Here is a 56,037-nt window from a genome sequence, read left to right on the forward strand (position 1 = left end):
GGTGGCGGGCCAGGACTGGCGGCTCACCAACACCGGCGCCACGCCCGTCGAATGCCTGCTGCTGCAAGGCCAGCCGATTGGCGAGCCCGTGGCGCAATATGGCCCCTTCGTGATGAACACGCAGGCCGAGATCATGCAGGCCATGAACGACTACCGCCGCACCCAGTTCGGCGGCTGGCCCTGGCCCGAGCAGGACCCGGTGCACGGCACCGAGGCGCGGCGGTTTGCGCGCTACCCCGGCCAGGCCGAGGACGATCGGCCCGGCGCGGCTGCCGCGCCAACCGCATCGGCCTGACCTGGTACCGGGCGCATGCTGCGCGCCTCGTGGACAATCCGAGGTTTTGATCCGCGCGGCGGTGTCTATGGATCCGGCCCTTTGATGTATCCCATACCGTTCAGGCTGAGCTTGTCGAAGCCCTTCGACAAGCTCAGGGCGAACGGTTAAACCTTCATCGGGCCATATCCATAGTTGCCTTCTGCACCGCCCCGCGCAGCCCCCTTGAAAGCGCAACGCCATGAACATCACCCAAGACGCCGCCGTCACCATCACCTACCAGGTCACCACGCCCCAGGGCAAGCCGCTCGATGCGGGCAGCCTGGCCTATCTGCATGGCGGCTATGACAACATCTTCCCCAAGGTCGAAGCGGCCCTCGATGGCCAGACCGTGGGCTTTGGCACCACGCTCGACCTGGCCGTGGAAGACGCCTTTGGCGCCCGCGACGAAAGCCTGGTGCGCACCATTCCCAAGGCCGAGTTTCCCCCGGGCGTGAAGGTGGGCGGCCAGCTGCAGGGCCTGGGCGCCGACGGCCAGCCGCAGGTGTTCAACGTGGTCAAGATCAAGGGCCCTGAAGTGCACCTGGATGGCAACCATCCGCTGGCAGGCCAGGCTTTGAAGTTCAGCTGCAAGGTGACCGGCGTGCGCGCCGCGACGGCGGAAGAAATCGCGCACCGCCATGTGCACGGGGCGCACGGCCACCAGCATTGACGCCGGCGCGCCCTGCGCCAGCGCGGCCGGCCGATGTCGGCCGTGTCAAGGGTGCCGACGCAGTGCCCGGCGCAGCAGGCGTGCGGCGCGGTCGCGCATGCCCAGCGGGCCAGGGCCGGGCGCGGCCGGGTGCGCCTTGGCGGCGCTGCAGGCCGCCAGAAAGTCGTTGAGGATGGCGGTGTCGTCCAGGGTGTCCGAGCCAACCCGGTGAAACTCGGGGTGCCACTGCGTGGCGGCGATGTAGCCGCGCCCTGGCGCCGCTTGCAGGCGGATCGCTTCGGGCACGCCATCGGGTTCGCTGAGGGCCTCCACGACAAAATCTGGCGCCACCCGCTTGATGCCCTGGTGGTGGATGCTGTTGACGCGCGCGCGCGGTTTGTCGGGGTACAGCTGCGCCAGATGCGTGCCGGGCACGATGTGGAGGTCGTGGAAATGCTGGTCGTACGTGGTGGCATCGCGGTGCTGCAGCGCGCCCGGGTGCTGGGTCTGCAAGTCCTGGTAAAGCGCTCCGCCAAATGCCACGTTGATCAGCTGCAGGCCACGGCAGACCCCAAAAATGGGTTTGCCGGCCTGGGCAAACGCCTTCACGACGGCCAGATCGTAGAGGTCGCGCACGCGGTCACCCACCCACTCTTCGCGCAGAGGCTCCTCGCCGTAGCTGCCCGGCCAGACGTCGGCACCCCCGTGCATGACGATGCCGTCGAGCCATTCGGCATAGTGGTCCAGCGTGACGTCGCCGCGTGCCGTCGCCCCGGTGGGACAGGGCACCATGACCACCATCGCACCCGCCGACATGATCCAGTGGGCGATGGACTGTTCGACGTACTGCAGGGTTTTGCCCGTGAACAGCGGGCGGGCGGGGTCGGCGTGCTGAAAGCAGGCCGACAGGCCAATCTTGAGGCGGGGGGAAGCGGGCATGACGAGGCTCCGTTGGGTGCGCAGGCGCAAAGCGCATCAACGCGATGCGGGGCGACCGTGCCATTGTCTTTGTAGCACCGTACCCCCACGACCGCTGTAGGAAAGTGCCGTGCATGCTACTGCCGCGGCCTCGCCTGGCTCCCTGCCGACCGGTGGGCTATTGATGGATGTCAAGTCATTGACTGCGGTTGCGGGCATGATGCAGACATACATGATGTTCATGGCCTTGTTGCCGTGCCGTTCTATTTTCACAAGGAGTGCCCTATGCAAGTACAAGTACACACCGACGACCATATCCATGGCGGAGAGTCGCTGGCGCAATGGATCCAGGACGAGGCTGGCACCCGGCTGGCGCGGTTTCGCGAGCACATCACCCGTCTGGAGGTGTTTCTGACCGACCTGGATGCCGGCAAGTCGGGGGCGGAAGACAAGCGCTGCCGCATCGAGGCCCGCGTCGCCAACCGCCAACCCGTGACGGTGACGGCCGATGCCGACAAGATGGCCACTGCATTCGTCAGCGCCGTGGACAAGCTGACGCGCGCGCTCGATACCGACCTGGGCCGGGTCAAGGATCGCCATGGGCGTGACACCATCCGCGATGCGCAGGAATAAGCCACCGGTCACTGCGCACTGAGCCTGCCCCGCAGCGATGGCACATAAAAAACGCGCCCATGGGCGCGTTTTTTGTTGGGGCACGTCGCAGTGCTTACTTGGCGGCCACCACGCGCACCATTTCCAGGCACTTGTTCGAGTAGCCCCATTCGTTGTCGTACCAGCTCACGACCTTCACGAAGGTGCCATCGAGGGCGATGCCGGCATCGGCATCAAAAATGGAGGTGCGGGTGTCGCCACGGAAGTCGGTGGCCACCACCTTGTCTTCGGTGTAGCCCAGCACGCCCTTCAAGGCGCCCTCGGACTGGGCCTTCATCTCGGCCTTGATTTCTTCGTAGGTGGCGGCTTTGTCCAGCTCCACCGTCAGGTCCACCACCGACACGTCGCTGGTGGGCACGCGGAAGGACATGCCGGTCAGCTTTTTGTTGAGCGCCGGAATCACCACGCCCACGGCCTTGGCGGCGCCGGTGCTCGACGGGATGATGTTTTCCAGAATGCCGCGGCCGCCGCGCCAGTCCTTGTTGCTCGGGCCGTCCACGGTCTTTTGCGTGGCGGTGGCGGCGTGCACCGTGGTCATCAGGCCGCGCTTGATGCCCCACTTGTCGTTGAGCACCTTGGCCACGGGGGCCAGGCAGTTGGTGGTGCACGAGGCGTTGGAGATGATGGCCTGGCCCGCGTAGGTGGCGTGGTTCACGCCGAACACGAACATGGGCGTGTCGTCCTTGGAGGGGGCCGACAAGATGACCTTCTTGGCACCAGCGTCCAGGTGCTTTTGCGCAGTGACCTTGTCCAGGAACAGGCCGGTGGATTCGATCACCACGTCGGCGCCGACTTCGTTCCACTTCAGGTTGGCGGGGTCGCGCTCTTGCGTCAGGCGGATCTTCTTGCCGTTGACGATCAGGGTGTTGCCTTCGACCGACACGGTGCCCTGGAAGCGGCCGTGCACCGAGTCGTACTGCAGCATGTAGGCCAGGTAGTCGGGCTCCAGCAGGTCGTTGATGGCAACGACTTCGATGTCGCTGAAGTTCTGGATGGCCGAGCGCAGCACATTGCGGCCGATGCGGCCGAAGCCGTTGATGCCAATCTTGATCGTCATAGTCTCTCCAAAGTTGATTGTCAAAAGTCCAAAACTCAAAGGGGCTCCGCATCACTGCGGGGCCCCTTGTCAAATCACTTGCGCTTGAGCGCGGCCAACACGGTGGCGGCCACGTTCTCTTCGGTGAAACCGAAGTGTTTGAACAGCACCGGCGCGGGCGCCGATTCGCCGTAGGTGTCGATACCCACCACGGCGGCGCAGCCGTATTTCCACCAGCCGTCGGTCACGCCCATTTCCACGGCAATGCGCGGGATGCCCGTGGGCAGCACGGCCTTCTTGTACTTCACATCTTCGCGGTCAAAAGTGGTCGTACTCGGCATGGACACAACGCGGACAGCTATCTTTTTTGCTGCCAGCAGGCTCTGGGCCTTCAGGGCCATCTGCACTTCGGAGCCGGTGGCGATGATCACGGCCACGGGCTTCTTCTTCAGGCCCACGTCCGATGGCTCGCTCAGCACATAGGCGCCGCGCGAGATGTCGCCCAGGTCGCGCTTGGGTGCGTAGGGCAAGTTTTGGCGCGACAGGGCCAGCACGGTGGGTTTGTCGCGGTTGGACAGTGCCACGCTCCAGGCCACGGCGGTTTCGGCCGTGTCGGCAGGGCGCCACACGTCGAGGTTGGGAATCAGGCGCAGGCTGGCAACGTGCTCGATGGACTGGTGGGTGGGGCCGTCTTCACCGAGGCCAATGGAGTCGTGCGTGAACACGTGGATCACGCGCTGCTTCATCAGCGCGGCCATGCGGATGGCGTTGCGGCTGTAGTCGCTGAAGGTCAGGAAGGTGCCACCGTAGGGGATGAAGCCGCCATGCAGCGCCACGCCGTTCATGATGGCGGCCATGCCGAACTCGCGCACGCCGTAGTTGATGTGACGGCCGATCTGGCCGGCCTCGGTGCGCACCACGGCGCCTGCGGCATCAAAGCGCAGCGCGGGCGTGCTCTTGGTGTTGGTCAGGTTCGAGCCGGTCAGGTCGGCGCTGCCGCCCAGCAGCTCGGGCAGCGCGGCGGTGAAGGCTTCCAGCGCCAGCTGGCTGGCCTTGCGGCTGGCCACGGTTTCGGCCTTGGTGTGGGCGGCGACCACGGTGTCCACCGCCACCTGGGCGAAGTCCTTGGGCAGGTCACCGCGCATGCGGCGGGTCAGCTCAAAGGCCAGTTCGGGGTAGGCGGCCTCGTAGGCGGCAAAGCGCAGGGTCCATTCGGTTTCAAAGGCTTCACCGGCGGCCTTGGCATCCCAGTCGGCATAGACCGATTCGGGAATCACGAAGGGCTCGTGCGACCAGCCCAGCACGGCGCGGGTCAGATTGATTTCTTCAGAACCCAGGGGCTCGCCGTGGGCCTTGGCGGTGTTGGCGCGGTTCGGGCTGCCCTTGCCGATGGCGGTCTTGCAGACGATCAGCGTGGGCTTGTCGGTGCTGGTCTTGGCGGCGGCAATCGCTGCGGACAGTGCGTCCACATCGTGCCCATCGACCGCTTCGATCACGTTCCAGCCGCAGGCGGCAAAGCGCTGGGGGGTGTTGTCGATGAACCAGGGGGCAACCTGGCCGTCGATGCTGATGCCGTTGTCGTCGTACAGCGCGATCAGCTTGTTGAGCTTCCAGGCGCCCGCCAGGCCCACCGCCTCGTGGCTGATGCCTTCCATCAGGCAGCCATCGCCCAGGAATGCATAGGTGTGGTGGTCCACCACGGCATGGCCCTCGCGGTTGAACTCGGCGGCCAGCAGTTTTTCTGCCAGCGCAAAGCCCACGGCGTTGGTGATGCCCTGGCCCAGCGGGCCGGTGGTGGTTTCCACGCCGGGCGTGTGGCCGACTTCGGGGTGGCCTGCGGTCTTGCTGCCGAGCTGGCGGAAATTCTTGAGTTCCTGCAGCGGCAGGTCGTAGCCCGTCAGGTGCAGCAGTGCATACAGCAGCATCGAGGCGTGGCCATTGCTCAGCACGAAACGGTCGCGGTCAAACCACTGGGGGTTGGACGGGTTGTGCTTGAGGTGGCGGCCCCACAGCGCCACGGCCATATCGGCCATGCCCATGGGGGCGCCGGGGTGGCCGGAATTGGCTTGTTGAACTGCGTCCATGGCCAACGCGCGAATTGCGTTGGCCATCTGGTGGGATTGCTGGGTGTTGGCCATGGGGTGGGCGGCTCCGGGTGGGAGGTTCAGGGAAACCCGGCATTTTACCGGTGCGGCCCGCAGGGGGCCTGGCGGACCCCCGCGCACGCCGCCGGGCGGGTGGCTATGCACTACAGTGCTGGCCATGCAAGGACTGCATCTCACTGCCGATCTGCGTGGCTGCCGCTGCGCCCCCCAGCGCCTGCTGGATGCCGCCGCATTGGCCCTGGCCTGCACGCATGCCGTGCGCGCTGCGGGGCTGCAGGCGGTGGACCAGTTGTTCCACCGCTTTCCGGCCACGGCGCAAGGCCCGGGCGGTGTCACGGCCACGGTGTTGCTGGCCGAATCGCACCTGTGCGTGCACACCTGGCCCGAGCAAAACGCCGTCACGCTGGATGTGTATGTGTGCAACTTTGGCGCCGACCATTCGGTCAAGGCCCAGACGCTGATGGATGCGCTGCTGGCCCTGTTCGAGCCCACCGAAGTGCAACGCCACGCCCTGCAGCGCGGCGCCGTGGGCCAGGCCAGCGGGGCCGCGCGATGACGCAGCCGGCTTTTTTGCAAGTGCCCGCGCTGGTGCTGGCGGCAGGCCGTGGCGAGCGCATGCGGCCCCTTACCGACACCACCCCGAAGCCCCTTCTGCAGGTGCAGGGCCGGCCTTTGCTGCAATGGCATTTGCAGGCGCTGGCCGATGCCGGTGTGTCGCGCGTGGTGGTCAATACCGCCTGGCTGGGGGAGCAGATTCCCGCGTATTTTTCGAGTCAAAATGGCCTGAAGTGCTTATGGGATAAGCGCGAGCAGCTATCTATTTCATACTCGCACGAAGGCGTGGATTTTGGTGGTGCGCTGGAAACGGCGGGCGGCATTGCGCGCGCGCTGCCGCAGCTGGGGCCCGTTTTCTGGCTGGCCGCAGGCGATGTGTTTGCGCCCGACTTCGTGTTCGACAGCGCTGCCGTGCAGGCGTTTGCGGCCAGCGACCATCTGGCCCACCTGTGGCTGGTGCCCAACCCGGCGCACAACCCGCGCGGCGACTTCGGTTTGTCGCCGCAAGGCATGGCGCTGAACCTGCCGGCCGACCATCCTGCGCCGCGTTACACCTACAGCACCATGGCCCTGCTGCGCGCCGAATTGTTCGGGCCGCCCTGGTGCGACATTGCGCCGGGCAACCCGCAAGGCGTCAAAGCCCCTCTGGCCCCGCTGCTGCGGCGTGCGATGGACAATGGCCGGGTCAGCGCTGCGCTCTACACCGGTCGCTGGACCGACGTGGGCACGCCGCAAAGGCTGACCGAACTGAACACCACTGCCCCGCACCTGCCATGAACATCACCGTGCCCGTTTCCGTCTACGCCCAGCGCCGTGCTCGTCTGGCCGCCCAGCTCGGCGAAGGCGGCATCGCCATCGTCCCCACAGCGCCCGAGCACCAGCGCAACCGGGACAGCGATTTCCTTTTTCGCCACGACAGCTACTTCTATTACCTGACCGGCTTTACCGAGCCGGGCGCCTGCCTGGTCATCACCCATGACGGCCGCAGCACGCTGTTTTGCCAGCCCAAAGACATGGAACGCGAGATCTGGGACGGCTACCGGCTCGGCCCGGCGGCGGCCCCCGCCGCGCTGGGCGTGGATGCCGCCCATGCCAGCGGCGAGCTGGATGCGCAACTGCCGCGCCTGCTGGAAAACCGGGCCTGCGTCTGGTATCCGTTCGCCACCCACAGCGGGCTGGCCGCCCGGGTGGAGGGCTGGCTGAATGCCGTGCGCGCCCGCGTGCGCTATGGCGCGCTGTGCCCCGCGCAGCAAAACGACCTGTGCACGCTGCTCGATGAAATGCGCCTGATCAAGGATGCGCATGAGCAGGCCATCATGCGCCGCGCCAGCCAGATCAGCGCGGGCGCCCATGTCCGCGCCATGCAGCGCTCGGCCCGCATGCTGCGGGCCGGCGAAGAGGTGCGCGAATACCACCTCGATGCCGAGCTCCTGCACGAATTTCGCCAGCATGGCTCGCAATACCCCGCCTACGGCTCCATCGTGGCGGCAGGCGCCAATGCCTGCGTGCTGCACTACCGCGCTGACACGGCACCCGTACGCGATGGCGAGCTGGTACTGATCGATGCCGGGTGCGAGCTTGACGGCTATGCCAGCGACATCACGCGCACCTTCCCGGCCAATGGCCGTTTCACCGGGCCGCAGCGTGCGCTGTACGACCTGGTGCTGGCCAGCCAGGACGCCGCCGTGGCCGCCACGCGCGCGGGCGCCCGCTTCACCGATCCGCACGACGCCACCGTGGCCGTGTTGGCGCAGGGCATGCTGGATCTGGGCCTGCTCGATAAGAACAAGGTGGGCTCGGTGCAGGATGTGATCGACAAACGCGCGTATTTCCAGTTCTACATGCACCGCACCGGCCACTGGCTGGGCATGGACGTGCACGACTGCGGCAGCTATGTGGAGCCCGATGAGCTGGGCCAGGTGAGCCAGCGCAAGGACCCGCTCTCGGGCGAGCTCATCACCAACCGCCCCAGCCGCGTGCTGCGCCCGGGCATGGTGCTCACCATCGAGCCGGGGCTCTATGTGCGGCCTGCTGCTGGCGTGCCCGAGGCGTTCCACAACATGGGCATCCGCATCGAGGACGATGCCATCGTCACCGAGTCCGGCTGCGAGCTGATCACACGCGGCGTGCCGGTGAAGGCCGACGAAATCGAAGCCCTGATGCGCGCCTGAATCGGGCGCACCGCGCGAGCGTGGCGAGGCGTTCTGGTTTCGCGGGTGTAACCGCTTCCGTGTAAAAATGGAAACTTAATTACATGTTCAGTGAAAGAGACGCATCCATGTCCACCCGTCGCGCCACCAAGATTGTTGCCACCCTGGGCCCCGCATCGAGCGACCCGGCATTGCTGGAGGCCATGATCCGCGCAGGGGTCAATGTGGTGCGGCTGAACTTCAGCCACGGCAAGGCGCAGGACCACATCGACCGCGCCACGGCAGTGCGCGCCGCCGCGCAGCGGGCCGGGCGCGAGGTGGCGATCATGGCCGATCTGCAGGGGCCGAAGATCCGCGTGGGCAAATTTGCCGAAGGCAAGGTGCAACTGCAGCAGGGTGCGCCGTTCGTGCTCGATGCCTCGCGCACCGAGCCGGGCGATCTGGCCGGCGTGGGGCTGGATTACAAGGAGCTGCCGCGCGATGTGAAGCCGGGCGATGTGCTGCTGCTCAACGACGGGCTGATCGTGCTCACGGTGGACGCGGTGCGCGGCGAGGCCGTGCACACCACGGTGAAGATCGGCGGCGAGCTGTCCAACAACAAGGGCATCAACAAGCAGGGCGGCGGCCTCACGGCGCCGGCCCTCACAGCCAAGGACATGGACGACATCCGCACGGCCATGGGCTTTCAGGCCGACTATGTGGCCGTGAGCTTTCCCAAGAACGCCACCGACATGGAGATGGCGCGCCAGCTGTGCAACGTGGCGGCGGCGGAATACCGCCACAAGCCGGGGCTGATTGCCAAAATCGAGCGTGCCGAGGCCATTCCGCACCTGGAAGCCATCCTGCGCGTCAGCGACGGCATCATGGTGGCGCGGGGCGATCTGGCCGTGGAAGTGGGCAATGCGGCTGTGCCGGCCTTGCAGAAAAAGATGATCCGCATGGCACGGGATCTCGACAAGGTGGTCATCACCGCCACGCAGATGATGGAAAGCATGATCACCAACCCCGTGCCCACCCGGGCCGAGGTGAGCGACGTGGCCAACGCAGTGCTGGACGGCACCGATGCGGTGATGCTCAGCGCCGAGACGGCGGCGGGCAAATACCCCCTGGAAACCGTCGAAGAGATGGCCAAGATCTGCGCCGCCGCCGAGGCGGCCGAGGACCACCAGCTGGACGCCGACTTTACCGGCCGCACCTTTGGCCGGATCGACCAGTCCATTGCCATGGGTGCGCTGTTCACGGCCCACCACCTGGAAGCCAAGGCCATCGTGGCCATGACCGACAGCGGCTCCACCGCCCTGTGGATGAGCCGCCACCGCAGCCATATCCCGATTTACGCCCTCACGCCCAAGGTCGCCACGCAGCGCAAGATGGCCATGTACCGCAATGTGCGGCCCTTGCTGATGGACACCAGCGCCGACCGCGACACGGCGCTGGCGCAGGCCGAAGGCCATCTCAAGAGCCGCGGCATCGTGCAGCGCGGCGATGTGTATGCCATCACCTGCGGCGAACCCATGGGTGCGCCCGGCGGCACCAACATGCTGAAAATCTGCCGCGCCAGTTGACGCCGTTGACTGCGCTCGCTGCGTGACAGACGGCCAGGTCACGTCGTCGCATGGGGCGATGATTCGGGCGGCAACGGGCTGTCGGCAAACGCAAAGCGCTGGCGCAGCCAGCCCGCCGCCAGGTCGCACAGCCAGCCGGTGGTCCAGCACAGCCAGCCCGTCCACAGGGTGTGGCTCATGAAATGGGCGCCGCGCACCTGCTGGGCCCCGCCCAGAACCAGGCCCGCGGCCAGCGATGCCGCCAGCCACAGGCGCGCAGCGCGCGGCTGGCGCCGCCGCAGGGCAAAGTAGCCGCCGAGAAAGGCAAACCCCGTCGAGGCATGGCCCGCGGGAAAGCAGCGCCCGCCCCCGCCATCGACGATGCCCAGGGCCCAGTGCGATGCATAGCGGGCCACGCCACCGAACTCGGCCAGGTCCCAGGGGCAACTGGTGGCGCTCAGACTTTTGAGGCTGCTCACCACGCCCAGGGCCACCAAAACGCTGACGGCCAGCTGCAGTCGCTCCATGAGGTCGATGCGCCGCAGCAAGCCGACGGGCCACCACACACCCAGGGTCAGCAGCAGCAAAAAAAGCCAGGCCGTGCGGCGCGCACCTTCATGCAGCACCTGAACAAAAAACCACTGATCGCGCATTGGGAACCCGGTGCCCGTGCCGAAAGCATGGGCCAGCGCGCGGTCTTGCCCCAGGGCGTCCCAGGCCAGCAGGCACACAAGGGCGCCAATGGTCCAGGTCAGGGTGGTGCGCAGGGAATGGGAAGGCACGGCGGGGGAGAGATTCGAATGCAGCATGGTGGGCACCATAGACGCAGGCGCTTAACTGGTTCTTAACCTTTCACGCGCAGTTCGGTCACGGCGACAATGGGACCATGCGAATCCTTGTGGTGGAAGATGATGCGGGCATTGCCGACGGGCTGCGCACCAATCTGCAGCAACGCGGTTATGCCGTGGATGTGTGCGATGGCGTTGCCTCGGCCTGGAGCGCCTTGCGCGCCGAGCGCTTTGATGCCGTGCTGCTGGACCTGGGGCTGGCCGACGGTGAAGGCAGCGAATTGCTGCAGCGGCTGCGCACCAGCCCGGCCGCTGCGGGCCTGGCGGCGGGCGCGCCGACACTGCCCGACCCCGCAACCCCGGTGCTCATCGTGACGGCCCGTGATCTGGTCAGCCAGCGCATTGCCGGCCTGGACCAGGGTGCCGACGACTATCTGGTCAAGCCCTTTGATGTTGATGAACTCGACGCCCGTTTGCGTGCGCTGCTGCGCCGTGCGGCGGGCCGGGCCTCGCCCACCATCCGCTACGGGGATATCGAAGTGGACCCGGCTGCACGCACGGTGATGCAGGATGGCAAACCGGTCGAGATGTCGCCGCGCGAGTTTTCGGTGCTGCTGGTGCTGCTGCAGGCCCGAGGCCGCGTGCTGTCACGCCAGCAGATCGAAGAGCGCTTGTACAGCTGGCAATCGGCCATCGAGAGCAACGCGGTGGAAGTGCACATCCACCATCTTCGCCGCAAGCTGGGCAGCGGGTGCATCCAGACCATGCGGGGCGTGGGCTACTTCATGCCGCAGGAGGCCTTGTGATGCCGGCGCCGGGAGCGGGTCGCCATTCCCTGACCCGGCATCTGCTGCTGTGGTCTCTGGGCGCTCTGGTGTTGGTGTGGGGCAGCTTTGTGTTCATGGGATACCGCGCCGGTGTGCACGAAGCGGATGAGCTGACCGATGGACATCTGGCCAGTGTGGCGGCGCTGCTCATCAACCTGCGCGCTTCCGAGTCCGTGGAGACGTCCGTTACCACGCAGCGCGCGCCGACGCCGTGGCTCAAATCGCATGACTACCAGCAGTCCATCAGCGTCGTGCAGTGGGATGCCGCCGGGCGTGTGCTGGCGCAAAGCGGCAGCGCGCCCTTGCCCCCCTTTGGTGTTGCGGAGGGGTTTGCCGACTTGCGCCTGGGGCCGCAGGCCGTGGCCTGGCGTAGTTTTTCGCAATGGGATGGTTCCAAGACCCGCAAGGTCATGGTGCTGCTGGAGTTGCGCGAGCGTGACGAACTGGCACAGGACATCGCCGAGCAGATGGTCGAGCCCGGCTTGTGGCTGCTGCCCGTGGTGGCGCTGGCCCTGGGCCTGGCCTTGCGGCGCGGCTTGCGGCCCTTGTATGCCCTGTCTGCGGACGTGGCCGCGCTGGACCCCGCGAGCACGCAGCGTCTCGCGTCACGCCACGCATGGAGTGAATTCGAATCGGTGGTGGCCTCTATCAACACCTTGCTGGACCGGCAGCAGGACGCACTGGTGCGCGAGCGGCGTCTGGCCAATGAAGTGGCCCACGAGTTGCGCACACCGCTGTCTTCCATTGCGTTGCAGGCCAGTGCGCTGGGAGGGGGGCTCGCCCCGCAGGCGCAGGCGCAGGCAGTGGCACAGATCGGGCAGGACGCCCTGCGTGCAGGGCATGTGCTGAACCAGTTGCTGGCGTTGGCACGGGCCAGCCGCGCGCAGTTGCACGAAGCCAAGGCGCCGGTGGACCTGGCTGCCACGGCGCGCGCGGTATGCGCCGACTATGCGCAGGCCGCATGGAAGCGGGGGGGCGAGATTGCCCTGGTGGCGCCCGACACGCTGGAACTGATGGGGCATGCGGTGCTGCTGGACCTGGCGGTGCGCAATCTGGTCGAAAACGCCCTCAAGCACACCCCGCCTGGTACCCGGATTTCCGTGCAGATCGGGCAGTCCGACACCGGGGCGGCCTGGTTGCAGGTGTGTGACGACGGCAAGCGCGTCCAGGCGGATGGGGACCACGCGAGGGTGGCGCGCCCGGTGGACAGCCTGCACCTGGGGCATGAAATCGTGCTGCGCGTGGCGCAAATGCACGGGGGCGCCTTTGGCGCAGCAGCCGCGCCAGCGCCATTCACCACCTGCTACCGTCTGGATTTTCCGCCACCTGCCGCCGTAGCAGCCGGGTAAAATCCAGGTTACCAAGCGGTTACCACCGCAGCGGCTGCCTGTCAGCTCCCCATCAACCCTGAACGGACTTCACGACCATGCCCCTCGTCTCGATGCGCGAACTGCTCGACCATGCTGCCACCAATGGCTATGGCATTCCTGCCTTCAACGTCAACAATCTGGAGCAGGTGCAGGCCGTGATGGCCGCTGCCGACGAGGTGGGCGCCCCGGTGATCCTCCAGGCCAGCGCCGGTGCGCGCAAATACGCGGGCGAGGCCTTCATCAAGCACCTGATCCAGGCGGCGGCCGAGATGTATCCCCATATTCCGCTGGTGATGCACCAGGACCACGGCACCTCGCCCAAGGTGTGCCAGGGCGCCATTGATCTGGGCTTCGGCTCGGTGATGATGGACGGCTCGCTGATGGAAGACGGCAAGACGCCGTCATCTTTCGACTACAACGTGGAAGTCACCCGCAAGGTGGTGGACATGGCGCACAAGGTGGGCGTCACCGTGGAAGGCGAACTGGGCTGCCTGGGCAACCTGGAAACTGGGGAAGCCGGTGAGGAAGACGGCATTGGCGCCGAGGGCAAGCTGGACCACAGCCAGATGCTGACCGACCCCGAAGAAGCCGCCACCTTCGTCAAGGCCACGCAACTCGACGCGCTGGCCATTGCGATTGGCACCAGCCATGGCGCCTACAAGTTCAGCCGCAAGCCCACGGGCGATATCCTGGCCATCAGCCGTGTCAAGGAAATCCACCTGCGCATTCCCAACACCCACCTCGTCATGCACGGCTCCTCGTCGGTGCCCGCCGAGCTGCTGGCCATCATCAACCAGTACGGCGGCAAGATGAAGGAAACCTACGGCGTGCCTGTCGAAGAGATCCAGGAAGCCATCAAGCATGGTGTGCGCAAGATCAACATCGACACCGACATCCGTTTGGCCATGACCGGCGCGGTGCGCAAGTTCCTGGCCGAGAACCCCGAAAAGTTCGATGCCCGCGAATGGCTCAAGCCCGCGCGGGAAGCCGCCAAGGCCATTTGTAAACAGCGCTACATCGAGTTTGGCTGTGAAGGCCAGGGCGCCAAGATCAAGGGCCACAGCTTGCAGGTCGTGGCTGCTCAATACGCCTCGGGGGCGCTGGCACAACGGGTGAATTGATCTGCGCTGCAGGGCCGCAGTCTGTGGCCCCGGAAGCAAGCCGGTGAACTGTGTGTCACCGGCTTTTTTTTGGCTTGTGGCGGGAAAGTACAGGTGCACCGTCATCGCATGGTGTGAATGCATAGGCATTCAATTTTCTTCATGTAAGCTCGCGGTCAGATTGCCCGGGTGGGCGCCGTGCGAAATGCCTGATACCAAGTCGCCTTCAAAAATTACCCGCTTGATCATTTCGCTGCTTCTGTTTTCTGCGCCCCTTTCCAGTCACTCGCGCACGCCAGCCCCTTGTCTGACGGCCTGGCATAACGGTTACGAAACTTGAGGAGAACTCTGATGCAGACAAGCCCCATCCCGCAGCCACAGCGCATTGGCGTGCCCAGGGAAACCTTCCCCGGCGAAAAGCGCGTGGCCACCGTGCCCGATGTGGTGGAGAAGCTGATCAAGCTGGGCTTCACCGTCACGGTGGAGTCCGGCGCCGGGGATGCCGCCAATTTCAGTGACGACGCCTTCCGCGCCGCGGGCGCCCAGATCGTCGGCGACGCCGCCGCACTATGGGCTGCATCAGACATCGTCTTCAAGGTGCGCCCGCCCAGCAGCGACGAAGTGGCGCTGATGCGCGAAGGCACGACGCTCATCGATTTCATCTGGCCCGCCCAGAACCCCGAGCTGATGCAGCAGCTGGCGGCCCGCAAGGCCACGGTACTGGCCATCGACTGCCTGCCGCGCACGCTGAGCCGTGCCCAGAAGATGGACGCGCTCACGTCCACCGCAGGCGTCAGCGGCTACCGTGCCGTCATTGAGGCGGCCAACGCCTTTGGTCGCTTCTTCAATGGCCAGATCACGGCAGCGGGCAAGGTACCGCCTGCCAAGGTGTTCATTGCAGGCGCTGGCGTGGCGGGCTTGGCCGCCATTGGTACCGCGGCCAATCTGGGCGCCATCGTGCGTGCCAACGACACGCGCGCCGAGGTGGCCGACCAGGTCAAGTCACTGGGCGGCGAGTTCGTCAAGGTGGACTACGAAGAAGAAGGCTCGGGTGGCGGCGGCTACGCCAAGGTCATGAGTGAAGGCTTCCAGACCGCGCAGCGCAAGATGTACGCAGAGCAGGCCAAGGATGCCGACATCATCATCACCACCGCGCTGATCCCCGGCAAACCTGCGCCCAAACTCATCACGGCCGAGATGGTGCAGAGCATGAAGCCCGGAAGCGTGATCGTGGACATGGCCGCCGAGCAGGGCGGCAACTGCGAGCTGACCGTGCCCGGCCAGGCCGTGGTGCGCCATAGTGTGACCATCGTCGGCTACACCGACCTGGCTTCGCGCCTGGCCAAGCAGTCGTCCACGCTGTACGCCACCAACCTGCTGCGCCTGACCGAAGAGCTGTGCAAGGCCAAGGACGGCGTGGCCATGGTCAACATGGAAGACGACGCGATCCGGGGTCTCACCGTGATCAAGGAGGGCGCTATCACCTGGCCCGCGCCGCCGCTCAAGCAGGCCCCTGCGCCCGCACCCAAGGCTGCGGCAGCCCCCGCGACCGTGAAGAAATCCAGCCACGGTCCGGGCGCCCCCATGTCCGCCAAGACATTGACCATTGTTTTTGCCGTGCTGGCCGTGGTGTTCTGGGCCATCGGTGCCTATGCGCCCGTGGCCTTCCTGGGGCACTTCACCGTGTTTGTGCTGGCCTGCTTCATCGGCTACATGGTGGTGTGGAACGTCACACCTGCGCTGCACACGCCGCTGATGAGCGTGACCAACGCCATCTCCAGCATCATCGCCATCGGCGCGTTGGTGCAGATTGCACCGCCCGATGCGGGTGTCAACGGGCGCCCGGACGGGCTCATCCTCTGGCTGGCCTTTGCCGCTCTGGTGCTCACGGCCATCAACATGTTCGGCGGCTTTGCGGTCACGCGCCGCATGCTGGCCATGTTCCGCAAGTAACTCCATCACAACAAGAACACAAGGAGCACAGAGCATGTCCCAAAGTCTCGCCACCGTTGCCTACCTGGGCGCGGCCATTTTGTTCATCCTGAGCCTGGGTGGGCTCTCCAACCCCGAAACCTCGCGCCGGGGCAACCTGTTCGGCATGATCGGCATGGCGCTGGCCGTGCTGGCCACGGTGTTCGGCCCGCGCGTCAGCCCCTCGGGAATAGCCTGGATCGTCGGCGCCCTGGCCATTGGCGGCGGCATCGGCCTGTATGCGGCCAAGGTCGTCAAGATGACCCAGATGCCCGAACTGGTCGCCCTCATGCACAGCCTGGTGGGCCTGGCGGCCTGCCTGGTGGGCTTTGCCAGCTATGTGGATACATCCATCCAGCTCGAAGGCGTGGAAAAAACCATCCATGAGGTGGAAATCTACGTCGGCATCCTGATTGGCGCCGTCACCTTCAGCGGCTCGCTGATTGCCTTCGGCAAGCTCAACGGCAAGATAGGCGGCAAGCCGCTGCTGCTGCCTGGCCGCCACTGGCTCAACCTGGCCGCGCTGATGATCGTGATCTGGTTTGGCCGCGAGTTCCTGCGCGCCGAGACCGTGGAGCAAGGCATGGTGCCGATGGTCGTGATGACGGTGATTGCCCTTCTGTTCGGCATCCACATGGTCATGGCCATTGGTGGTGCCGACATGCCGGTGGTGGTGTCCATGCTCAACAGCTATTCGGGCTGGGCGGCGGCGGCCACGGGCTTCATGCTGTCCAACGACCTGCTCATCGTCACGGGCGCGCTCGTGGGCTCCTCGGGCGCCATCCTGAGCTACATCATGTGCAACGCGATGAACCGCAACTTCCTCAGCGTGATCGCGGGCGGTTTTGGCTCGGGTGCTGGCACGCCCGCCAAGAAGGGTGATGCCGCCAAACCGCAGGGCGAGGCCGTGCCCGCCAGCTCCGCCGAGACGGCCGAGCTGCTGCGCGATGCCAAGAGCGTGATCATCGTGCCCGGCTACGGAATGGCCGTGGCCCAGGCGCAGCACACGGTGTACGAGATCACCAAAACCCTGCGCGAAAAAGGCATCAACGTGCGCTTTGCCATCCACCCAGTGGCAGGCCGCATGCCCGGCCACATGAACGTGCTGCTGGCCGAGGCCAAGGTGCCCTACGACATCGTGATGGAGATGGACGAGATCAACGAGGACTTTCCCGATGCCGACGTGGCCATGGTCATTGGCGCCAACGACATCGTGAACCCCAGCGCCCTCGAAGACCCGGCCAGCCCGATCGCCGGCATGCCGGTGCTGGAGGTGTGGAAGGCCAAGACCTCGATCGTCATGAAGCGCTCCATGGCCTCGGGCTACGCGGGCGTGGACAACCCGCTTTTCTACAAGGAAAACAACCGCATGCTGTTTGGCGACGCCAAGAAGATGCTCGACGAAGTGCTGCTGGCGCTCAAGAGCTGACAGGGCATAATCCCCGAAAAAATAGCACGACCGTGCAAAATCATTCGGCACGGTTTTCCATTCGCGACAAAAAAGAGCAGGAGACTTGGAAATGACCGACCGCATTTGGCTCAAGAGCTACCCGACGGGCGTTCCCGCCGATATCGACCCTGGGCAGTACCCGTCCCTGGTGGCACTGATGGAGGAGGCCTTTCACAAGTACGCCGACCGTGTGGCTTACAGCTTCATGGGCAAGGAAATCACCTTTGCCCAGACAGAGTCGTTGAGCAACGCTTTTGCTACCTACCTGCAGAGCCTGGGCCTGGTCAAGGGCGACCGCGTCGCCATCATGATGCCCAACGTGCCGCAATACCCCGTCGCGGTGGCGGCTGTTCTGCGTGCCGGCTTTGTCGTGGTCAATGTGAACCCGCTGTACACCCCGCGCGAGCTGGAGCACCAGTTGAAGGACTCGGGCGCCAAGGCCATCGTCATCATCGAGAACTTCGCCACCACACTGGAGCATTGCATTGCCCACACGCCCATCAAGCATGTGGTGCTGTGCGCCATGGGCGATCAACTGGGCTTGCTCAAGGGGACGCTGGTCAACTATGTGGTGCGCAATGTCAAGAAGATGGTGCCCGCCTACAACCTGCCCGCCGCAGTGCGTTTCAATGACGCGGTGGCCCAGGGTTCTCGCGGCACGTTCAAGAAGCCCGACATCAAGCCCGATGACATCGCGCTGCTGCAATACACCGGCGGAACCACCGGCGTGAGCAAGGGCGCCATCCTGCTGCACCGCAACGTGATCGCCAATGTGCTGCAGTCCGAGGCCTGGAACGACCCGGTCATGCAGACGGTGCCTGCCGGCGAACAGCCCACCAGCATCTGTGCGCTGCCGCTGTACCACATCTTCGCGTTCACGGTGAACATGATGCTGTCCATGCGCACGGGCGGCAAGACCATCCTGATCCCCAACCCGCGCGACCTGCCGGCGGTGCTCAAGGAGCTGTCCAAGCACCGCTTCCACAGTTTCCCGGCCGTGAACACGCTGTTCAACGGCCTGGCCAACCACCCCGACTTCAACACCGTCAACTGGAAGAACCTCAAGGTCTCGGTAGGCGGCGGCATGGCCGTGCAAGGCGCCGTGGCCAAACTCTGGCTCGAAAAAACCGGTTGCCCCATCTGCGAGGGCTACGGCCTGTCGGAAACCAGCCCCTCGGCCAGCTGCAATCCCGTGACCGCCAAGGAATTCACCGGCACCATCGGTGTGCCCTTGCCCAGCACTTATATGAAGCTGATCGACGATGAGGGCCATGAGGTCACCACTATCGGCCAGCCCGGCGAGATCGTGATCAAGGGCCCGCAGGTGATGGCCGGCTACTGGCAACGGCCTGACGAAACCGCCAAGGCCATGACCGAAGACGGCTACTTCAAGTCCGGCGATATCGGCATCGTGGACGAGCGCGGATATTTCAAGATCGTGGACCGCAAGAAGGACATGGTGCTGGTCAGCGGTTTCAACGTCTACCCCAACGAAGTCGAGGAAGTGGTGGCCAACTGCCCCGGCGTTCTGGAATGCGCCGTGGTGGGAGTGCCCGACGAGAAATCGGGCGAAGCCATCAAGCTGGTGATTGTCAAGAAGTCGCCAGACCTCACCGAAGCCGATGTGCGTGCATTCTGCCGCCACGAGCTCACGGGGTACAAGCAGCCCAAGGTGATCGAGTTCCGCACCGAGCTGCCCAAGACGCCCGTGGGGAAAATCCTGCGCCGCGAACTGCGCGACAAGAAATAACGGGGCCCATGACCACCGCCATCCTCAGCGCACTTGCCGAAGAGCAATCGGGCCTTGTCGCCACCTTGCAGCAGCCCCAGCGCAGGGTGCATGCGGGGCGTGTTTTCTGGACCGGGTCGCTGCACGGCCACAGCGTGGTGCTGGCGCTTTCGGGCATTGGCAAGGTGGCGGCCGCCACCACGGCCACGGCGCTCATCGAGCGGTTTGGCGCGGCCCGCATCGTGTTCACAGGCGTGGCCGGCGGGGTGGGCGATGGCGTGCGGGTGGGCGACGTGGTGGTAGCGCAAGACTATGTGCAGCACGACATGGACGCCTCGCCCCTGTTCCCGCGCTGGGAACTGCCGGGCTACGCGCGGGCGCGGCTGGCCTGCGATGGGGCTTTGTCTGATCTTCTTTTGGAAGCTGCTCACGCTTGTACGGCAAGCGCTCACGGGCTATTTGATGCAAATTTTTTCCGAACAGCCCCGCAGGTGCACCACGGCCTGATGGCCAGCGGCGACCGCTTTGTCTCGGCCGCGCACGAGTCCGACCAGCTGCGCACCGCGCTGCGCGCAGCGGGCCACGATGTGCTGGCCGTGGAAATGGAAGGCGCCGCCGTGGCCCAGGTGTGCCTGGACTATGGCGTGCCGTTTGCGGCGGTGCGCACCATCTCCGACCGCGCCGACGATGCCGCGCATGCCGACTTCGCGCTGTTCGTGCAGACCGTGGCCAGCCGCTACGCCGACCACATGGTGCAGGCGTTTTTACAAAGACTATGAAATAAATAGCTGCTAGCGCATTACTGGTAAGCGCTAGCGGCCAATTCGCCTGAGAGCGACATATCTCAGATGCCTGCACCATCCGTTCGGGCTGAGCCTGTCAAAGCCAGGGCGCGTACTGGGGCAGCCCTTCGACAAGCTCAGGGCGAACGGGGTCTGAGACATGTCGCCAATCAGGCAATTCGACCATTGGCTGCAACTGGCGCGCCCCAAGGCCAGCGCCACCGCGGAACCGGCTTTGCCGGGCCGCTGGAGGCGCCCCCCCTCGGGGGGCTGAGAGGCCGCGGCTCCAAGCCTGCCTGCGCAGGCTTGGACGACCCCGAAGAGCTGCCGCCTCTGGCGGCTGCACCGAGGCGCGCAGCGCCACAGGGGGGCTACTTCAACCAACCGCGCTTGCGGAAATACCACATGGGGCCCAGTGCGCTGGCCAGCATCAGCAGCAGCGCATAGGGGTAGCCCCACTCCTTGGCCAGTTCGGGCATGTACTGGAAGTTCATGCCGTACACACTGGCGATCAGCGTGGGCGGCAGCAGCGCCACGCTGGCCACCGAGAAGATCTTGATGATCTTGTTCTGGTTGATGTTGATGAAGCCGACCGTGGCATCCATCAAGAAGTTGATCTTGTCGAACAGGAAGGCCGTGTGGTTGTCCAGTGACTCGATGTCGCGCAGGATCTGGCGGGCCTCCTCGAACTGATCGGAATTGAGCATCTTGCTGCGCATCATGAAGCTGACGGCGCGGCGCGTGTCCATCACGTTGCGGCGGATGCGGCCGTTCAAGTCTTCCTGGCGGGCGATGGCGGCCAGCACTTCGCCGGCGCGGCTGTCGGTCACGTCGCCGGCCAGCACCTGCTTGCTCACCTTCTCCAGCTCGTCGTAGATGTTTTCCAGCGTGTCGGCGGAATACTCGGCGTCGGCGTCGAACAGCGCCAGCAGCACTTCCTTGGCGTCCTCGATCAGGCCCGGCGCGCGGCGTGCGCGCATACGCAGCAGGCGGAACACGGGCACGTCTTCGTCGTGGATCGAGAACAGAACGCCCTTGCTTTTCAGGTCGGGGTTGGTCAGGTTCAGGATGAAGGCCACGCGCACCGAGCGTGGCTGCTCGTTGTCGTCAATGAGAAAGTCGCTGCGGATGTGCAGGTCGCCGTTGTCTTCTTCGTAGAAGCGGGCGGATTCCTCGATGTCCTCGTCCATCGCGTCTTCGGGGATGGACAGGCCGTAGTGCTGCTTGATCCAGCGCTTTTCTTCGAGCGTGGGGTTTTCCAGATCAACCCAGATGGGCTGGAAGCGGGTGAGTTCTTCCAGGGATTCGATTTCTTCCTGGAACAGCCGGCCATTGGCGAGCGAAAAGATATTGAGCATGGCTCACTCCCTTGGTAGGTGGCATCTGCAGTGGGGCTTGGGGGTGCTTTCATCCCCCACGGCAGGCCGGGGAGCTGAAAGCTACCAACTCGGGTAGGTTTCCACGGGGTTTCTCCGTCAAAGTTCAGGCTGCGGATTATGGCACTGCGTTAATGGCGCCCGTGTGACGCGGGCCGGCGGGAAAAGTGGGTTTCAAGAACGTGTTCACGATCTACGCGCGTGCGGCGGCAGCGTGCACCAGCGCTAGCGCACGGCACAGATCGGCCCAGGCGGCGGCCTTGTTGCCCTGCGCGCGCAACAAGAAGGCGGGGTCGTAGGTGACGATGGCCGGGCAGCCCGCCAGCTGGTGCAGCTCGGCGCGCAGGCGGCCCAGGGGTTCGGTGCGCGCCAGGGCCGCCCGGGCCGCCACATGGCCGAGCACCAGCACCATGGCGGGGCGCAGTGTGGTCACCATGTCGTTCAATGCGGGGGCGATCTCGATGGCTTGGGCGGTGCTGCCGGGCTGGGGGCGCTCCAGCGCTGCCAGATAAACGCGGGGGTGGCGGTGCAGCCGCATGGCCCGCAGCATGTTGTCGAGCAGGCGGCCGGCTTCGCCCGCCAGCGGCTCGGTGGGTGAGAGGCTTTCGGCAACCACCAGCCAGCCGGCGCCCAGCTCGGCAGGTGTCTGTGCGGGATCGGCCATGGGATACAGCGCCTTGGCCGCATGCAGGATCAACGCAGGTGCCGCGCTGCCGCCCTGCGGTGCCGGTGGCACGGCTGCAGCAGCGGTGCCGGGAGGTGCTGCACGTTCCCGCACGGGGCGGGGTGCCGGCTCGGTGCGGGTGTCTGCCGCAGCCACTGGCGCGGGGGGCGCTGCGGGGCCGGCTGCCGCCCGCTGGCCGCGTACCTTGTCGGCCACGGGGGACACTGCGGGCACCGGCGCTTCGGCTGACGCCCAGACGGTGACGCCCATCTCTTGCAACATGGCGCGCTGGCGCGCATCGAGGTGAAGGCTCATAGCGGTGGGCTCACAAGGGCAGGTGCAAAGAGGTTCATGGTGGGCAGTGGTGGACTCACAGCGGCAGGCTCATGACCACGGCGTCCTCGCGCTGGCCTGCGGGAGCCGGGTAGTAGCGCTTGCGCTCGCCCACGCGGCGAAAACCGTGGGCCTGGTAAACATGCAGGGCGCGCTCGTTGCTTACGCGCACTTCCAGCCACAGCCATTGGGCGCCGCGCCCGCGCGACCACAGCGCCAGGGCGTCCAGCAGCACGCGGGCCCAGCCCTGTTTTTGGTAGGCCGGGGCCACGGTGATGTTGAGCAGATGCACCTCGTCCACCCCCATCATGGCCACGAAGTAACCCAGCAAACGGTCGCCCGCCATGAGCAGCTGGGCTTGGTAGCCCGAGGCCATGGCGTCGGTGAAATTGCCGCGCGTCCAGGGGTGGGAATAGGCGCGGTACTCCACGTCCAGCACGTCGTCCAGCCTCGCCAGCGTGAGCGGCTCAAAGCGTGCCTCGGGGGCGTTGGCGGGGGGCGAGAAGACGGCACTCATGGTGTCTGTGGGGGCTTAGGTGGCTTGTGCGGCCTGGGCGGCACGCATCGCAGCCCGCTCTGCAGCGGTGTATGCCACTTTATCGCGGATGTAGCGGGGCAGAGCTTCGCTGGCCGGCACCGCGCCGCCGGCCGCGAGCAAAGCGGGCGCCAGGCGCAGCAGGGCCGTGGCGGTGGGCAGCGCGCTGGCGTGCAGGGCGCCGGGGGCCAGGCGCTCGGCGTAGGCGGCGCGGGCGTTGCCCGCCAGTGTCCAGCCCGCGGGCACCTGCACGGCCTCGGGGGCGCACAGGCCAAAGTCGCCATCGGTGCGCCAGTGGCCGGCAGCGCCGCCATGGGCTGGCAGCCATTCGCAGTGCGCCACATACACCTCGTCCATGCGCGCGTCCAGCGCGGCCACCACCTGGGTGCAGCCATGCTGGTGGCGGGCTTCCTCGGCCACGGCAAGCAGGGTGTCCACTGGCAGCACCGGCACGCCCGCGCCGCCGCGTGCACCAAAGGCCAGCCCCTGGGCCACCGCGCAGGCCGTGCGCAGGCCGGTGAACGACCCCGGCCCACGGCCAAACACAATGGTGTCCAGCGTGGCGAAAGACAGCCCCGCCTGCGCCAGCAGCGCGCTGATGGCGGGAATCAGCGTGGCCGAGGCCTGCGCGCCACCCGGCCCGGTGTGTTGCCACACGGCATCTGCGGCCTGCACGGCGATGGAGAGAGTGTCAGTGCTGGTATCAAAAGCAAGCAGGTTCATGGGGCCGGGTAGGTCTGGGTGCGGGTTGCAATTATCAGGGGCACGCCGGTGCGTTGCCGGATGCGCCGATCTGCGCCATTCGCCCGGCGATAGACTTGGCCGATGATGTGTGTCTCTGTCGGCTGCCGCGCAGCAGCCTTGCGCTGGTGGTTTTTCTGTGGGTTGGTGGGCCTGCTCACCGTGGCGGGGGCTGCCCGGGCGCAGGCAACAGGGCCGCTGCCCGCCGAGGTGGAGGCGGCGCTGGTGCGCGCCCGCCTGCCCCGGGATGCTTTGTCGGTGCTGGTGGTGGATGCCCAGGGCGGTCGCCAGGCTGCGCGGCTGGCGCACCAGGCGCAGGTGGCCATGAACCCCGCCTCGGTCATGAAGCTCGTGACCACCTATGCGGCGCTCGACCTGCTCGGCCCCGCCTACACCTGGAACACGCCCGTGTATGTGGATGGCCAGGTGCAAGGCGGCAGCCTGAAGGGCAACGTCTATATCCAGGGGCAGGGCGATCCCAAGCTGGTGATGGAGCGCCTGTGGCTGCTGCTGCGCCGCCTGCAGGGCCAGGGCATCCACACCATCGTGGGTGACATCGTGCTGGACCGCAGCGCCTTTGACGTGCCCGAGCATGATGCCGCCCGCTTCGACGGCGAGCCGCTGCGCCCCTACAACGCGGCGCCCGATGCCTTGCTGCTGAACTACAACGCAGTGGTCATGACCTTTGTGCCCGATGCCGCCGCCGGGCTGGCGCGCATCCAGTACGACCCGCCGCTCGCCGGCGTGCAGCGCCAGGCCACGGTGCCGCTGGCGGCGCCCGGCGCTGAATGTGGCGATTGGCGCGCCGCCGTGCGGGCCGAGCTGTCAGACCCGGCGCGCGCCGCGTTCCAGGGCGTCTATCCGGCCCGCTGTGGCGAGCGCGTGTGGGCGGCGGCGTTTCCTGATCCCAAGGGGTTTGCGGCCCGCGCGGTGGAGGGCTTGTGGCGCGAGCTGGGCGGCAAGCTCACGGGCACCGTGCGCGATGGCGCGGTGCCTGCGCGGCTCCAGCCGGCCTTCAGCGCCACATCGCCCGCGCTGGCCGAGGTGGTGCGCGATGTGAACAAATACAGCAACAACGTGATGGCGCAGCAGCTGTTTCTCACACTGGCGTTGCGCCAGAACGGCGTGGCCACGTTCGATGGCGCGCGCGCTGCATTGCGCCAGTGGTGGCAGGCCCGCCTGGGCGATGCCGAGCCGCCTGCCCCTGATAACGGCGCCGGCCTGAGCCGCGAGGCACGCATCAGCGCACAGGCCCTGGCGCGCATGCTGCAGCGGGCCTGGCAGTCGCCGGTGATGCCCGAGCTGGTGGCCTCGCTGCCGATTGCCGGCGTGGACGGCACGCTGCGCCGCAGCCAAAGCCGCGCGGGCGCCGCCCACCTCAAGACCGGCAGCCTGCGCGACGTGATGGCGGTTGCGGGCTATGTGCACGCCGCCAGCGGCCGCCGCTACGTGCTGGTGGCCATCGTCAACCACCCGCAGGCAGGCGCCGCGCGGCCGGTGCTCGATGCGCTGGTGGACTGGACCGCGCGCGATCAGTAGCCCCGGATGCGCAACACACCGTGGCGCGGCGCAGCGTCAGCGGCATCTCACGGATGCATGTACAGCACCTTCACGCAGGGCGTGGCGCTGTGGCTGGCTTCTTGGCTGGCTGATTGGCTGACTTATGGCGTGGCGCTGGAATAGGCAGCGCACGCTGCACGCATGAAAAAAGCCGACCCCAAGAGGTCGGCTTGTGGCTGGTGCCCCGGGCGGCTTACCAGCGGGCCCGCAGGCGGTCGTACGCGTAGTCGCCCAGCTGGCGGTGGGCCGAGGGCGTCAGATAGACCGCGTCGGCAAACACATATTTGTTCTGGTTGGCACTGGGGAGCAAGGTGGCAGCAGTGCACAAGGCCGAGTTGACCTGGCCGGTGCCGATGCCAATGCCGTTGCCCGCATCCACCGAGGTGCACACCGCCGCGGTGGCGTTGTCAAACCCGTAGGAGCCGGGGGAGTTGGTGAACAGGTTCACGTAGTAGGCAGCATCGATAGAGAGCACATTCGCGCCCAGATCGACGATGCCTACCGACAGGCCGGTGTTGAAACTGGTGCTGGCCTTCTGGAGCAAGGTCGCCTCGTTGATGGCGGCGGCCCAGACTGACTTGCTCATGTCGTAGGGGCCGATCACCACCACTTGCTTGGCTCCCGCCGTGACAAGGCGGCGCACCTGCGTTGCCAGTTCCTGGCCGGCCTTGCGGGCCTCTGCCAACATGTCGTCTTGAGAGAGTGTGCCGGCGCGCACGGCCGCCACGCCCGCAATCACGTCGCTGGTCCCGGCGTTGACGAACACCACATCGTTGGCAGTGAAGCTGCCGCCCGCCAGAAAACGGTCGATCTGTTCGGTGACGGTGAGGGTGGAGGTATCGCCAGCCACATCGGGCTTGGCCGTGACGCGCGCATTGCCCGTGGCATAGCTCAGGCCGCCCGAGGCCACCGGCGTGATCGTCTTGCCGTAGCGCGACGCCAGTTGCTGCGTCCAGTTATTGATGGAGCCATCGTTGACGGTGTAGCGCGAGCCATTTTGTCCCACATCGCTGAAGGCATCGCCAAAGGCAATGAAGCGGTCGGGCGTGAGTGCCGACTCGATGGTGCTCGAACCACAGGCCGCGAGCAACGCTGCCGACGCACATGCGGCGACCATCACGGTGCGGCGCATCCAATTTGTTGCCATGTATTTCTCCAGAAAAGTGGGGGTTAGTTTAGCGGCGCAAAACCCAGGCCTGTAAAGCAGGTTCAGGCTGCAGCAGCGCGTTGCAGCCGGTCGCGCACGCCTTCCCATGCGGGGGTGGCGGGCGGGGTCTCGATCCAGATCAGTTTCACGGCCTGGTCGTCAAAGCTGCGCAGCACGGCAAAAAGCTGTTGCGCGGTGGCGGTGGCGTCGTCGGGCATGCGGCGCATGACCAGCCGGGACGAGCGCGTGCGCAGTGCGCTGCGGGCATAGACGGCGATGTGGGCGGCGTCGGCGCCCAGCAGGTCCAGCGCGGTCTGCAGGGCCTTGGCGTCCATCAGGCGCACCTTGGCGGCGGGGGCATAGTGGGCCTCCAGCGTGCCTGAAGCACGCGGGGTAAGCGCGGGAAGCTCTTCTTTCGATAGCGGGGCCATGCCGCAGGCCACCGCAATCTGCGAGCGCGTGATAGCGCCCGGGCGCAGCAGCACGGGCACGCCGCGCGTGCAGTCCACGATGGTGCTTTCAATGCCCACGGCGCAGGGCCCGCCGTCAAGTACCAGCAGCTCGGCCCCCAGCTCGTCTTGCACATGCCGGGCGGTGGTGGGGCTCACGCGGCCAAAGCGGTTGGCGCTGGGCGCGGCCACGCCCCACACGGGCAGGCCGCCTTGCGCTGCACCGTCGCCGGGTGCGGCGCAGGCCACCAGCAGCGCGTGGGCCACCGGGTGGGCCGGGCAGCGCAGGCCCACGCTGTCCTGGCCGCCGGTAGCGGCGGTGGCCACGCCGGGCCGGCGCGGCAGGATCAGGGTGAGCGGGCCGGGCCAGAAGGCATCGACCAGCTTTTGCGCAAAGCCGGGCACCTCGCTGGCGAAGTGGGCGATGCCCGAGGCATCGGCCACATGCACGATCAGCGGATGGTCGCTGGGCCGGCCCTTGGCGGCAAAGATCTGCGCCACGGCCGCATCGCTGCTGGCGTCGGCCGCCAGACCATAGACGGTTTCGGTGGGCAGGCCCAGCAGCGCGCCGCTGCGCACGGCCCGCGCGGCGGCGGCGATGGATTCGGGCCGGGTGCCGTCCAGGATCATGGTCAGAACGCTGCGATGCCCAGCAAGGCCGCCGCCTGCAGGGCCGTGGCGCGGGCGGCTTCCGGCGTGGGGCCGGTGACATTGAGGTGCCCCATCTTGCGGCCGCGCTTGGCCTCGCGCTTGCCGTACAGGTGCAGGTGCGTGCCCAGCAGGGCCAGCACGGCGGCCCAGGGGGGCGTCTGCGCCGCATCGCCGTGGGCAAACCACAGGTCGCCCAGCAGGTTGAGCATGACGGCGGGGCTGTGCTGGCGCGGCTGCGTCAGCGGCAGGCGGGCCATGGTGCGCACCTGCAGCTCAAACTGCGACACGTCGCAGGCGTTCTGGCTGCAGTGGCCGCTGTTGTGCGGGCGCGGGGCGATTTCGTTGACCACCAGGCTGCCGTCCTGCAGCACGAAGAACTCCACGCAGAGCACGCCCACATACTGCAGGCCTTCTGCTACCGATTTCGCAGCTGCTACCGCTTGTACAGCAAGCGCTAGAGGCAGATTTCCTTCATACACCTCGGTCACGGCCAGAATGCCGTCACGGTGCAGGTTGCGCTGCACGGGCAGGTGCACCATGGCGCCATCGGCACCGCGCGCCACAATCACCGAGCATTCCAGCGCCAGCGGCAGCATCTTCTCCAGCACGCAGGGCACCTGGCCGACCGAAGCCCAGGCGGCGGCCAGCTCGGCGGCGGTTTTGACGCGCACCTGGCCCTTGCCGTCGTAGCCCATGCGGGCGGTTTTCAAAATGCCGGGCAGTAGATCCGGGGAGGTCGCGGCGAGCTGCTCCGCCGTTTCGATCACCGCATACGGCGCGCAAGGCACTCCGCAGGCCACAAAGTGCGCCTTCTCGCGGGCACGGTCCTGCGCCACGGCCACGGCGCTGGCGGCGGGCGACACCGGGCGCTGGGCTGCGAGCGTGGCCAGCGCGGCGGCGGGCACGTTCTCGAATTCGGTGGTCACCGCATCCGACAGGCGGGCCAGCTCGGCCAGGCCCTGCGGGTCGTCGTAACCCGTCTGGATATGGTGGTGGCTCACCAGCCCGGCCGGGCTGGTGGGGTCGGCGTCGAGCACGGCGGTGAAGTAGCCCATGGCCTGCGCCTGGTGCACGAACATGCGGCCCAGCTGGCCGCCGCCCAGAACACCCAGCGTGGCGCCAGGCAGCAGCGGTGCCAAAGTGTTGTCGGCGCTCATGCGGCGGGCGGCAGGGTCATGTTGCGGGCCACCTCGGTCTGCTCGGCGCGGAAGGCCTCCAGGCGCTGGCGCAGTTCGGGGCTTTCGTTGGCCAGCAGGGCCACGGCAAACAAGGCCGCGTTGGCAGCGCCCGCGGTGCCAATGGCAAATGTGGCCACGGGAATGCCCTTGGGCATTTGCACAATGCTGTGCAGCGAATCCACGCCCTGCAGGTGGCGGCTGGCCACCGGCACGCCCAGCACGGGCACAGGCGTCTTGGCGGCGATCATGCCGGGCAGGTGGGCGGCGCCGCCGGCCCCGGCGATGATGGCTTTCAGGCCCCGGCCGGCGGCGGCCTCGGCGTAGGCAAACATGTCGTCGGGCATGCGGTGGGCCGACACCACGCGGGCCTCGTGGGCGATGCCGAACTGTTCAAGAATCTGCACTGCATGCTGCATGGTGTCCCAGTCGCTGCTGGAACCCATGACCACGCCGATCTGGATGGGTTTCATGGTGTTGGAGGTGCTGGGTGGCGGGCTTGGCCCGCTGCACCGCGGTAGGTGGAACCCGCGATTTTACTTTTTGCGCTTCCCTTCCTGGCGTGGGGCCGTTTCGATGGGCCAAAATAGCGCGCAAACCGCTTCACAGGCCCCTGGGGCCCACACCATCATGATTGACGTCACCGTAGAGAACTTTGAAGCCGAGGTGGTTGCCGCCTCGATGAACGTGCCCGTGCTGGTGGACTTCTGGGCCCCCTGGTGCGGCCCCTGCAAGTCGCTGGGCCCCATCCTTGAAAAGTTGGAGACCGAATACGCGGGCCGCTTCAAGCTGGTCAAGATCGATTCGGACCAGGAGCAGCAGATCGCCGGCATGTTCGGCATCCGCAGCATCCCCACCTGCGTGCTGCTGATGAACGGCCAGCCCGTGGACGGCTTCACGGGCGCCTTGCCCGAGGGCCAGGTGCGCGCGTTCCTCGACAAGCATGTGCCCACCGCCGAAGCCGTCGCGGCAGAAGCCCAGGAAGAAGAGGCGCTGGACGCATTGGCCGAAGGCGATACGGATACCGCGCTGGAAAAGTTGCAGCACGCCGTGGTGACCGACCCCTCCAACGACGATGCGCGCTTCGATTACGTCAAGCTGCTGCTGCAACTGGGCCGCGAGGACGACGCCAAGGTGGCCTTTGCCCCCGTGATCGCCAAGGCCGCCACCGCGCGCAAGCTTGGGGCACTGAAAAGCTGGATGGATGCTCTAGATTTTGTAGCTACTGGCGCTTATGGAGAAAGCGCTGGAGCCGAATTTGATGCCAAGATTGCCGCTAACAAGCGCGATTTCGACACGCGCTTCGCCCGCGCCCGCTGGCTCATGGCGCAGCAGCGCTGGACCGAGGCCATGGACGAGCTCTTGGAAATCCTCATGCGCGACAAAGCCTGGAGCGAAGAGGCGGCCCGCAAGACCTATGTGGCCATCCTGGAAATCATCGAGCCGCCCAAGGTGAAGGTGGCCGAAGGCCAGATTCCGCCCGAAGACCCGGTGGTGGCCACGTACCGGCGGCGGCTTTCCAGTGTCGTGCTCAGCTGAGCGGGGTTGGGTCCGGAAACACAAAAGGCCCTGCACGGGCCTTTTGTTTTGGGGGCGCGATCTCGCGCGGGCGCTTCAGCCCGTCAGCCGCTCCAGCGCCTCGCGGTACTTGGCGGCGGTCTTTTCGATCACGGCCTGCGGCAGGCGGGGCGAAGGCGGCGTCTTGTCCCAGGGCTTGCCGTTGACCTGGGCCTGCTCCAGCCAGTCGCGCACGAACTGCTTGTCGTAGCTAGGCGGGTTTTCGCCCTTGGCCAGGGCCTCAGCATAGCCTTCCACGGGCCAGTAGCGGGAGCTGTCGGGGGTGAGCACTTCGTCCATCAGCACCAGCGTGCCATCAGGGGCCAGACCGAACTCGAACTTGGTGTCGGCAATGATCATGCCTTTTGTCAGGGCAATCTCGGCGGCCGCCTGGTAGATGGCGATGCTCAGGTCGCGGATTTTCGTGGCCAGCTCCAGGCCGATCATTTCCACCGTGCGCTCAAAGGTGATGTTCTCATCGTGCTCGCCGGCGGCGGCTTTGGCAGCGGGCGTGTAGATGGGCTCGGGCAGCTTGGCGGCGTTGGTCAGGCCGGCGGGCAGCGGCACGCCGCAGACCGACTGCGACGCTTGGTATTCCTTCCAGCCGCTGCCGGCCAGGTAGCCGCGCACCACGGCTTCGACCGCAATGGGCTGCAGGCGCTGCACCAGCATCGATCGGCCACGGACCTGCGCCGCCTCGGCGGGGCTCACCACGCTTTCGGGGTCGTCGCCCGTCAGGTGGTTGGGGCAGATGTGGCCGAGCTTGTCGAACCAGAACAGCGCCATTTTGGTGAGCAGCTCGCCCTTGCCGGGAATGGGCTCGCCCATGATGACGTCAAACGCCGACAGGCGGTCGCTGGCCACCATCAGGATGCGATCGGTGCCCACGGCGTAGTTGTCGCGCACCTTGCCGCGTGCCAGCAGGGGCAGCGAGGTCAGGGCAGAGGTATGCAGGGCAGAAGTGCTGGACTGGGTCATGGTGATGGTGCGGGCTTGCGGAGCGTGGAGACGGATCTGCGCCAGAAAAATGGCAAGTAGTGTGAGCGGGCAGAGGCTGCTTCGAACCGGGCGATTTTACGCGGCGATGGACCGTGGAGGTGCCTTCGGCGGCGGGTGGCAGTTGCGCCATGCCCTGGCATGGCACGTGGCGCCTTGCAATGCAGGCGCCAGGCTGGTTGACGTGCCGTGCAGGGGAAAGGGTGCATGAGGGGGTTGCCCAAAGCCTGCCCATTGTGCGCGCTTTTCGCGGTGGCAGCACCTTCGGCTGCATAACCCATCCGCCAGGCGCGGTATGGGATTGCTTTTGGCCTGGGGCGGGCGCATAGTGATTTCGCGTCAACGGACGTAGTCGAGTTAGCCGGGCCGCTCTTTGGATCAGGGCGGCATTTTTGTCACAGAGTGCCACAGGAGACTTTTTATGAACCTGACGATCAGCGGTCACCATCTCGAAGTTACCCCAGCCTTGCGCAACTACGTCACCACCAAGCTGGACCGGATCACGCGCCATTTCGACCAGGTTGTCGACGTCAAGGTACTGCTGACAGTAGAGAAACAGAAAGAAAAGGAGAAGCGGCAGCGAGCGGAATGCAATATTCACGTCAAGGGAAGCGATCTGTTTGCAGAAAGCTCCCACTTCGATCTGTACGCAGCCGTGGATGAACTCGTGGACAAGATGGATCGTCAGGTCGTGCGCCACAAAGACCGTATCCAGGAGCACCACGACGCATCCAAACGCGAAATGCTCGCGTAAGCCATGCAGGTGTGCCACCTGCCGGCCGCAGCCGCCCCCCGGGGCGGTTTTTTTGTGCGCTGCGCCTTTCCATCAGGGTTTTTGCCAATGTGTGCATAATTGTTTCCCTCACCATGAATCGACTCGCCTCCATCCTTCCTTCCGCTCAAGTGCGCGTAAGCGTTGACGCCACCAGCAAAAAGCGTGCTTTCGAAGAAGCGGGTCTCCTGTTTGAGAGCCAGCACGGTCTTTCGCGGGCGTTGATCACCGACAGCCTGTTTGCGCGTGAGCGCCTGGGCTCCACCGGTCTGGGGCATGGCGTGGCCATTCCGCATGGCCGCATCAAGGGGCTCAAGGCGCCGATGGCAGCGGTTTTCCAACTGGCGCAGCCAATTGGTTTCGACGCACCCGATGAAATGCCAGTCGGTTTGCTGATCTTTCTGCTGGTGCCCGAAGCCGCGACCCAGAAGCACCTGGAAATCCTCTCGGAAATCGCTGAGTTGCTGAGCGACTCTGCGCTGCGCGAGAAGCTCAAGGCCTGTGACGACGCCACGGTGCTGCACGGCACGATTGCCGGATGGCAGTCCACCCAAGCCGCCTGATTTTCTCCTTTGCTTTGGCGGGACTGTTTTGAAGCCCAATGTCGTAAGCGCTGATGTTCTGTTCGAGGAATTCCGCGGCACCCTGAAATGGGAGTGGCTGGCGGGCCTTGGCGCCTCCGAGCGGCGCTTTGATGAGGTGGCGGTGCGCGCGGCACGATCGGGCGCCGATCTCGTCGGCTACCTCAACTACGTCCACCCCTACCGTGTGCAGATTCTGGGCGAGCGCGAAATTGCATATCTCACCAACGCCACCCCCGACGACTGCCAGCGTCGCATTGCGCGCATCGTCACGCTGGAGCCGCCAGTGCTGGTGCTGGCCGATGGGCAGATGGCACCGGATGCGCTGCTGTCCATGTGCGAGCGGGCGCAGATTCCGATGTTCTCCACGCAAGAGTCGTCGGCGTTCGTCATCGACGTGCTGCGGGCTTACCTGTCCAAGCACTTTGCCGACCGCACCACGATGCATGGTGTGTTCATGGACATTCTGGGCCTGGGGGTCTTGATCACGGGTGAATCCGGCCTGGGCAAGAGCGAGCTGGGGCTGGAGCTGATCTCGCGCGGCAATGGCCTGGTGGCCGACGACGCGGTCGATCTGTTTCGCATCAACCAGACCACCATCGAGGGCAAATGCCCGGAATTGCTGCAGAACCTGCTGGAGGTGCGCGGCATCGGCCTGCTCGATATCCGCGCCATCTTTGGCGAAACCGCCGTACGCCGCAAGATGCGCCTCAAGCTCATCGTGCATCTGGTGCGCAAAGAGACGCTGGAGCGCGAATACGAGCGCCTGCCCTACGAGCCCCTGACCCAGGACGTGCTGGGTGTGCCAGTGCTCAAAGTCGTGATCCAGGTGGTGGCGGGGCGCAACATAGCCGTGCTGGTGGAAGCCGCCGTGCGCAACACCATCTTGCAGTTGCGCGGCATCGACACCTACCAGGAATTCGTGGAGCGGCACCGCCGCGCCATGGAGCGCGATAGCGGGGGCTGATCCGCAGGTCGGAAAAGGCTCGGCGACCCGTTCCAAATCTATGTGGGCGCGCTGCCCGCAGCCCTTTGAGCCCGTTGCGACCAGGCTTGCGGCCGCCGCGCCAGGGCCGCCCCGCTGCGCTGGCGGTGTCCACCTTCCAGAATTGCGCAGCAATTCGAGAGAAGGGGGAGGCGGCAAAGCCGCTCAGGGGGATGCACCGAATTCAGGCCGCTGTCAACCAGTAGCCCGCGTTGAACGGGCTGCTCATGCGCAGCGCCAGGGGCGAAATGTCGACCAGTTTATCGGTGGGCATCTTCTCGGCGGTTTCGGGGTCGATGGCGATGCCATGGACAGCGGTCGTTTCCTTAGCCTCGTTCGCCCGTTCTGCTTGGCTGGTGGTTGCAGAACGGGCTACAGAAAAGAATAGAAACAGCGGAACGGAATCTTGCGGTCGCCCCAGAAGTCTGCCGCATCGCGGAAGCTGTCCAGCAGCTGCTCGCGTGCTTCCTTGTCGAACTTGCCTGTGGCCGGAATCTGCTCAAGCACCACGATGAAGCCCGGTTGCGGCCCCGACTTGTGCAGGGGATCGGTCATGCAGTCGTAGAGCGCGTCGAAATTCTTGCCGAAATGCGACGGAAAGGTGAACTGCGCGGCAATCAGGTCCAGCACATCCTGTTTGGACTGGGCGTGGGCCAGGTTGGCATACAAAAAATGGTGACCGAGGGAGGCTGCGGCATCTTGCAGATCCTGCACGCGGAAGGCGCGAATGGACTGCACGATGTTGGTGCGCACGCCACGCAGTGGCGTTTCATGGTCTTTACGAAGGGGCGTCTGCATCTCCGTTGCTCTTTCTTTATAAGGTCCAAAAACTTCTGGCTGACCGCAAAACCGCAGGATGCGCGTTTCGGGTCGGAAAAACAAGGCGGCTCGCTACCCGCTGCCCGGGCTGGCGCGGGCGGACAATCCATCGGACATCATTCGACAATCTTGCGAAAACTGGCGTAGTGGTCGCTGGTGTAATAGCAGGCGTCCGGCACCCGGGACTTGCCGCCACACACAATGCGCCGGGCGCCTCGATTGCGCGCGCCGGGGGTCTTGACGGTGTATTCCCGGTAATAGCCGCGCTGCTGGGCCGGCAATATCCGTTCACGATTGCCAAAAACCGTTCCGTCCTTGTCGTACGGAAAAGGGCCGCCATCGTGGATCAGCGCATAGGTCGAACGCCCCTGGGGGGGCAGCTCTGCCACAGCGATGGAAGCAATGGAACCCTCGGTAGACGGGGGTTTTCGGGCGTGTCCGGCACCTGGGCCCAGGACCAACGCAACACCCACAACACACAAAACCCCTGCTTTTCGCACCTGGGCGGCTACAGCCTTGAGCATCAACGACACCTTTCAGAAACTACGGGTTAACCCGAAATTTCAACGGGCTAGTGTCGCTGAAAGCCCCCTAAAAAGCAAGCGCCTGCACAAAGATTGGGCAGGCGCCATGGGTTTTGCATGTGCACCTGAGTTAGTGCACGCTATGTGGGGAAGGCTTATCGTGCTGCGCTGGCGTCGGCCACGGTGATGGCTGTCATATTGACAATGCGCCGCACGGTGGTGCTGGGCGTCAGGATATGCACCGGCTGCGCGGCCCCCAGCAGCACCGGGCCAATGGCGATGTTGCCGCCGGCTGCCGTCTTGAGCAGATTGTAGGAAATGTTGGCCGCATCAATGTTGGGCAGCACCAGCAGGTTGGCATCGCCCGTGAGGCTACTGTGGGGCATGAGCGCGGCGCGCGCCTTGCCGTCCAGGGCCACATCGCCATGCATCTCGCCGTCCACGTCGAGCCAGGGCGCCTGCACGCGCAGCAGCTCCAGCGTCTGGCGCATCTTCACGGCACTGGGCTGGTCGCTGGAGCCATAGTTGGAGTGCGACAGCAGGGCCGCCTTGGGCTTGATGCCAAAGCGCAGCATTTCCTCGGCTGCCATCATGGTGATTTCCGTCAGCTGCTCGGCCGTGGGGTCGTAGTTGACGTGGGTGTCCACCAGAAACACCTGGCGGTCGGGCAGCAGCAGGCCATTCATGCAGGCAAAGGTGTTCACGCCGGGGCGCTTGCCGATCACCTGATCGATGTAGTTCAGGTGGTGCGCCGTGTGGCCCCAGGTGCCCGCGATCAGGCCATCCACCTCGCCCTTGTGCAGCAGCATGGCGCCAATCAGCGACAGGCGCCGGCGCATTTCGATCTTGGCGATCGGGGCGGTCACGCCCTTGCGCTCGGTCATGCGGTGGTAGGTCTGCCAGAAATCGCGGTAGCGATGGTCTTGCTCGACGTTAACGATGTCGTAGTCCTGTCCCTCCTTCAGGCGCAGGCCAAACTTCTCGATGCGCTGCGCAATGATGGCCGGGCGGCCGATCAGCGTGGGGCGCGCGATCTTCTCGTCCACCACGATCTGCGCGGCGCGCAGCACGCGCTCTTCCTCACCCTCGGCATAGGCCACGCGCTTTTTGGTGGCGGCCTTGGCGGCGGTGAAAATGGGCTTCATGGTGGTGCCCGAGGCATACACGAAGGTCTGCAGATGGTCGCGGTAGGCGTCCATGTCGGCGATGGGGCGCAGCGCCACGCCACTGTCGGCCGCGGCCTGCGCCACGGCCGGCGCAATCATCATCATCAAGCGCGGATCGAACGGCTTGGGGATCAGGTATTCGGGGCCAAACGCCAGCGGCTCACCCACATAGGCCGCCGCCACCACTTCGCTCTGTTCGGCCTGGGCCAGCTCGGCGATGGCGTGCACGGCGGCGATTTCCATCTCCATCGTGATGGTGGTCGCGCCGCTGTCCAGTGCGCCCCGAAAAATGTAGGGGAAGCACAGGACGTTGTTGACCTGGTTCGGATAGTCCGAGCGGCCCGTGGCCATGATGGCGTCATCGCGCACGGCCTTCACGTCTTCGGGCTGGATTTCGGGGTTGGGGTTGGCCAGGGCAAAAATCAGCGGGCGCGCGGCCATTTTGGCCACCATGTCCTTCTTGAGCACGCCGCCGGCCGACAGGCCCAGGAACACATCGGCATCCGCGATCACCTCGCCCAGCGTGCGCGCCGAAGTCTTTTGCGCGAACTGGATTTTGTCCTCGTCCATCAGCTCGGTGCGGCCTTCATAGACCACGCCCGCCAGGTCGGTCACCCAGATGTTCTCGCGCGGAATGCCCAGCTTGACCAGCAGGCCCAGGCAGGCCAGCGCCGCAGCGCCCGCGCCCGAGGTCACGAGCTTGATCTTTTTCGGGTCCTTGCCCGCCACCTTAAGGCCGTTCAGGATGGCCGCGCCCACGGTGATGGCCGTGCCGTGCTGGTCGTCATGGAAGACCGGGATCTTCATGCGTTCGCGCAGCTTGCGCTCGATGTAGAAGCAATCGGGCGCCTTGATGTCTTCGAGGTTGATGCCGCCGAAGGTGGGCTCCAGGCTGGCAATGATTTCGACCAGCTTCTCGGGGTCTTTCTCATTGATTTCGATGTCAAACACATCGATGCCCGAGAACTTCTTGAACAGAACCGCCTTGCCTTCCATCACCGGCTTGCCGGCCAGGGGACCGATGTCGCCCAGGCCCAGCACGGCGGTGCCGTTGGTCACCACGCCCACCAGGTTGCCCCGGCTGGTGTATTTGAAGGCGGCGTTGGGGTCTTTGACGATTTCTTCGCACGGTGCGGCCACACCGGGCGAATAGGCCAGCGCCAAATCGTGCTGGTTGACCATCTGCTTGGTCGCGGCAATGGCAATCTTGCCGGGCTTGGGAAACTCGTGGTATTCGAGCGCCGCCTTGCGCAGCAAGGCGCGCTTGTCGGGAAGGGGGGTGGCGTTGTTGTCGGCCGTGGTGTTCTCGGGCATCAAGCGTCTCCAGCTTTCAGAAAGTGCCGGGTCCGCGGTGGATCTGCTGGGGGCGGACCGTCAGCTTGTGAGGGGAGGTGCATTGTAGGACCTCGTCCCGTGAAAACCCTGATATGTCGCTGTGCTTGCCTGGTCCAAACGCTTGTGATCGCCATGCATGGAATGACCTCCCGTGGTCCGCCGTTTTGGCGGGGCTGACCAAAAGGACTTACCGGACAGATAACCGGTGCGATTCTTGCTACCCAACGCTGCATGCCTTCATCGCCCTCTTCCATAGCGCTCACGGCCTCGTCGCTGGTGGCGCGTCCTCTGACCCCCGAAGATTTCCAACGCTTTGGCACAGTGCTGCAGGCACCCTCTCGCGTGGACGCCGCCCGACCCATCAATGCCGGCACGGCACGGCGGTTTGACCTGGTGGACGACCTGCAGCTGGACGCTGCGGGTGGCCGAGCCCAGCTGGCGCTGTTTAGTGCCCAGACCCGGTCGTTTCCGCTGGTATTGCACGAGATGGAATGCCACCAACTGGGTAGCCAGACCTTTGTGCCACTGGGGGCGAAGCGCTTTGTCATGGTGGTGGCGGCTGCGGGCGCGCCCCCCGATGTGACAGCACTGGAGGCCTTTGTGACGGATGGAACGCAAGGCGTCACGCTGGCACCCGGGACCTGGCACCATGCCCTGCTGGCACTGGATGCCGGCGACTTTGTGGTGATCGAGCGTGCCGCCCCTGTGGTGGATTGCGTGCTGTGCGCACTTCCCACCGCCGTAGAAGTCTCCTTGGCCGTTTGACGGGCAGGTGGCAACCGTCGCAGACCTCAGCCGCGCGCCGCGATGCGTTCCGCCAGCGCAATCAGCGACCGGTCAGAACCGGCTGGCCCCAGCAGCGACAGGCCCAGCGGGGCACCATCGCGCTGCGCCAGCGGCATCGACACCTGTGGAAACCCTGTCAGTCCGGCGATGCACAGCATCTGGATCGCACTGTTGCGATAGTCCTCCAGGCTGCTCTCCGGGGCGCTGCGCAGGGGGGCAATATCGGGCATGCTGGGCATGACCAGCACACCGTCATGGCCCAGCAACTGGCCCAGATGACGCTGGTAGCGGGCACGAAATGCGCGGGCGGTGACCACCTGTTCATCCGTAACCGCCCGCGACCAGGCAAAGCGTTCGGCCACGCCCGGACCCAGCGGGGGTGCATAGCGTTCAATCAACGGGCCGTCGGTCATCCAGGCCTCGCGCCCCTGGATGTAGCGAAAGTTCCAATACAGGGCATCCAACGACTCGAGCACGGCGTCCACCGGCTGCGCGGTACCCAGCAACGACTGCACTTGCTGCACGGCGCCATCCAGCGCCGCACGCACGGCGGGGTCGAGCAGCGCCCACACGTCGGCCGGCCACAACAGGCGCACTTGGGCGGACAAGGGTTGCGGGTCGGCGCCCAGCAGCACGTCAGCCACTCGGGCAAAAGTCTGGGCCTCGCGGGCAAACCAGCCACAGGTGTCCAGGCTGGGCGCCAAGTCCAGTGCGCCTGCCAGGCTCACGCGGCCGTGCGTGGGACGCAGCCCAAACAGGCCGCAGTGGTTGGCCGGGGCCCGCACTGAGCCACCGGTATCGGTGCCCAGCGCAAAGTCACACAGGCCCGACGATACCGCCGAGGCCGACCCCGAGGACGAACCGCCCGTGATGCGCTCTGGCGCGGCCCCGTTGAGGGGCGCCCCAAAGTGGGCGTTATTGCCGTTCATGGAAAACGCCAGCTCATCGGTCACCGTTTTTCCTGCCAGGCGCGCGCCGGCGTCCAGCAGCTTTTGCACGGTGGGTGCGGTACGGACTTTGGTGCCCGACAGGGCCAGCACCAAGGGGTTGCCACCGCCTGTAGGGTAGCCCGCCACATCGAACAGGTCTTTGACACCAAAACTCAGCCCGGCCAAGGGCCCCGTGCCAGCATGGGGCACCGGTACATCGGGATAGGGAACAAACGCGTGGGCAGGGTCGTGCAGAGGCATGGTAGTGGGGCGCAAGGCCAGCTGTAAAAACCGTCAAGGGGTGGACACGCATACCGGAGCCGTGGCCACTACCGCATCGGTGCGCAGGCAGCGCGCACGATGACCAGAAGCTATCTCGATCACCGGCGGTTGCTGTGCGCGGCATGCGTCGGTGGCCAGGCTGCAGCGCTCGGCAAAGGCACAACCAGGTGGCAGCACCGACAGATCGGGCGGTGCGCCCGCAATGGTCTCCAGGGGCGTACCGCGCGCCATGGCGCCATGGGCGCGGCTCTTGAGCAAGGCGATTGTGTACGGGTGGCGCGGGTTGCGGATCAGGTCGCGAGCCGTGCCCTCTTCAACGATGCGGCCGGCGTACATCACCGCAATGCGGTCCGCCACCTCCACCGCCGCACCGATGTCATGGGTGACAAAAATCACCGACAGGCCCAGGTCGCGCTGCAACTCACGCAGTAGCAGCAGGATCTGGATCTGCACCGTGGCATCCAGCGCCGTGGTGGGTTCGTCGGCCAGCAACAACTGGGGGCGGCAGGCCAGCGCCAGAGCGATCATGGCGCGCTGGCGCATGCCACCCGACATTTCATGCGGGTAGGCCTGCAGGCGCCGCGCGGGGCTGGGAATGCGCACGCGTTCGAACAAGGCCAGCGCACGCCGTTGAGCCTCCGCCGCCGTGACGCCCTCGTGGCGACTGATGGATTCCACGATCTGCGCACCCACGGTATACACCGGGTCCAGCGCCAGCAAAGGCTCCTGGAAAATCATGGACGTGACCTTGCCCCGGTAGTCGGCCAATTGCCGCCCCGACAGGGCCAGCAGGTCTTGTCCGTCCACGCGCACCTCGCCGCCGATGCGGGTGCGCCGCTCGGGGTGCAGGCGCAGCAGCGTGCGCAACGTGACGCTCTTGCCTGAACCCGACTCGCCAATCAGCGCCACGACTTCTCCGCGCTGCACCTGCAGGCTCACGCCGCTGACGGCCTGCACGGGTTTGCGTGCACCGGTGAATGTCACGCTCAGGTCGCGCAGCACCACCATAGGTTCAGTAGAAGGTTGGGAGATATTCATGGGCGTGCTCCAATGCGCAACGGAGTGACAACGGCTCAGGCCGCCTGGGCCAGTGCCGCAGCGGCTTGCGGGTGGCCGCTGCCCGGCTCGTGGACAAGACAGGCCGCCACATGGTGCGGGCCGGTGATGGTGCGTACCGGCACACGCTGGGCACACACAGGCGCAGCCAGCGCGCAGCGGGGATGAAACCGGCAGCCTGAAGGCGGGTCGATAGGGTTGGGCGGGTCGCCTGCCAGGGGCGCCACCTCCGTGCGGTGGTCGGGGTCCATCGACGGCATCGACGACAACAGCGCGCCGGTGTAGGGGTGGGCAGGCTGGCGAAACAGCGCATCCGATGGGCCAATCTCCGCCACTTGGCCAAGGTACATCACCATGACCCGGTCGCTCATGTAATCCACCACGTTCAAGTCATGACTGATGAAGACGTAGGTCAGACCAAACTCGGCTTTCAGGTCGGTCAGCAGGTTGAGCACCTGGGCTTCCACCGATTTGTCGAGGGCCGAAACGGCCTCATCCAGAATGACCATGCGCGGCTGCAGAGCCAAGGCACGCGCAATGTTCACGCGCTGGCGCTGGCCACCCGAAAGCTCGTGCGGATAACGCTCGGCAAAGCGCCCGGGGGCCAGGCCCACGCGATCGAGCAGGTCACGCGCCCGCGCCACGGCCTGGCGCTGCGGCACACCATGTACCTGGGGGCCAAAGGCCACAGAATCCTCAATGGTCAGGCGCGGGTTGAGCGAGGCATAGCTGTCCTGAAACACCATTTGCACTTGGCGCCGGAATTCCTTGAGCGGCAGGTCCCGGCTCCCCACGGTGCAGCCGTCAAACACAATCTCGCCTGCGGTGGGTGCAATGAGTTGCATCAACAGCCGGGCGGTGGTCGACTTGCCGCAGCCCGATTCGCCCACCACGCCCAGGGTCTCGCCCTTAAGCACTTCAAAGCTCACGCCATCCACCGCACGCACGACACCGCTGCCGCGCCCAAGGGCATCCTTCTTGAGGGGGAAGTGCTTGACAAGCCCCGTGATGGTGAGCAGCGGTTGCGCCGGACCTCCGATATCGGTGATTGCTTGCATCGTTTCAGCCCTTGTTGTCCATGGCCGACCGCAGGCCGTCCGAGAGGATGTTGAATGAAATCGAGGTGATGAAAATCATCAGCCCGGGCAGGGCGGCCACCCAGGGCTGCACATAAATAGCCGTTCGCAGAGTGTTGAGCATCAGGCCCCATTCCGGCTCCGGTGGCTTGACGCCCAGGCCCAGAAACGACAGGCCCGAGGCCAGAATCATCGACACCGCAATCAGGCTGGTGGCATAGACGAAGATGGGCCCCAGCACATTGCCCAGCACATGCACCCTAACGATGGTGAAAGGGCTGGCGCCCGAGGCACGGGCGGCCTCCACATAGTCGCGGTTGCGCACCTGCGTGGTCACGCTCTCGGCCACCCGCACGATCTGCGGAATGAACACGATAGTTAGCGAGATGAGCGAGTTGACAATGCCCGCGCCCAACACGCCCGACAGTGCAATGGCCAGCAGCACCGATGGGAACGCATAGAACACGTCCACCGTGCGCATGATGGCCGTGTTGGCAATGCCACCCGCATAGCCCGCCACGATGCCAATGACCGAGCCCACCATGAAGGCACAGACCACCGGCGTAATCCCGATGAAGAGCGAGAGCCGGGCGCCCACCATCAAGCGTGAAAGCATGTCGCGCCCCAGCTCATCACTGCCCAGCGGCAGACCTTCGGTGCCGATGGGTTTGAGCCGCTTGAGCATGGACGCCGCATACGGATCGGCTGGTGCCAGCCAGGGGCCCAGCAAGGCCAGGCCGATCAGCAGCAGCACCACCACAGCGGCGCCCATGGCGACCGGGTCACGGGTGAAGCGCTGCAGGGCCAGGGCCCAGTAGCCCCTGGAGGGTGGCTGGGCCCGGGCGTCGGGGGCGGCAAGAGAGTCCGCAGTGGAGGGTGCGGGAGAAGAAGCAGCAAGGGTGGCCATGGTGGTGTATTCCTCAAGCGCGGGCAATGCGCGGATCGAGCAGCGTCTGCAGCACATCAACCAGCAGGTTGAGCAGCACAAAGAACAGCGCCAGTACCAGGATGGTGCCCTGCAGCAGGGGCAGATCGCGCTGGAAGATGGCGGAATTCAGCAAGAAGCCGGTGCCGGGCCACGAGAACACCGTTTCGATCAAGATGGAGCCACCCAGCAAATAGCCCAGTTGCAGGCCCATCACGGCCAGTGCCGTGGGGGCAGCGTTCTTGACCATGTGACAGAACACCCCGAAGTGCGTAAGGCCCTTGGCGCGCAGGCCCACGATGAATTCCTGATCAAGGATATCGGCTACCAGCGCCCGCACGGTGCGCGCGATGATGCCCATGGGAATCACCGACATGGTGATGGCGGGCAGCACCAGAAACTGGATGTGCTCCCAGTCCCAGACCCAGTCGCTCGATCCGCCGGGGCCCGCACCAGTCGCAGGCAGCCACATCAATTGCGAGCTGAACACGATCACCATCACCATGCCTAGCCAGTAGTGCGGCACGCTCACCCCCAGCACCGACAGCATGGAGGCCAGCCGGTCCAGCCACGAGTTGCGAAAGTACCCCGCGACAAAACCAAACAGGCTGCCCAGCACAAAGCCGATCAGCGTCGCCACCACCGCCAGGCGCAACGTGTTGCCCACGGCGGTGATCACCTCGCCAGCCACCGGTCGGTTGCTGGCGATCGACACGCCCAGATCACCGTGCAGCGCCCGCCATACCCACATGGCGAACTGCTCGGGCAACGAGCGGTTGAATCCATATAGCTCACGCAACTGGGCCTGCAGGTCGGCCGATGCATCGGGTGGCAGGATGGACACCAACGGATCGCCGGGCGCCAGGTGCACCAGCAGAAAGCACACCAGTGCCACACCTAGCATGATGGGCAAGGCATACACGATGCGTCGCAGTAGATAAGAGAGCATGGGAAGCCTGGCGGTAAAGGATGCAGGACCTGGCGACGCCCTGCCCCACCCGCCAGCGGGTGGGGGCTGCGCCCGCCAGGAGCCAACCGAAGATCAGTCCATCGTCATCGTGGCGATATCAATGAACCAGCTCTTGGGCTGCACCACGTTCTTGACCTTGGCCGACAGGGCACGCGGCCCCACATCGTGGGCGATCCAGACAAACGGTGCGTCTTCCACGATGTGGGCATGCAACTTGGCCAGGGCGGCGTCACGGGCCTTGTCGTCAAAACTGGTGCGGGCATCGGCCACCAGCTTGTCCACCTCGGCATTGCCGTAGTAGCCCCAGTTGTTGGACACCGGCGGGAAGGCCTTGGTGCTCACAAATCGCACCATGGCAAAGAACGGGTCCATGGCGGCAAAGCTGATGTTCACGGCGTTCGCGCCATTGGCTGACGGGTCCTTGGCGCCCTTGCGCCAGTTGGTAAACAAGGTGTTCCACTCGATCACGTCGAACTGCACATCGAAGTAGCACTGCTTGAGGGACTGCTGCGCAAACTCATTCATCGGCAGTGGCTGCATCTGCCCCGAGCCCGAGGCCGAGATCTGTACCTTCACCTTGATGGGCTTGGCAGCCGAGTAGCCCGCCTGCGCCATCAAGGCCTGTGCCGCCTTCACGTCGTACTTGATGTCGAACTTGGGGTTGCCCCACCAGGGGTGGCCGGGCGGCACCGTGCCCTTGGGCTCGGCCATCATGCCGCCCAGCAGCTGCTTCATGCCGCCACGGTCAATGCACAGGTTGGCCGCCTGGCGCACGCGCTTGTCCAGCCAGGGCGAGCCCTCGGCAAACGACAGCTGCCACGGCCATACATGGGGCTGGGCGTTCGAGTAAATCTTGAAACCACGCTGCGTGATCTGCGGCATGGCGTCGGGGGCGGGGGCTTCGATCCAGTCCACCTGGCCACCGAGCAGCGCCGCCGTGCGGGCGTTGGCCTCTGGCATGGGCAGCATCACCACCTTGTCGATCTTGGGCACACGCTTGGCGTCCCAGTAGGCCTTGTTGGCCGCCAGTTCCAAGCGCTCGCGCGCTACAAAACGGCTGACCTTGAATGGCCCCGAGCCCGAAGGGTCTGCCGCGAAGGCAGTCCAGGCCGCCTTGGACTTGTCGGCCGGGGTGGCACCCGTGGCGGCATCAAATTTCTTTTGCCACTGGGCGGGCGAGGCCATGAACAGGTTGGTGAGGTTGATGGGCAGAAATGCATCAGGTTCGCTGGTGGTCAGTTCCACCGTCAGATCATCGATCTTGCGCGCAGAGCGCAGGGTCGGCATACGCGAGGCGGTCACGCCCACCTGGCTGGGATCAAATTGGAGCGCGTCCTTGTCGAGCACCTTGGCCACGTTCCACACCACCGAATCGGCGTTGAGGGCCGAACCATCGTGGAACTTGATGCCGGGCCGCAGCTTGAACACCCACTTGGTCTTGTCCTTGTCGTTCACGGACCAGGCGGTGGCCAATGCCGGAATCAGCACGCTGGGGGCATCGGCCTTGGAAAGATCCCACTGGGTGAGCGAGTCATAGATGGGGATGCCAGTGAAACGGTTGCCCTCAAACCCCTGGTCGGGCTGGCCCAGCGTGCGCGGAATGTCGGCCGCCGTCATGGCAATGCACAGCACTTTTTCCTGGGCCAGGGCGGCAGTGCCACCCGCCAGCGACAGGGCAGCAGCCAAGGCCAGTGCCAGCGGTGCACGGCGTGGGGACGAGAGTGGTGACAACGGGGCTTTGCTCATGGGGTTCACCTTCAGTAGTTGCAGGTTGTGAGGGACAACGTGCTCCAAGCAATTGGTGTGCCATATACAAATGTAACTATCGCCTATCGATATTCACACGTCGATAATCAGTTTGTTTAAGCCGATTAACACTATATGTGGCCTGATTTTTGCTGTGAACGTCGCGTATTTTTCTTTCCGTCGCATACCCTCCGGACAAAACCATGATCTCCACCACTACGCCCCGAATTAATGCAGACCGCCTCTGGAAATCCCTCATGGACCTGGCCCAGATTGGTGCAACACCCAAAGGCGGGGTGCGCCGCATTGCCCTCACCGACGAAGACCGCCAGGGCCGCGACCTGGTGGCGCGCTGGTGCCGCGAGGCCGGCCTGGACGTGCGGGTGGACGAAGTCGGCAACCTGTTTGCCCGCCGCCCAGGGCTGGACCCACTGGCGCGCGCCGTGGCCACGGGCAGCCACATCGACACCCAGCCATCGGGCGGCAAGTTTGACGGCAACTTTGGCGTGCTGGCCGGGCTGGAAGTGATGCGCACCCTGAACGACCTGGGCCTGCAAACCCGCGCCCCGCTCGAAGTGGTGGTCTGGACGAATGAGGAAGGCACGCGCTTTACCCCGGTGATGATGGGCTCGGGGGCCTTTGCGGGCGTGTTCACGCCCGACTTCATCCGCGCCCAGAAAGACATCGCTGGCGCCAGCGTGGGCGACGAGCTGGCGCGCATTGGCTACCGCGGCGCACACCCCTGCGGCGCGGTACCGGGGGGCATGTTTGCCGCCTACTTCGAGGCCCACATCGAGCAGGGTCCAGTGCTGGAAGCGCACGGTCTGCCGATTGGCATCGTCACCGGCGCGCTAGGCCAGCAATGGTACGACGTGACGGTCACCGGCATGGACGCCCACGCCGGTCCCACACCCATGGAACTGCGCCACGATGCCTTGCTGGCTGCTGCCCGCATGGTCGAGGCCGTCAACCGTATTGCACTGTCTGAGGCGCCGCACGGACGGGGCACGGTGGGCTATCTGCAGGTGCTGCCCAATTCCCGCAACGTGATCCCGGGTCAGGTGCAGTTCTCGGTGGACTTTCGCAACCTGTCGCAAGACGGCCTGGACCGCATGGATGCGGCCCTGCGCACCGCGTTGGACCAGATTGCCGGAGCCGCCCAGGTGCAGGTGACCGTGGCGCAGGTCGTGAAATACGAACCCTGTCTGTTCGACGCCCGCTGCGTGGCCAGCGTGCGCCATGCAGCCGAGCAGCTGCAGCTGCCGCACATGGACGTGGTAAGCGGCGCGGGCCACGATGCCGTGTATGTCAACGGCGTCGCCCCCACCGGCATGATCTTTGTGCCATGCAAGGACGGCATCAGCCACAACGAGATTGAAGACGCCCTGCCCGAGCACATTGCCGCCGGCGCCAACGTGCTGCTGCTGGCGATGCTGGAGCGTGCCCGGTAAGGCGCAGGGTGCTCTGCACGGGGCCTGCCCCAGGCTCCCAGCAGGTGCCCAAGGCGATTTTTAGATAAAACCGCCTCCAGCCATTACCCAGAAAGCGCCTATAGCTATTCAATCAATAGCAATTGATGAATCAAAGGAGGCTGAAAAACGCTGCCCTGTCAATGCGTGATCGACTGCGAGATGGCCCGCGCGCACTCGATCACCATGGGCGCGAGCTTTTGTTGCGCCTGCTCCAGCGTCCAGCGGCTGGTGGGCGGCGACAGGTGCACTGCGGCCACGGGCTGGCCTTTGCTGTTGAGAATGGGCGCGCCCACACCCATGTCACCCAGAAACAGCTCTTCGCAGTTGGTGGCATAACCCACCTGGCGGCACTGCGCGATGCGCTCCAGGATGGCATCCACCGTCGTCAGCGTGGCGGGTGTGCGCACCGGTCGGGGGGCGGCATCCAGCATGGCGCGGGCCTCCGCCTCAGGCAGCTGGCTCAGGTAAGCGCGCCCCGAGCTGGTGCAGTACATGGGGATGCGCATGCCCACGGGCGTGAGCACCGGAATGAATTGGGTGGTGAGCAACTGCGCGACGAACACCATGTCGGTGCCCACCGGCTCGGTCAGGCTGGCGGTTTCGCCGCTGGCAGTGGCCAGTTGCGACAGATAGGGATGGGCGACGCGGATCAGCGGGTGGGCGGCCAGGTAATTGAAGCCGATCTCGATCACCTTGGGCAGCAACTGAAAACGCCGCGTCTGCGGGTGCTTGCCCACATACCCCAGCACCTGCAGCGTGTGCACGGTGCGCTGGGCCGACCCCTTGGTCATCCCCGTCAGCTGGGCCAGCTCCGAGAGCGTCAGGGTGCGGTGCGCGGCAGTGAAGGCGCGCAGCACATCCAGCCCCTTCTCCAATGACTGGTTGAACAACGGGTCGGCAGCCGGCCGGGCTGTTGCGGTGTCTGGAGCAGTAGTGCGAACCATGGTAGGGTGATAAGAGGGCGGGCCGTGGTGGCCGGACAAGGGGGACTCCGATGCACGATAACACCCATGATGAAATCGCCTATCGATTTTATGGGTGAGGTTCTTGCCACCAAGACGGCCATGAAAAACGGTCCCCTCAGGGACCGTTGAGCGGTTGAACTGCATTTGCAGCCCCGGTGACTCTCTGCCGCAGGCTGGGTCGCGTGCGCGTCAGGCAGTCTCGGCCAGCGCGTCGCCCAGCGCATTGACCAGGCGGTCGATTTCGGCCTTTTCGCTGATGAAGGGCGGGGCCAGCTGAATCGTGTCGCCACCGTAGCGCACGTAAAAGCCCTTCTTCCAGCAGTTCATCGCGATCTCGTACGGGCGGCGGGCGGGCTCGCCGGGCAGCGGCGCAATGGTGAAGCCGGCGGCCAGGCCAAAGTTGCGGATGTCGGCCACATGCTTGGCGCCTTTGAGGCTGTGCACGGCGGCTTCGAAATGCGGCGCCAGGGCGTTGACGCGGCCGATCATGTCTTCCTTTTGCAGGATGTCGAGCGCCGCAATGCCCGCCGCGCAGGCCACGGGGTGGGCCGAGTAGGTGTAGCCGTGCGGGAACTCGAGCATGTACTCGGGGCCGCCCGCCGCCATGAAGGTGTCGTAGATCTCCTTGCTCGCCACCACGCCGCCCAGCGGCTGCGCACCGTTGGTGACCTGCTTGGCAAAGTTCAGGATGTCGGGTGTCACGCCGAAGGCTTCGGCACCCGTCCAGGCGCCGCTGCGGCCAAAGCCGCTGATCACCTCGTCAAAAATCAGCAGGATGTTGTTCTGCGTGCAGATCTCGCTCAGGCGCTGCAGGTAGCCCACGGGCGGGATCACCACGCCGGCCGAGCCTGAGAAGGGCTCGACGATGACGGCGGCAATGTTCGAGGCATCGTGCAGTGCAATCACGTCCAGCAGACGGTCGGCCAGCTCCTTGCCCGTGGGCGGCATGCCCTTGTGGAACGAGCCTGCGGGCGGCTGGGTGTGGGGCAGGTGGTCGGCCTCGATGCCCTGACCGAACAGCTTGCGGTTGGCCACGATGCCGCCCACCGAGATGCCGCCAAAGTTCACGCCGTGGTAGCCCTTTTCGCGGCCGATCAGGCGCGTCTTGGTGCCCTGGCCCTTAGCGCGCCAGTAGGCGCGGGCCATCTTGAGCGACGTGTCGGCCGACTCCGAGCCCGAGCCGGTGAAGAACACATAGTCGAGCCCGGCGGGCGTGAGTTCCTTGACGCGGTTGGCCAACTCGAACGACAGCGGGTGGCCAAACTGGAAGGCGGGGGCGTAATCAAGTTTCATCGCCTGCTTGCCAATCGCCTCGGCGATCTCGCGGCGGCCGTGGCCCAGGCCAGAACACCACAGACCCGAGAGGCCGTCAAAAATTTTGCGGCCTTCGCTGTCGGTGAAATACGCGCCGCGGGCCTCCACGATCATGCGCGGGTTGGCCTTGAACTGGCGGTTGGCCGTGTAGGGCATCCAGTGCGCGTCGAGCCATTCGGCGTCCATGCGGGGTGCGGCGCCAGCGGCGGGGGTGTCGATGGGGGCAAAGCTCATGGGTCTCTCCAATACAAAGTGGGGCCCCAGCCGGGGCACTGAGCCGCCATTGTTGCTGCAGCCGTCGATTGCTCAAAGAAAGCAATATCAATGTTCACTTGCGTATTTATGCAAGCATCAAGCCACCTGACCGTGGCTGAAGCGCGACCATCATGGTCTTGCTTCTTTTCTTGTGGGATGGGTTCATCGCAGGCGGCGCCCCGGGCCGGAACAAGCGCCCGTTACAGCCAAGCCGGTCGCCTTTTCCGGCGATTGCGCGGGCGCCAGACCGGGCAGCCGGGCTGGTAGTCTTCGGGGCTGTCTCTTTTCTGCACCGATTCCTGTCATGCCCGCCCCTTCCCCCCGTGAACGCGCCGTGCTGGGCCAGCTCAGCGACATGGATTTGCGCCTGCTGCAGGTCTTCAAGAGCGTGGCCGAGTGCGGCGGCATGTCGGCGGCCGAGCTGGAGCTCAACATCGGCACCAGCACCGTCAGCCGCCACATGAAAGACCTGGAAACGCGCCTCGGCCTCACGCTGTGCCGCCGGGGGCGGGCGGGTTTTGCGCTCACCGCGGAAGGGCAGCGCGTTTACGACGAAACCCTGCGCCTGCTCAGCGCGGTGGATGCGTTTCGCAGCAGCATCGACGACATACACCGGCGCATGGGCGGGCGCCTCGACGTGGCGGTGTTCGACAAAACCGCCAGCAACCCGGCAGCGCACATCGGCGCCGCCATTGCGCTGTTTTCCGAGCAAGCCCCGGATGTGAGCCTGCAGATGCATGTGGCCAGCATCAATGCCATCGAACGCGGGCTGATCGACGGCAGCTTTCATGTGGGCATCATCCCGGCGCACCGCGCATCACAAAGCCTGGTCTATGCCAACCTGTTCACCGAAACCATGCTGCTGTACTGCGGCGCACGGCACCCGCTCTATGGCACTGACCATGCCACGCTCACCTGGGAGTCGCTGCGTGCCTACCAGTTTGCCGGCCTGGGCTACCACTCGCCCAACATGGAGCTCAGCCACAGCGCGCGCCTGCCGCGCAAGGCCACGGGGTTTGATCAGGAGTCGATTGCCACACTGATCCTCTCGGGCCACTACCTGGGGTTTCTGCCCGACCACTATGCCGAAGCCTTCGAGCGCCAGGGCCAGATGCAGGCTGTGCTGCCTGCGCAGTTTTTCTACCGCTGCCAGTTTGTCAGCGTGCTGCGCAAGTCGCCCCAGCCGCCGCGCGCGGCCCAGGCGTTTGCGCAATGCCTGCTGGCCGCGCATGGTTGACGGGCGCACGGCCTTGCGCGCACCTCGCGACGGGCTGCAGAATGCGGGCTGTTGTTGCAACTTTGCGTAAGGCGTTCCATGGCATCCCTTTCCTCGATTGGCAGTTCCGGCCTGCAGGCGGCCCAGTTGCGGCTGGATGCGTCGGCCCACAACGTGGCCAACATGAACACGCCCGGCTACCGCCGCCAGGCAGTGGCACAGCAGGCCGAGGCCGACAGCGCGGGCGTGCGCGCCACGGTGCAGCGCCAGCAAGAGGCTGACGGCGTGGCGCTGGAAAAAGAGGCCGTGGAGCAAATGTCGGCCACCTACGCTTTCAAGGCCAACCTGCAGACCATCAAGACGCAGGATGAAATGATGGGTGCGCTGCTCGACGTGAAGGCCTGAGAGGCTGCAAAGCCAACCCCGTTCACGCAAATGCCCCGCCTGCCGGGGCATTGCTGTTTCTGCGGCCGGAAAACCGCGGCTTAACCCGCCGACGCCAGCCCGGCCAGGCGGTGAACCAGCCAGCGCTGAAAAGCAAGGCCGGCGGCGCTGCGGCTGCGCAAGGGAATGCTGTACATGGTGATGCTCCTTTGAATAAGTTCAGGCGTTTTGCAATGCGCCAGCGTGGCCCGCATTGCGCCGGGCGGCCCGCTCCCAGGCTTTTTCGTGGAAGAAAAAGGCCACGGCCTGCACGGTGGGCTCCAGCAGGCTCAGCGTGAGCGAGGCCCACAGGTTGCCCGTGACGGCATAAGCCACCAGGGCGGCCACGCAGATGTGGATGAGGTAGTAGCTGCCCGTCTTCATCAGCATGGTCTTGTTCTGGCGGGCGGTGCGGCGGATGAGGGACATGGCGAACTCCTTGGCTTCAACAGGGCCTGCGGTGAAAAGCAGGCACAGTCAAATGGTAGTCATTCTCAATAGCGATGGCCAATTGATCGTGCCTAAAGCGCAGATAGCCGCTATCACGAGGCGCCGCCCAGCGCGAAGCAGCCGCTTTCGGCGTCACCCCCCGTTGCTATGATGGCCGCTCTTTTTTCCCATCCCCTCACCACAACCGGGAGCACCGCATGGCCCTCATGGACTTCATCAAGAAACAGTTCATTGACATCCTCCAGTGGACCGAAGAGGGGGATGGCACGCTGGCCTGGCGCTTCCCCATGGCGGGCATGGAAATCCAGAACGGCGGCACGCTGGTGGTGCGCGAGTCGCAGATGGCGGTGTTCGTCAACGAAGGCCAGGTGGCCGACGTGTTTGGCCCCGGCACCTACAAGCTCACCACGCAGACGCTGCCCGTGCTGACCTACCTCAAGAACTGGGACAAGCTCTTCGAGTCGCCCTTCAAGAGCGATGTTTACTTCTTCAGCACGCGCCAGCAGATCGACCAGAAATGGGGCACGCCCCAGCCCATCACCATCCGCGACAAAGACTTTGGCGCCGTGCGCCTGCGCGCGTTTGGCAACTACGCCTACCGCATCGCCGACCCCAAGCTGTTTCACACCGAGATCTCGGGCACGCGCGATGTGTATCCCACGGCCGACCTCGAAGGCCAGCTGCGCGGCCTGGTGCTGCAGAACATCAGCAACGCCATTGCCGGCAGCGGCCTGCCGTTTCTGGACCTGGCGGCCAACCAGGTCATGTTTGCCGATGCGCTGACCAAAGAACTGGCGCCGGTCTTTGCCAAGCTGGGCCTGCTGATCGAAAACCTCACGGTGCAGAACGTCTCGCTGCCCGAAGAGCTGCAAAAAATTCTCGACCAGAAGATCGGCATGGGCATGGTCGGCAACGACATGGGCAAATTCATGCAGTACCAGACGGCGCAGGCGATTCCCAAATTCGCCGAAGGCGCTGGCAGCGGTGGCGGCGGCATTGCGGGCGACGCCATGGGCCTGGGCGCCGGTGTGGCGCTGGGCCAGGTGCTGGCGCAGAACCTGCAGGCCGGTCTGCAAGGTGGCGCTGTCGCCGCACAGGCCGCGCCTGCCGCCGCCGCTGCGGTGGGCGTCAAGCCCGAGGACGTGATGGCCACGCTGGAAAAGCTGGGCGAGCTCAAGTCCAAGGGCATCCTCACGCAGGAGGAGTTCGACGCCAAGAAGGCCGAGCTGCTCAAGAAGCTGGTTTGAACTCATTTTTTAATAGCTACTAGCGCTTGCTGCATAAGCGCTAGAGGCCAAAAACATCCATAAACTCCATGGCGACCAGCGCCACCCAGCGCACCTACCGCGCGCCCTGCCCCGGCTGTGGCGCGCCGGTGGAGTTCAAAAGCGCGCAGTCCACCCACGCCGTCTGCCCCTACTGCCAGAGCACCGTGGTGCGCAGCGGCGAGGTGCTCACGCGCCTGGGCAAGATGGCCGAGCTGTTCGACGACCACAGCCCGCTGCAGCTCATGGCCAGCGGGCGCATTCAGCTTGATGGCCAGGACCAGCCATTCACACTGATTGGCCGCCTGCAATACAAGGGCGACGCGGGCGTCTGGACCGAATGGGCCGCGTTTTTGCAAGACGGCACGCTGGCCACGCTGGGCGAAGACAACGGCGCCTACGTCTTCACCCGGTCCATCGACCCCGGCCGCGAAATGCCCGAGGCCGCGCGTTTTCGCATCGGCACCACCACCGCCATCAACGGCAAGCCTTACAGCGTGGCCTACACCGGCCAGGCGCAGCTGATATCGGCCCAGGGCGAGCTGCCCAAGCTGCCGCCGCTGGGCCAGCCGTTCGACATGGTCGAGCTGCGCAGCGCCGACGGCGAAGTGGTCAGCATCGACTACGGCCACACCCCGCCGAACGTCGAGCGCGGCAAGGCCGTGCTGCTCGAAGACCTGCAACTGCAAGGCCTGAAAGACGAATCAACCAAGGACGAAAAAGGCCGCCAGTTCAACTGCCCGCATTGCGGCGCGCCGGTGCAGGTGCAGCTGGCCAGCTCCAAAAGCGTCACCTGCGGCTCGTGCGCCAGCATCATCAGCCTCGATGGCGGCGTGGGCGGCGAACTGCGCGCGGCCCAGCAAGACGAGCCCGTGCAGCCCATCATCCCGCTGGGCAGCAAAGGCCAGCTGCAGGGCGTGCACTGGCAGGTGGTGGGCTTTCAGCACCGCATGGGCGTGGAGCCGGGTGATGACGAGCACTTTGGCTGGAGCGAATACCTGCTCTACAACCAAAAGCGCGGCTTTGCCTTTTTGGTCGATTCCGAAGAAGGCTGGAGCATGGTGCGCCCCACCACCGGCGCGCCGCAACTGGCCGCCAGCGGCCGCAGCGCCACCTATCTGGGCACCACCTACCAGCTCCAATACACCTACGAGGCCGAAACCACCTATGTGCTGGGCGAGTTCTACTGGCAAGTGGAGCGCGGCCAGAAAACCAGCAACCGCGACTTCGCCAGCAGCAAAGGCCTGTTGTCCATGGAGCAGAGCGCCAGCGAGATCACCTGGTCGGCGGGCGACAAGCTGGCCAGCGACACCGTGGTCAAGGCCTTCAAGCTCGAAGACAAGAAAGACGTGCTGCAGCGCGACGACCCTGGCCCCTTTGTGGCCAAGTCAGGCATGGGCTGCGGCACCATCATCCTGATTGCGGTCATCATCCTCATCCTGCTCATCATCCTGGGCAATTGCTCGGGGTCGTCGGGCAGCGGTTATCGCAGCTCGGGCGGCTCGTTTGGCGGGTATTCATCCGGCGGCGGGCACAAATAATTTTTACCCACGGAGGTCATCATGGCAATTGAATGGCTGCGGCCCGCCGCATTTTTTGGCTCCATCCTGTTTGCCCTGGTGGGCGTGCTGGTGTTCTGGCTCAGCTTCGTCCTCATCGACAAAATCACGCCCTACGACCTGTGGCGCGAAATCGTCGAAAAACAGAACAAGGCCCTGGCCATGGTGGTGGCCGCCATGAGCTTAGGCATCAGCATCATCGTGGCTGCGGCCATCCACGGCGGCTAAAGCCACCCCGCCCATCCCCGCCACCGCGCCACCGCCTTCCGGGCGGCGCCGCGCCATGGCGCAGGCCACACAATACCGCCTGCTTTCACCGGCCCCCGGGCCCGACACCACCACCCCATGCCCACCCTCGACTGGCTCAACCGCGCCCACGCCTTCACCACCGCCGCCCAGGTGCCCTACCGCCTGCTGGAGAACGTCTCCACCCATGGCGATGCCGCCAGCGCACACAACAACCTGCTGATCCAGGGCGACAACCTCGAAGCGCTCAAGGCCCTGCTGCCGTTTTACCGGGGGCAGGTCAAATGCATCTTCATCGACCCGCCCTACAACACCAAAAGCGCGTTTGAGCACTACGACGACAACCTGGAACACAGCCAGTGGCTCAGCATGATGCTGCCGCGCCTGCAGTTGCTGCGCGACCTGCTGAGTGAGGATGGTTCGATTTGGGTCACCATTGACGACAACGAGGGGCATTACCTCAAGGTGCTGATGGATGAGGTATTTGGGCGGCGGAATTTTGTGGCGAATGTGTTTTGGGAAAAAAAGTTCTCCCCACAAAACGATGCCTACCAAATCAGCATTAACCATGACCACGTCTTGGTGTACGCAAAGCGGTCTGACAACTGGCGTCCAAACTTGTTGCCGCGAAGCGAGAAACAGGCAAAAAATTTCAAAAATCCCGATAACGACCCGCGTGGCCCTTGGCTCTCAGCAGACTACACATGTGCCAAAACTAAAGACGAGCGGCCAAACCTTTACTACGCCATCCGAAATCCGTTCACTGGACAAGATGTTTGGCCATCCACCACCAGAGTGTGGGCGTTTGAGCGCGCATCAACGGAGTTCAATCTTGAGCAGGGGCTTCTCTATTGGGGTGCTAACGGCAACAACGAACGCCCGCGACTAAAAAAATTCCCCGATGCGGTTCAACAGGGGACGGTACCCACCACGTTTTGGCGAAACGACGAAGTGGGCAACAACCAAGACGCAAAAAAGGAAATCCTCACTTTTGACGCAGTGGCGCCATTCGCCACACCAAAGCCTGAACGCTTGATCGAGCGGGTTTTGACATTGGCCACCCACCCCAACGACCTCGTCCTCGACAGCTTCCTCGGCTCCGGCACCACGGCCGCTGTGGCGCACAAGATGGGCCGGCGCTGGATCGGCATCGAGATGGGCGAGCACGCTGCCACGCACTGCCTGCCGCGCCTGCAAAAGGTGATTGACGGCGAGCAGGGCGGCATCAGCCAGGCGGTGAACTGGCAGGGCGGCGGCGGCTTTCGCTTTATGCGGCTGGGTGCGCCGATCTTCGACGCCGATGGCTGCATCCACCCCGAGGTGCGCTTTGCCACGCTGGCCGCCTTCGTCTGGCAGCAGGAAACCGGCACCGCCTTTGACCCCGCGCGCGCCACGCCCGCCACGCCCGGCACGCCGCACCTGGGCACACACTCTGTTTTTGATAGCTACGAGCGCTTGCCAGACGGTCGCCAAGAGCCCATTTCACCTGAACTCCAGCCCCCAGCCCCGCAAACCCCGCCGGCCCAGGGCGAACTCGGGTTGCAAGTGCCCGGCGCGCTGCCCCCGCCCGAACCCGTTCCTGCACCGGCCCCCGTGCTGCGCAGCCGCACGGCTTACTACCTGCTGTTCAACGGCATCCTGGGCGACAAGCGCCCGGCCAGCGGCAACGTGCTGACCTCGGCCGTGCTCGATGCGCTGCTGGTGCTGCACGCCAGCACGCCCCACCCCGAAGCGCCGCTGGTGGTGTATGGCGAGGCCTGCCGCTTGGGCGAGG

The 56,037-nt window shown here is 65.2% G+C and carries 52 protein-coding genes (2 of these 52 cut by a window edge); 27 read left to right on the top strand and 25 right to left on the bottom strand.

Annotation, left to right across the window (positions count from 1 at the left end; genetic code table 11):
• Positions 1-295: the final stretch of a pirin family protein gene (locus J8G26_RS00265; RefSeq protein ID WP_210567508.1), read on the top strand. It extends 794 nt beyond the left edge of the window; only the last 295 of its 1,089 coding nucleotides appear in the window; the start codon falls outside the window, past its left edge; the stop codon is at positions 293-295.
• 220 nt (positions 296-515) lie between these two features.
• Positions 516-986: a peptidylprolyl isomerase gene (locus tag J8G26_RS00270; RefSeq protein WP_087747949.1), complete on the top strand. Its 471-nt coding sequence runs from the start codon at positions 516-518 to the stop codon at positions 984-986.
• A 45-nt stretch (positions 987-1,031) separates the two neighbouring features.
• Here the strand turns inward: J8G26_RS00270 and J8G26_RS00275 are convergent, their stop codons facing one another.
• A complete protein-coding gene (locus J8G26_RS00275; RefSeq protein ID WP_210567509.1) occupies positions 1,032-1,904 on the bottom strand; it encodes a type 1 glutamine amidotransferase in 873 nt (290 codons plus the stop codon).
• 264 nt (positions 1,905-2,168) lie between these two features.
• Between J8G26_RS00275 and J8G26_RS00280 the strand changes: the two genes are divergently transcribed.
• Complete coding sequence (locus J8G26_RS00280; protein ID WP_094098868.1) at positions 2,169-2,516, top strand: HPF/RaiA family ribosome-associated protein; 348 nt, start codon at positions 2,169-2,171, stop codon at positions 2,514-2,516.
• Between the two features lie 94 nt (positions 2,517-2,610).
• Here J8G26_RS00280 and gap read toward each other — a convergent pair whose 3' ends face one another.
• Both gap and tkt read right to left on the bottom strand, forming a co-directional pair.
• On the bottom strand, positions 2,611-3,612 hold the full coding sequence (gene gap / locus J8G26_RS00285) for a type I glyceraldehyde-3-phosphate dehydrogenase (protein WP_210567510.1): 1,002 nt from the start codon (positions 3,610-3,612) through the stop codon (positions 2,611-2,613).
• Positions 3,613-3,686: 74 nt separating this feature from the next.
• Positions 3,687-5,729 (bottom strand): transketolase, encoded by a 2,043-nt coding sequence (gene tkt / locus J8G26_RS00290; RefSeq protein WP_210567511.1) that lies wholly within the window; start codon positions 5,727-5,729, stop codon positions 3,687-3,689.
• Positions 5,730-5,853: 124 nt separating this feature from the next.
• Here tkt and speD point away from each other — a divergent pair, with 124 nt between their 5' ends.
• From speD to pyk, 4 genes are all read left to right on the top strand, one after another.
• Positions 5,854-6,252: an adenosylmethionine decarboxylase gene (speD, locus tag J8G26_RS00295; protein WP_087747954.1), complete on the top strand. Its 399-nt coding sequence runs from the start codon at positions 5,854-5,856 to the stop codon at positions 6,250-6,252.
• Positions 6,249-7,028: a nucleotidyltransferase family protein gene (locus J8G26_RS00300; RefSeq protein ID WP_210567512.1), complete on the top strand. Its 780-nt coding sequence runs from the start codon at positions 6,249-6,251 to the stop codon at positions 7,026-7,028. The genes speD and J8G26_RS00300 overlap by 4 nt, the downstream gene beginning before the upstream one ends.
• On the top strand, positions 7,025-8,422 hold the full coding sequence (locus J8G26_RS00305; RefSeq protein WP_210567513.1) for an aminopeptidase P N-terminal domain-containing protein: 1,398 nt from the start codon (positions 7,025-7,027) through the stop codon (positions 8,420-8,422). The genes J8G26_RS00300 and J8G26_RS00305 overlap by 4 nt, the downstream gene beginning before the upstream one ends.
• Before the next feature lie 107 nt (positions 8,423-8,529).
• Entirely contained in the window at positions 8,530-9,966 is a 1,437-nt protein-coding gene (gene pyk / locus J8G26_RS00310; protein ID WP_210567514.1) for a pyruvate kinase, read from the top strand.
• Positions 9,967-10,004: 38 nt separating this feature from the next.
• Here pyk and J8G26_RS00315 read toward each other — a convergent pair whose 3' ends face one another.
• Positions 10,005-10,754 (bottom strand): phosphatase PAP2 family protein, encoded by a 750-nt coding sequence (locus tag J8G26_RS00315; protein WP_210567515.1) that lies wholly within the window; start codon positions 10,752-10,754, stop codon positions 10,005-10,007.
• Positions 10,755-10,831: 77 nt separating this feature from the next.
• On the opposite strand from J8G26_RS00315, the gene J8G26_RS00320 reads away from it, so the two are divergent.
• The 7 genes from J8G26_RS00320 to J8G26_RS00350 all read left to right on the top strand — a co-directional run bounded on the left by J8G26_RS00320 (position 10,832) and on the right by J8G26_RS00350 (position 19,959).
• Complete coding sequence (locus J8G26_RS00320; RefSeq protein ID WP_087747958.1) at positions 10,832-11,539, top strand: response regulator transcription factor; 708 nt, start codon at positions 10,832-10,834, stop codon at positions 11,537-11,539.
• Positions 11,539-12,909, top strand: coding sequence for a histidine kinase dimerization/phospho-acceptor domain-containing protein (locus J8G26_RS00325; RefSeq protein ID WP_087747959.1), 1,371 nt, complete (start codon positions 11,539-11,541; stop codon positions 12,907-12,909). The genes J8G26_RS00320 and J8G26_RS00325 overlap by 1 nt, the downstream gene beginning before the upstream one ends.
• 77 nt (positions 12,910-12,986) lie before the next feature.
• Positions 12,987-14,051 carry a class II fructose-bisphosphate aldolase gene (fba, locus tag J8G26_RS00330; RefSeq protein ID WP_087747960.1) on the top strand — a complete coding sequence of 355 codons (1,065 nt, stop codon included), beginning with the start codon at positions 12,987-12,989 and terminating at the stop codon, positions 14,049-14,051.
• A gap of 330 nt (positions 14,052-14,381) precedes the next feature.
• On the top strand, positions 14,382-15,983 hold the full coding sequence (locus J8G26_RS00335) for a Re/Si-specific NAD(P)(+) transhydrogenase subunit alpha (RefSeq protein WP_087747961.1): 1,602 nt from the start codon (positions 14,382-14,384) through the stop codon (positions 15,981-15,983).
• Between the two features lie 34 nt (positions 15,984-16,017).
• On the top strand, positions 16,018-17,430 hold the full coding sequence (pntB, locus tag J8G26_RS00340; RefSeq protein WP_210567516.1) for a Re/Si-specific NAD(P)(+) transhydrogenase subunit beta: 1,413 nt from the start codon (positions 16,018-16,020) through the stop codon (positions 17,428-17,430).
• Positions 17,431-17,521: 91 nt separating this feature from the next.
• Positions 17,522-19,201, top strand: a complete 1,680-nt coding sequence (locus J8G26_RS00345; RefSeq protein WP_210567517.1) for a long-chain-fatty-acid--CoA ligase — start codon at positions 17,522-17,524, stop codon at positions 19,199-19,201.
• Between the two features lie 8 nt (positions 19,202-19,209).
• Positions 19,210-19,959, top strand: a complete 750-nt coding sequence (locus tag J8G26_RS00350; protein ID WP_210567518.1) for a 5'-methylthioadenosine/adenosylhomocysteine nucleosidase — start codon at positions 19,210-19,212, stop codon at positions 19,957-19,959.
• 374 nt (positions 19,960-20,333) lie between these two features.
• Here the strand turns inward: J8G26_RS00350 and corA are convergent, their stop codons facing one another.
• From corA to tsaB, 4 genes are all read right to left on the bottom strand, one after another.
• Positions 20,334-21,320, bottom strand: coding sequence for a magnesium/cobalt transporter CorA (gene corA, locus J8G26_RS00355; protein ID WP_087747965.1), 987 nt, complete (start codon positions 21,318-21,320; stop codon positions 20,334-20,336).
• Between the two features lie 211 nt (positions 21,321-21,531).
• A complete protein-coding gene (locus J8G26_RS00360; protein WP_210567519.1) occupies positions 21,532-22,317 on the bottom strand; it encodes a uracil-DNA glycosylase family protein in 786 nt (261 codons plus the stop codon).
• 55 nt (positions 22,318-22,372) lie between these two features.
• Complete coding sequence (rimI, locus tag J8G26_RS00365) at positions 22,373-22,852, bottom strand: ribosomal protein S18-alanine N-acetyltransferase (RefSeq protein ID WP_210567520.1); 480 nt, start codon at positions 22,850-22,852, stop codon at positions 22,373-22,375.
• Positions 22,853-22,867: 15 nt separating this feature from the next.
• On the bottom strand, positions 22,868-23,593 hold the full coding sequence (gene tsaB / locus J8G26_RS00370; protein ID WP_210567521.1) for a tRNA (adenosine(37)-N6)-threonylcarbamoyltransferase complex dimerization subunit type 1 TsaB: 726 nt from the start codon (positions 23,591-23,593) through the stop codon (positions 22,868-22,870).
• 102 nt (positions 23,594-23,695) lie between these two features.
• On the opposite strand from tsaB, the gene dacB reads away from it, so the two are divergent.
• Entirely contained in the window at positions 23,696-25,150 is a 1,455-nt protein-coding gene (gene dacB / locus J8G26_RS00375) for a D-alanyl-D-alanine carboxypeptidase/D-alanyl-D-alanine-endopeptidase (RefSeq protein WP_246881180.1), read from the top strand.
• 214 nt (positions 25,151-25,364) lie between these two features.
• Here dacB and J8G26_RS00380 read toward each other — a convergent pair whose 3' ends face one another.
• The 4 genes from J8G26_RS00380 to purE all read right to left on the bottom strand — a co-directional run bounded on the left by J8G26_RS00380 (position 25,365) and on the right by purE (position 29,066).
• The gene (locus J8G26_RS00380; RefSeq protein ID WP_210567522.1) at positions 25,365-26,318 is read right to left on the bottom strand and encodes an SGNH/GDSL hydrolase family protein; all 954 of its coding nucleotides are present in this window, start codon (positions 26,316-26,318) and stop codon (positions 25,365-25,367) included.
• A gap of 62 nt (positions 26,319-26,380) precedes the next feature.
• Positions 26,381-27,397, bottom strand: a complete 1,017-nt coding sequence (locus J8G26_RS00385; protein ID WP_210567523.1) for an L-threonylcarbamoyladenylate synthase — start codon at positions 27,395-27,397, stop codon at positions 26,381-26,383.
• Between the two features lie 2 nt (positions 27,398-27,399).
• Complete coding sequence (locus tag J8G26_RS00390) at positions 27,400-28,575, bottom strand: 5-(carboxyamino)imidazole ribonucleotide synthase (protein ID WP_210567524.1); 1,176 nt, start codon at positions 28,573-28,575, stop codon at positions 27,400-27,402.
• A complete protein-coding gene (gene purE / locus J8G26_RS00395; protein ID WP_086913670.1) occupies positions 28,572-29,066 on the bottom strand; it encodes a 5-(carboxyamino)imidazole ribonucleotide mutase in 495 nt (164 codons plus the stop codon). The genes J8G26_RS00390 and purE overlap by 4 nt, the downstream gene beginning before the upstream one ends.
• 157 nt (positions 29,067-29,223) lie before the next feature.
• Between purE and trxA the strand changes: the two genes are divergently transcribed.
• Positions 29,224-30,132, top strand: coding sequence for a thioredoxin (trxA, locus tag J8G26_RS00400; RefSeq protein WP_210567525.1), 909 nt, complete (start codon positions 29,224-29,226; stop codon positions 30,130-30,132).
• Between the two features lie 75 nt (positions 30,133-30,207).
• On the opposite strand, the gene J8G26_RS00405 is transcribed toward trxA, so the two are convergent.
• Positions 30,208-31,128, bottom strand: coding sequence for a phosphoribosylaminoimidazolesuccinocarboxamide synthase (locus J8G26_RS00405; protein ID WP_087747971.1), 921 nt, complete (start codon positions 31,126-31,128; stop codon positions 30,208-30,210).
• 439 nt (positions 31,129-31,567) lie between these two features.
• Between J8G26_RS00405 and raiA the strand changes: the two genes are divergently transcribed.
• The 3 genes from raiA (at position 31,568) to hprK (ending at position 33,466) form a co-directional block, all read left to right on the top strand.
• Positions 31,568-31,900 carry a ribosome-associated translation inhibitor RaiA gene (gene raiA, locus J8G26_RS00410; RefSeq protein WP_087747972.1) on the top strand — a complete coding sequence of 111 codons (333 nt, stop codon included), beginning with the start codon at positions 31,568-31,570 and terminating at the stop codon, positions 31,898-31,900.
• Between the two features lie 113 nt (positions 31,901-32,013).
• Positions 32,014-32,481 (top strand): PTS sugar transporter subunit IIA, encoded by a 468-nt coding sequence (locus J8G26_RS00415; protein ID WP_087747973.1) that lies wholly within the window; start codon positions 32,014-32,016, stop codon positions 32,479-32,481.
• A 28-nt stretch (positions 32,482-32,509) separates the two neighbouring features.
• On the top strand, positions 32,510-33,466 hold the full coding sequence (hprK, locus tag J8G26_RS00420; protein ID WP_210567526.1) for an HPr(Ser) kinase/phosphatase: 957 nt from the start codon (positions 32,510-32,512) through the stop codon (positions 33,464-33,466).
• Positions 33,467-33,856: 390 nt separating this feature from the next.
• On the opposite strand, the gene J8G26_RS00430 is transcribed toward hprK, so the two are convergent.
• The 3 genes from J8G26_RS00430 to J8G26_RS00440 form a co-directional block, all read right to left on the bottom strand.
• Complete coding sequence (locus J8G26_RS00430) at positions 33,857-34,282, bottom strand: barstar family protein (RefSeq protein WP_210567527.1); 426 nt, start codon at positions 34,280-34,282, stop codon at positions 33,857-33,859.
• A 137-nt stretch (positions 34,283-34,419) separates the two neighbouring features.
• Positions 34,420-34,827 carry a ribonuclease gene (locus tag J8G26_RS00435; protein WP_087747975.1) on the bottom strand — a complete coding sequence of 136 codons (408 nt, stop codon included), beginning with the start codon at positions 34,825-34,827 and terminating at the stop codon, positions 34,420-34,422.
• Positions 34,828-34,982: 155 nt separating this feature from the next.
• On the bottom strand, positions 34,983-37,307 hold the full coding sequence (locus J8G26_RS00440; protein ID WP_210567528.1) for an NADP-dependent malic enzyme: 2,325 nt from the start codon (positions 37,305-37,307) through the stop codon (positions 34,983-34,985).
• A 252-nt stretch (positions 37,308-37,559) separates the two neighbouring features.
• Here J8G26_RS00440 and J8G26_RS00445 point away from each other — a divergent pair, with 252 nt between their 5' ends.
• On the top strand, positions 37,560-38,093 hold the full coding sequence (locus J8G26_RS00445) for an ureidoglycolate lyase (protein WP_087747977.1): 534 nt from the start codon (positions 37,560-37,562) through the stop codon (positions 38,091-38,093).
• A gap of 26 nt (positions 38,094-38,119) precedes the next feature.
• Here the strand turns inward: J8G26_RS00445 and J8G26_RS00450 are convergent, their stop codons facing one another.
• The 6 genes from J8G26_RS00450 to J8G26_RS00475 form a co-directional block, all read right to left on the bottom strand.
• A complete protein-coding gene (locus J8G26_RS00450; RefSeq protein WP_210567529.1) occupies positions 38,120-39,304 on the bottom strand; it encodes an amidase in 1,185 nt (394 codons plus the stop codon).
• Between the two features lie 33 nt (positions 39,305-39,337).
• Positions 39,338-40,333: an ABC transporter ATP-binding protein gene (locus J8G26_RS00455; protein ID WP_210567788.1), complete on the bottom strand. Its 996-nt coding sequence runs from the start codon at positions 40,331-40,333 to the stop codon at positions 39,338-39,340.
• Between the two features lie 65 nt (positions 40,334-40,398).
• Positions 40,399-41,439 (bottom strand): ABC transporter ATP-binding protein, encoded by a 1,041-nt coding sequence (locus tag J8G26_RS00460; RefSeq protein WP_210567530.1) that lies wholly within the window; start codon positions 41,437-41,439, stop codon positions 40,399-40,401.
• Between the two features lie 4 nt (positions 41,440-41,443).
• Positions 41,444-42,364, bottom strand: coding sequence for an ABC transporter permease (locus J8G26_RS00465; protein ID WP_087748485.1), 921 nt, complete (start codon positions 42,362-42,364; stop codon positions 41,444-41,446).
• 13 nt (positions 42,365-42,377) lie between these two features.
• Complete coding sequence (locus J8G26_RS00470) at positions 42,378-43,331, bottom strand: ABC transporter permease (protein ID WP_087747981.1); 954 nt, start codon at positions 43,329-43,331, stop codon at positions 42,378-42,380.
• 93 nt (positions 43,332-43,424) lie between these two features.
• Complete coding sequence (locus tag J8G26_RS00475) at positions 43,425-44,969, bottom strand: ABC transporter substrate-binding protein (RefSeq protein WP_232476610.1); 1,545 nt, start codon at positions 44,967-44,969, stop codon at positions 43,425-43,427.
• A gap of 332 nt (positions 44,970-45,301) precedes the next feature.
• On the opposite strand from J8G26_RS00475, the gene J8G26_RS00480 reads away from it, so the two are divergent.
• On the top strand, positions 45,302-46,549 hold the full coding sequence (locus J8G26_RS00480) for a Zn-dependent hydrolase (protein ID WP_087747982.1): 1,248 nt from the start codon (positions 45,302-45,304) through the stop codon (positions 46,547-46,549).
• Positions 46,550-46,707: 158 nt separating this feature from the next.
• Here the strand turns inward: J8G26_RS00480 and J8G26_RS00485 are convergent, their stop codons facing one another.
• On the bottom strand, positions 46,708-47,514 hold the full coding sequence (locus tag J8G26_RS00485; RefSeq protein WP_087747983.1) for an IclR family transcriptional regulator: 807 nt from the start codon (positions 47,512-47,514) through the stop codon (positions 46,708-46,710).
• 210 nt (positions 47,515-47,724) lie between these two features.
• Positions 47,725-49,083 carry an aspartate aminotransferase family protein gene (locus J8G26_RS00490; protein WP_210567532.1) on the bottom strand — a complete coding sequence of 453 codons (1,359 nt, stop codon included), beginning with the start codon at positions 49,081-49,083 and terminating at the stop codon, positions 47,725-47,727.
• Positions 49,084-49,408: 325 nt separating this feature from the next.
• Between J8G26_RS00490 and J8G26_RS00495 the strand changes: the two genes are divergently transcribed.
• Positions 49,409-50,341, top strand: coding sequence for a LysR family transcriptional regulator (locus tag J8G26_RS00495; RefSeq protein WP_210567533.1), 933 nt, complete (start codon positions 49,409-49,411; stop codon positions 50,339-50,341).
• Positions 50,342-50,419: 78 nt separating this feature from the next.
• Positions 50,420-50,725 (top strand): flagellar basal body protein, encoded by a 306-nt coding sequence (locus tag J8G26_RS00500; protein ID WP_210567534.1) that lies wholly within the window; start codon positions 50,420-50,422, stop codon positions 50,723-50,725.
• Between the two features lie 198 nt (positions 50,726-50,923).
• On the opposite strand, the gene J8G26_RS00505 is transcribed toward J8G26_RS00500, so the two are convergent.
• On the bottom strand, positions 50,924-51,172 hold the full coding sequence (locus tag J8G26_RS00505; protein ID WP_087747986.1) for a DUF2061 domain-containing protein: 249 nt from the start codon (positions 51,170-51,172) through the stop codon (positions 50,924-50,926).
• Between the two features lie 218 nt (positions 51,173-51,390).
• Between J8G26_RS00505 and J8G26_RS00510 the strand changes: the two genes are divergently transcribed.
• The 4 genes from J8G26_RS00510 to J8G26_RS00525 form a co-directional block, all read left to right on the top strand.
• Positions 51,391-52,440: an SPFH domain-containing protein gene (locus J8G26_RS00510; protein ID WP_087747987.1), complete on the top strand. Its 1,050-nt coding sequence runs from the start codon at positions 51,391-51,393 to the stop codon at positions 52,438-52,440.
• Positions 52,441-52,508: 68 nt separating this feature from the next.
• The gene (locus J8G26_RS00515; RefSeq protein WP_210567535.1) at positions 52,509-53,999 is read left to right on the top strand and encodes a DUF4178 domain-containing protein; all 1,491 of its coding nucleotides are present in this window, start codon (positions 52,509-52,511) and stop codon (positions 53,997-53,999) included.
• Positions 54,000-54,020: 21 nt separating this feature from the next.
• Entirely contained in the window at positions 54,021-54,245 is a 225-nt protein-coding gene (locus J8G26_RS00520; protein WP_210567536.1) for a DUF350 domain-containing protein, read from the top strand.
• Positions 54,246-54,362: 117 nt separating this feature from the next.
• Positions 54,363-56,037: the 5' portion of a site-specific DNA-methyltransferase gene (locus J8G26_RS00525; RefSeq protein ID WP_210567537.1), read on the top strand. It continues 62 nt past the right edge of the window; the window shows 1,675 of its 1,737 coding nt (coding positions 1-1,675); the start codon lies at positions 54,363-54,365; its stop codon lies off the right edge, out of view.

Origin of the sequence: Acidovorax sp. JG5 (assembly GCF_017939685.1) — a bacterium.
Classification (GTDB): domain Bacteria; phylum Pseudomonadota; class Gammaproteobacteria; order Burkholderiales; family Burkholderiaceae_C; genus Acidovorax.

Excerpts from the sequence above, each read along its gene's own strand:
- tkt (WP_210567511.1), bottom strand. The coding sequence starts at position 5,729 with ATGGCCAACACCCAGCAATCCCACCAGATGGCCAACGCAATTCGCGCG.
- pntB (WP_210567516.1), top strand. The coding sequence starts at position 16,018 with ATGTCCCAAAGTCTCGCCACCGTTGCCTACCTGGGCGCGGCCATTTTG.
- pyk (WP_210567514.1), top strand. The coding sequence starts at position 8,530 with ATGTCCACCCGTCGCGCCACCAAGATTGTTGCCACCCTGGGCCCCGCA.
- purE (WP_086913670.1), bottom strand. The coding sequence starts at position 29,066 with ATGAAACCCATCCAGATCGGCGTGGTCATGGGTTCCAGCAGCGACTGG.
- J8G26_RS00385 (WP_210567523.1), bottom strand. The coding sequence starts at position 27,397 with ATGATCCTGGACGGCACCCGGCCCGAATCCATCGCCGCCGCCGCGCGG.
- J8G26_RS00490 (WP_210567532.1), bottom strand. The coding sequence starts at position 49,083 with ATGAGCTTTGCCCCCATCGACACCCCCGCCGCTGGCGCCGCACCCCGC.
- J8G26_RS00335 (WP_087747961.1), top strand. The coding sequence starts at position 14,382 with ATGCAGACAAGCCCCATCCCGCAGCCACAGCGCATTGGCGTGCCCAGG.
- J8G26_RS00320 (WP_087747958.1), top strand. The coding sequence starts at position 10,832 with ATGCGAATCCTTGTGGTGGAAGATGATGCGGGCATTGCCGACGGGCTG.
- J8G26_RS00430 (WP_210567527.1), bottom strand. The coding sequence starts at position 34,282 with ATGCAGACGCCCCTTCGTAAAGACCATGAAACGCCACTGCGTGGCGTG.
- J8G26_RS00345 (WP_210567517.1), top strand. The coding sequence starts at position 17,522 with ATGACCGACCGCATTTGGCTCAAGAGCTACCCGACGGGCGTTCCCGCC.
- J8G26_RS00315 (WP_210567515.1), bottom strand. The coding sequence starts at position 10,754 with ATGCTGCATTCGAATCTCTCCCCCGCCGTGCCTTCCCATTCCCTGCGC.
- J8G26_RS00510 (WP_087747987.1), top strand. The coding sequence starts at position 51,391 with ATGGCCCTCATGGACTTCATCAAGAAACAGTTCATTGACATCCTCCAG.
- rimI (WP_210567520.1), bottom strand. The coding sequence starts at position 22,852 with ATGAGTGCCGTCTTCTCGCCCCCCGCCAACGCCCCCGAGGCACGCTTT.
- speD (WP_087747954.1), top strand. The coding sequence starts at position 5,854 with ATGCAAGGACTGCATCTCACTGCCGATCTGCGTGGCTGCCGCTGCGCC.
- J8G26_RS00300 (WP_210567512.1), top strand. The coding sequence starts at position 6,249 with ATGACGCAGCCGGCTTTTTTGCAAGTGCCCGCGCTGGTGCTGGCGGCA.
- J8G26_RS00390 (WP_210567524.1), bottom strand. The coding sequence starts at position 28,575 with ATGAGCGCCGACAACACTTTGGCACCGCTGCTGCCTGGCGCCACGCTG.
- J8G26_RS00440 (WP_210567528.1), bottom strand. The coding sequence starts at position 37,307 with ATGCCCGAGAACACCACGGCCGACAACAACGCCACCCCCCTTCCCGAC.
- J8G26_RS00505 (WP_087747986.1), bottom strand. The coding sequence starts at position 51,172 with ATGTCCCTCATCCGCCGCACCGCCCGCCAGAACAAGACCATGCTGATG.
- J8G26_RS00405 (WP_087747971.1), bottom strand. The coding sequence starts at position 31,128 with ATGACCCAGTCCAGCACTTCTGCCCTGCATACCTCTGCCCTGACCTCG.
- J8G26_RS00460 (WP_210567530.1), bottom strand. The coding sequence starts at position 41,439 with ATGCAAGCAATCACCGATATCGGAGGTCCGGCGCAACCGCTGCTCACC.
- J8G26_RS00470 (WP_087747981.1), bottom strand. The coding sequence starts at position 43,331 with ATGCTCTCTTATCTACTGCGACGCATCGTGTATGCCTTGCCCATCATG.
- J8G26_RS00480 (WP_087747982.1), top strand. The coding sequence starts at position 45,302 with ATGATCTCCACCACTACGCCCCGAATTAATGCAGACCGCCTCTGGAAA.
- J8G26_RS00485 (WP_087747983.1), bottom strand. The coding sequence starts at position 47,514 with ATGGTTCGCACTACTGCTCCAGACACCGCAACAGCCCGGCCGGCTGCC.
- J8G26_RS00495 (WP_210567533.1), top strand. The coding sequence starts at position 49,409 with ATGCCCGCCCCTTCCCCCCGTGAACGCGCCGTGCTGGGCCAGCTCAGC.
- J8G26_RS00475 (WP_232476610.1), bottom strand. The coding sequence starts at position 44,969 with ATGACGGCGGCCGACATTCCGCGCACGCTGGGCCAGCCCGACCAGGGG.
- J8G26_RS00435 (WP_087747975.1), bottom strand. The coding sequence starts at position 34,827 with ATGCTCAAGGCTGTAGCCGCCCAGGTGCGAAAAGCAGGGGTTTTGTGT.
- trxA (WP_210567525.1), top strand. The coding sequence starts at position 29,224 with ATGATTGACGTCACCGTAGAGAACTTTGAAGCCGAGGTGGTTGCCGCC.
- fba (WP_087747960.1), top strand. The coding sequence starts at position 12,987 with ATGCCCCTCGTCTCGATGCGCGAACTGCTCGACCATGCTGCCACCAAT.
- raiA (WP_087747972.1), top strand. The coding sequence starts at position 31,568 with ATGAACCTGACGATCAGCGGTCACCATCTCGAAGTTACCCCAGCCTTG.
- J8G26_RS00280 (WP_094098868.1), top strand. The coding sequence starts at position 2,169 with ATGCAAGTACAAGTACACACCGACGACCATATCCATGGCGGAGAGTCG.
- corA (WP_087747965.1), bottom strand. The coding sequence starts at position 21,320 with ATGCTCAATATCTTTTCGCTCGCCAATGGCCGGCTGTTCCAGGAAGAA.
- J8G26_RS00325 (WP_087747959.1), top strand. The coding sequence starts at position 11,539 with ATGCCGGCGCCGGGAGCGGGTCGCCATTCCCTGACCCGGCATCTGCTG.
- J8G26_RS00450 (WP_210567529.1), bottom strand. The coding sequence starts at position 39,304 with ATGCCTCTGCACGACCCTGCCCACGCGTTTGTTCCCTATCCCGATGTA.
- J8G26_RS00415 (WP_087747973.1), top strand. The coding sequence starts at position 32,014 with ATGAATCGACTCGCCTCCATCCTTCCTTCCGCTCAAGTGCGCGTAAGC.
- J8G26_RS00350 (WP_210567518.1), top strand. The coding sequence starts at position 19,210 with ATGACCACCGCCATCCTCAGCGCACTTGCCGAAGAGCAATCGGGCCTT.
- J8G26_RS00275 (WP_210567509.1), bottom strand. The coding sequence starts at position 1,904 with ATGCCCGCTTCCCCCCGCCTCAAGATTGGCCTGTCGGCCTGCTTTCAG.
- J8G26_RS00360 (WP_210567519.1), bottom strand. The coding sequence starts at position 22,317 with ATGAGCCTTCACCTCGATGCGCGCCAGCGCGCCATGTTGCAAGAGATG.
- J8G26_RS00270 (WP_087747949.1), top strand. The coding sequence starts at position 516 with ATGAACATCACCCAAGACGCCGCCGTCACCATCACCTACCAGGTCACC.
- J8G26_RS00500 (WP_210567534.1), top strand. The coding sequence starts at position 50,420 with ATGGCATCCCTTTCCTCGATTGGCAGTTCCGGCCTGCAGGCGGCCCAG.
- J8G26_RS00455 (WP_210567788.1), bottom strand. The coding sequence starts at position 40,333 with ATGGTGGTGCTGCGCGACCTGAGCGTGACATTCACCGGTGCACGCAAA.
- J8G26_RS00445 (WP_087747977.1), top strand. The coding sequence starts at position 37,560 with ATGCCTTCATCGCCCTCTTCCATAGCGCTCACGGCCTCGTCGCTGGTG.
- J8G26_RS00380 (WP_210567522.1), bottom strand. The coding sequence starts at position 26,318 with ATGGCAACAAATTGGATGCGCCGCACCGTGATGGTCGCCGCATGTGCG.
- J8G26_RS00305 (WP_210567513.1), top strand. The coding sequence starts at position 7,025 with ATGAACATCACCGTGCCCGTTTCCGTCTACGCCCAGCGCCGTGCTCGT.
- dacB (WP_246881180.1), top strand. The coding sequence starts at position 23,696 with ATGATGTGTGTCTCTGTCGGCTGCCGCGCAGCAGCCTTGCGCTGGTGG.
- J8G26_RS00515 (WP_210567535.1), top strand. The coding sequence starts at position 52,509 with ATGGCGACCAGCGCCACCCAGCGCACCTACCGCGCGCCCTGCCCCGGC.
- J8G26_RS00520 (WP_210567536.1), top strand. The coding sequence starts at position 54,021 with ATGGCAATTGAATGGCTGCGGCCCGCCGCATTTTTTGGCTCCATCCTG.
- J8G26_RS00465 (WP_087748485.1), bottom strand. The coding sequence starts at position 42,364 with ATGGCCACCCTTGCTGCTTCTTCTCCCGCACCCTCCACTGCGGACTCT.
- tsaB (WP_210567521.1), bottom strand. The coding sequence starts at position 23,593 with ATGAACCTGCTTGCTTTTGATACCAGCACTGACACTCTCTCCATCGCC.
- gap (WP_210567510.1), bottom strand. The coding sequence starts at position 3,612 with ATGACGATCAAGATTGGCATCAACGGCTTCGGCCGCATCGGCCGCAAT.